The organism is Nitratidesulfovibrio sp. 1201_IL3209 (assembly GCF_036763125.1).
Classification (GTDB): Bacteria; Desulfobacterota; Desulfovibrionia; order Desulfovibrionales; family Desulfovibrionaceae; genus Cupidesulfovibrio.
On record NZ_JBAIYT010000017.1, the window covers coordinates 1 to 56941 of the forward strand.

At 68.1% G+C, this 56941-nt stretch carries 52 protein-coding genes, 1 tRNA gene and 1 riboswitch (1 of these 54 cut by a window edge); of the genes, 13 read left to right on the forward strand and 40 right to left on the reverse strand.

Going from position 1 to position 56941, the window contains the following annotated elements; all coding sequences use genetic code 11:
• The 23 genes from gpJ to V6B97_RS09575 all read right to left on the reverse strand — a co-directional run.
• Window positions 1-3664, reverse strand: a 3664-nt coding sequence (gene gpJ / locus V6B97_RS09465) for a TipJ family phage tail tip protein (protein WP_333506260.1), incomplete at its 3' end; no start/stop codon positions are given.
• The gene (locus V6B97_RS09470; protein ID WP_333506261.1) at window positions 3661-4095 is read right to left on the reverse strand and encodes a C40 family peptidase; all 435 of its coding nucleotides are present in this window, start codon (window positions 4093-4095) and stop codon (window positions 3661-3663) included. The genes V6B97_RS09470 and gpJ, both read right to left, overlap by 4 nt.
• On the reverse strand, window positions 4095-4559 hold the full coding sequence (locus V6B97_RS09475; RefSeq protein WP_333506262.1) for a DUF1833 family protein: 465 nt from the start codon (window positions 4557-4559) through the stop codon (window positions 4095-4097). Before V6B97_RS09475 ends, V6B97_RS09470 begins: the two co-directional genes overlap by 1 nt.
• A 34-nt stretch (window positions 4560-4593) precedes the next feature.
• Entirely contained in the window at window positions 4594-4986 is a 393-nt protein-coding gene (locus tag V6B97_RS09480) for a hypothetical protein (RefSeq protein ID WP_333506263.1), read from the reverse strand.
• A 2-nt stretch (window positions 4987-4988) separates the two neighbouring features.
• Entirely contained in the window at window positions 4989-7538 is a 2550-nt protein-coding gene (locus tag V6B97_RS09485) for a tape measure protein (protein ID WP_333506264.1), read from the reverse strand.
• Window positions 7539-7832, reverse strand: coding sequence for a DUF1799 domain-containing protein (locus tag V6B97_RS09490; protein WP_333506265.1), 294 nt, complete (start codon window positions 7830-7832; stop codon window positions 7539-7541).
• 23 nt (window positions 7833-7855) lie between these two features.
• A complete protein-coding gene (locus V6B97_RS09495) occupies window positions 7856-8233 on the reverse strand; it encodes a hypothetical protein (RefSeq protein ID WP_333506266.1) in 378 nt (125 codons plus the stop codon).
• 2 nt (window positions 8234-8235) lie between these two features.
• On the reverse strand, window positions 8236-9204 hold the full coding sequence (locus V6B97_RS09500; protein WP_333506267.1) for a phage tail tube protein: 969 nt from the start codon (window positions 9202-9204) through the stop codon (window positions 8236-8238).
• Between the two features lie 27 nt (window positions 9205-9231).
• Window positions 9232-9702, reverse strand: a complete 471-nt coding sequence (locus V6B97_RS09505) for a hypothetical protein (RefSeq protein ID WP_333506268.1) — start codon at window positions 9700-9702, stop codon at window positions 9232-9234.
• A complete protein-coding gene (locus V6B97_RS09510) occupies window positions 9699-10445 on the reverse strand; it encodes a hypothetical protein (RefSeq protein WP_333506269.1) in 747 nt (248 codons plus the stop codon). Before V6B97_RS09510 ends, V6B97_RS09505 begins: the two co-directional genes overlap by 4 nt.
• Window positions 10445-10798 carry a hypothetical protein gene (locus V6B97_RS09515; protein WP_333506270.1) on the reverse strand — a complete coding sequence of 118 codons (354 nt, stop codon included), beginning with the start codon at window positions 10796-10798 and terminating at the stop codon, window positions 10445-10447. Before V6B97_RS09515 ends, V6B97_RS09510 begins: the two co-directional genes overlap by 1 nt.
• A gap of 13 nt (window positions 10799-10811) precedes the next feature.
• Window positions 10812-10967 (reverse strand): peptidase M16, encoded by a 156-nt coding sequence (locus V6B97_RS09520; RefSeq protein WP_333506271.1) that lies wholly within the window; start codon window positions 10965-10967, stop codon window positions 10812-10814.
• Window positions 10968-10971: 4 nt separating this feature from the next.
• Window positions 10972-11394, reverse strand: coding sequence for a lipoprotein (locus V6B97_RS09525; RefSeq protein ID WP_333506272.1), 423 nt, complete (start codon window positions 11392-11394; stop codon window positions 10972-10974).
• 29 nt (window positions 11395-11423) lie between these two features.
• The gene (locus V6B97_RS09530; RefSeq protein ID WP_333506273.1) at window positions 11424-11879 is read right to left on the reverse strand and encodes a hypothetical protein; all 456 of its coding nucleotides are present in this window, start codon (window positions 11877-11879) and stop codon (window positions 11424-11426) included.
• A gap of 14 nt (window positions 11880-11893) precedes the next feature.
• Window positions 11894-12388, reverse strand: a complete 495-nt coding sequence (locus V6B97_RS09535) for a lytic transglycosylase domain-containing protein (protein ID WP_333506274.1) — start codon at window positions 12386-12388, stop codon at window positions 11894-11896.
• A 2-nt stretch (window positions 12389-12390) separates the two neighbouring features.
• A complete protein-coding gene (locus V6B97_RS09540) occupies window positions 12391-12876 on the reverse strand; it encodes a phage holin family protein (protein ID WP_333506275.1) in 486 nt (161 codons plus the stop codon).
• 96 nt (window positions 12877-12972) lie between these two features.
• The gene (locus V6B97_RS09545; protein ID WP_333506276.1) at window positions 12973-13329 is read right to left on the reverse strand and encodes a DUF2190 family protein; all 357 of its coding nucleotides are present in this window, start codon (window positions 13327-13329) and stop codon (window positions 12973-12975) included.
• A gap of 39 nt (window positions 13330-13368) precedes the next feature.
• Window positions 13369-15546: a phage major capsid protein gene (locus tag V6B97_RS09550; protein ID WP_333506278.1), complete on the reverse strand. Its 2178-nt coding sequence runs from the start codon at window positions 15544-15546 to the stop codon at window positions 13369-13371.
• 8 nt (window positions 15547-15554) lie between these two features.
• Window positions 15555-17153, reverse strand: a complete 1599-nt coding sequence (locus tag V6B97_RS09555; protein WP_333506279.1) for a phage portal protein — start codon at window positions 17151-17153, stop codon at window positions 15555-15557.
• Entirely contained in the window at window positions 17153-17365 is a 213-nt protein-coding gene (locus tag V6B97_RS09560) for a hypothetical protein (RefSeq protein ID WP_333506280.1), read from the reverse strand. The genes V6B97_RS09555 and V6B97_RS09560 overlap by 1 nt, the downstream gene beginning before the upstream one ends.
• Before the next feature lie 325 nt (window positions 17366-17690).
• Window positions 17691-18500: a BRO-N domain-containing protein gene (locus tag V6B97_RS09565; RefSeq protein ID WP_333506281.1), complete on the reverse strand. Its 810-nt coding sequence runs from the start codon at window positions 18498-18500 to the stop codon at window positions 17691-17693.
• A 9-nt stretch (window positions 18501-18509) separates the two neighbouring features.
• On the reverse strand, window positions 18510-18845 hold the full coding sequence (locus tag V6B97_RS09570) for a hypothetical protein (protein ID WP_333506282.1): 336 nt from the start codon (window positions 18843-18845) through the stop codon (window positions 18510-18512).
• A 278-nt stretch (window positions 18846-19123) separates the two neighbouring features.
• Window positions 19124-19576, reverse strand: coding sequence for a hypothetical protein (locus V6B97_RS09575; protein WP_333506283.1), 453 nt, complete (start codon window positions 19574-19576; stop codon window positions 19124-19126).
• A 166-nt stretch (window positions 19577-19742) separates the two neighbouring features.
• Between V6B97_RS09575 and V6B97_RS09580 the strand changes: the two genes are divergently transcribed.
• On the forward strand, window positions 19743-20387 hold the full coding sequence (locus tag V6B97_RS09580) for a hypothetical protein (protein ID WP_333506284.1): 645 nt from the start codon (window positions 19743-19745) through the stop codon (window positions 20385-20387).
• On the opposite strand, the gene V6B97_RS09585 is transcribed toward V6B97_RS09580, so the two are convergent.
• The 8 genes from V6B97_RS09585 to V6B97_RS09620 form a co-directional block, all read right to left on the reverse strand.
• The gene (locus V6B97_RS09585; protein ID WP_333506285.1) at window positions 20388-20615 is read right to left on the reverse strand and encodes a transcriptional regulator; all 228 of its coding nucleotides are present in this window, start codon (window positions 20613-20615) and stop codon (window positions 20388-20390) included.
• Between the two features lie 2 nt (window positions 20616-20617).
• Window positions 20618-22492, reverse strand: a complete 1875-nt coding sequence (locus V6B97_RS09590) for a terminase gpA endonuclease subunit (protein ID WP_333506286.1) — start codon at window positions 22490-22492, stop codon at window positions 20618-20620.
• A gap of 7 nt (window positions 22493-22499) precedes the next feature.
• On the reverse strand, window positions 22500-23195 hold the full coding sequence (locus V6B97_RS09595; RefSeq protein ID WP_333506287.1) for a hypothetical protein: 696 nt from the start codon (window positions 23193-23195) through the stop codon (window positions 22500-22502).
• Window positions 23192-23482, reverse strand: coding sequence for a hypothetical protein (locus tag V6B97_RS09600; protein WP_333506288.1), 291 nt, complete (start codon window positions 23480-23482; stop codon window positions 23192-23194). The genes V6B97_RS09595 and V6B97_RS09600 overlap by 4 nt, the downstream gene beginning before the upstream one ends.
• Window positions 23479-24960, reverse strand: a complete 1482-nt coding sequence (locus tag V6B97_RS09605) for a hypothetical protein (protein ID WP_333506289.1) — start codon at window positions 24958-24960, stop codon at window positions 23479-23481. The genes V6B97_RS09600 and V6B97_RS09605 overlap by 4 nt, the downstream gene beginning before the upstream one ends.
• An 8-nt stretch (window positions 24961-24968) precedes the next feature.
• Complete coding sequence (locus tag V6B97_RS09610) at window positions 24969-27248, reverse strand: DNA primase family protein (protein ID WP_333506290.1); 2280 nt, start codon at window positions 27246-27248, stop codon at window positions 24969-24971.
• A gap of 141 nt (window positions 27249-27389) precedes the next feature.
• A tRNA-Leu gene (locus V6B97_RS09615) sits at window positions 27390-27476 on the reverse strand.
• Between the two features lie 182 nt (window positions 27477-27658).
• Window positions 27659-28291 carry a hypothetical protein gene (locus V6B97_RS09620; RefSeq protein WP_333506291.1) on the reverse strand — a complete coding sequence of 211 codons (633 nt, stop codon included), beginning with the start codon at window positions 28289-28291 and terminating at the stop codon, window positions 27659-27661.
• A gap of 303 nt (window positions 28292-28594) precedes the next feature.
• Here V6B97_RS09620 and V6B97_RS09625 point away from each other — a divergent pair, with 303 nt between their 5' ends.
• The 3 genes from V6B97_RS09625 (at window position 28595) to V6B97_RS09635 (ending at window position 34597) form a co-directional block, all read left to right on the forward strand.
• Window positions 28595-29281, forward strand: coding sequence for a DUF554 domain-containing protein (locus V6B97_RS09625; RefSeq protein ID WP_333506292.1), 687 nt, complete (start codon window positions 28595-28597; stop codon window positions 29279-29281).
• 285 nt (window positions 29282-29566) lie between these two features.
• Window positions 29567-32908 (forward strand): excinuclease ABC subunit UvrA, encoded by a 3342-nt coding sequence (gene uvrA / locus V6B97_RS09630; RefSeq protein ID WP_333506293.1) that lies wholly within the window; start codon window positions 29567-29569, stop codon window positions 32906-32908.
• A 432-nt stretch (window positions 32909-33340) separates the two neighbouring features.
• A complete protein-coding gene (locus V6B97_RS09635) occupies window positions 33341-34597 on the forward strand; it encodes an NYN domain-containing protein (RefSeq protein WP_333506294.1) in 1257 nt (418 codons plus the stop codon).
• A gap of 412 nt (window positions 34598-35009) precedes the next feature.
• On the opposite strand, the gene msrA is transcribed toward V6B97_RS09635, so the two are convergent.
• Window positions 35010-35735 carry a peptide-methionine (S)-S-oxide reductase MsrA gene (gene msrA / locus V6B97_RS09640; protein ID WP_333506295.1) on the reverse strand — a complete coding sequence of 242 codons (726 nt, stop codon included), beginning with the start codon at window positions 35733-35735 and terminating at the stop codon, window positions 35010-35012.
• Window positions 35736-35936: 201 nt separating this feature from the next.
• Window positions 35937-37049, reverse strand: coding sequence for a phosphotransferase family protein (locus V6B97_RS09645; RefSeq protein WP_333506296.1), 1113 nt, complete (start codon window positions 37047-37049; stop codon window positions 35937-35939).
• A 301-nt stretch (window positions 37050-37350) separates the two neighbouring features.
• Here V6B97_RS09645 and V6B97_RS09650 point away from each other — a divergent pair, with 301 nt between their 5' ends.
• On the forward strand, window positions 37351-38844 hold the full coding sequence (locus V6B97_RS09650) for a DEAD/DEAH box helicase (protein WP_333506297.1): 1494 nt from the start codon (window positions 37351-37353) through the stop codon (window positions 38842-38844).
• Window positions 38845-39044: 200 nt separating this feature from the next.
• The gene (locus V6B97_RS09655; protein ID WP_333506298.1) at window positions 39045-39536 is read left to right on the forward strand and encodes a YajQ family cyclic di-GMP-binding protein; all 492 of its coding nucleotides are present in this window, start codon (window positions 39045-39047) and stop codon (window positions 39534-39536) included.
• 336 nt (window positions 39537-39872) lie between these two features.
• Here the strand turns inward: V6B97_RS09655 and V6B97_RS09660 are convergent, their stop codons facing one another.
• The gene (locus V6B97_RS09660) at window positions 39873-40280 is read right to left on the reverse strand and encodes a hypothetical protein (RefSeq protein WP_333506299.1); all 408 of its coding nucleotides are present in this window, start codon (window positions 40278-40280) and stop codon (window positions 39873-39875) included.
• A 114-nt stretch (window positions 40281-40394) separates the two neighbouring features.
• Complete coding sequence (locus V6B97_RS09665) at window positions 40395-42200, reverse strand: methyl-accepting chemotaxis protein (protein ID WP_333506300.1); 1806 nt, start codon at window positions 42198-42200, stop codon at window positions 40395-40397.
• Between the two features lie 494 nt (window positions 42201-42694).
• On the opposite strand from V6B97_RS09665, the gene V6B97_RS09670 reads away from it, so the two are divergent.
• From V6B97_RS09670 to V6B97_RS09690, 5 genes are all read left to right on the forward strand, one after another.
• The gene (locus tag V6B97_RS09670) at window positions 42695-44695 is read left to right on the forward strand and encodes an ATP-binding cassette domain-containing protein (protein WP_333506301.1); all 2001 of its coding nucleotides are present in this window, start codon (window positions 42695-42697) and stop codon (window positions 44693-44695) included.
• 176 nt (window positions 44696-44871) lie between these two features.
• Window positions 44872-46278: a Na+/H+ antiporter NhaC family protein gene (locus V6B97_RS09675; protein ID WP_333506302.1), complete on the forward strand. Its 1407-nt coding sequence runs from the start codon at window positions 44872-44874 to the stop codon at window positions 46276-46278.
• Between the two features lie 538 nt (window positions 46279-46816).
• Window positions 46817-47104, forward strand: a complete 288-nt coding sequence (gene groES, locus V6B97_RS09680) for a co-chaperone GroES (protein ID WP_015946680.1) — start codon at window positions 46817-46819, stop codon at window positions 47102-47104.
• Window positions 47105-47148: 44 nt separating this feature from the next.
• Window positions 47149-48795: a chaperonin GroEL gene (groL, locus tag V6B97_RS09685; protein ID WP_333506303.1), complete on the forward strand. Its 1647-nt coding sequence runs from the start codon at window positions 47149-47151 to the stop codon at window positions 48793-48795.
• Between the two features lie 165 nt (window positions 48796-48960).
• Entirely contained in the window at window positions 48961-49515 is a 555-nt protein-coding gene (locus tag V6B97_RS09690; protein ID WP_333506304.1) for an HAD family hydrolase, read from the forward strand.
• 240 nt (window positions 49516-49755) lie between these two features.
• Here V6B97_RS09690 and V6B97_RS09695 read toward each other — a convergent pair whose 3' ends face one another.
• Window positions 49756-50022, reverse strand: coding sequence for a hypothetical protein (locus V6B97_RS09695; protein WP_333506306.1), 267 nt, complete (start codon window positions 50020-50022; stop codon window positions 49756-49758).
• A gap of 288 nt (window positions 50023-50310) precedes the next feature.
• Window positions 50311-50431, reverse strand: a riboswitch (SAM riboswitch).
• Between the two features lie 281 nt (window positions 50432-50712).
• On the opposite strand from V6B97_RS09695, the gene murJ reads away from it, so the two are divergent.
• On the forward strand, window positions 50713-52332 hold the full coding sequence (gene murJ, locus V6B97_RS09700; protein WP_333506307.1) for a murein biosynthesis integral membrane protein MurJ: 1620 nt from the start codon (window positions 50713-50715) through the stop codon (window positions 52330-52332).
• A 114-nt stretch (window positions 52333-52446) separates the two neighbouring features.
• Here murJ and V6B97_RS09705 read toward each other — a convergent pair whose 3' ends face one another.
• The 4 genes from V6B97_RS09705 to V6B97_RS09720 all read right to left on the reverse strand — a co-directional run bounded on the left by V6B97_RS09705 (window position 52447) and on the right by V6B97_RS09720 (window position 54846).
• Window positions 52447-52824: a hypothetical protein gene (locus V6B97_RS09705; RefSeq protein ID WP_333506308.1), complete on the reverse strand. Its 378-nt coding sequence runs from the start codon at window positions 52822-52824 to the stop codon at window positions 52447-52449.
• A 117-nt stretch (window positions 52825-52941) separates the two neighbouring features.
• A complete protein-coding gene (locus tag V6B97_RS09710; protein WP_333506309.1) occupies window positions 52942-53238 on the reverse strand; it encodes a hypothetical protein in 297 nt (98 codons plus the stop codon).
• 249 nt (window positions 53239-53487) lie between these two features.
• Window positions 53488-54051, reverse strand: coding sequence for a hypothetical protein (locus tag V6B97_RS09715; RefSeq protein WP_333506310.1), 564 nt, complete (start codon window positions 54049-54051; stop codon window positions 53488-53490).
• 303 nt (window positions 54052-54354) lie between these two features.
• Window positions 54355-54846, reverse strand: coding sequence for a PilZ domain-containing protein (locus V6B97_RS09720; RefSeq protein ID WP_333506311.1), 492 nt, complete (start codon window positions 54844-54846; stop codon window positions 54355-54357).
• 508 nt (window positions 54847-55354) lie between these two features.
• Between V6B97_RS09720 and V6B97_RS09725 the strand changes: the two genes are divergently transcribed.
• On the forward strand, window positions 55355-56941 hold the 5' portion of the coding sequence (locus V6B97_RS09725) for a sigma-54-dependent transcriptional regulator (protein WP_333506312.1). 111 nt of this gene lie beyond the right edge of the window; only the first 1587 of its 1698 coding nucleotides appear in the window; the start codon lies at window positions 55355-55357; its stop codon lies off the right edge, out of view.

Consider the following 56941-nt stretch of genomic DNA (forward strand, 5'->3'; position numbering starts at 1 on the left):
CGGGCACGGCTACGTCCTCGAACTCCTCTATCTGGTCCGGCACATCCAGCAGCACCCGGCATTGCAGAATGCGCACGTAGCCATCGCCGCCCAACAGGCTGACGCGCATCTGGTGCACGCCACCGGCCTGCGGCCCGGATATGCTGGCGGGCATGGGCGACCACACCGGATCGGGGTACGCTTGTGCGTCGAAATCCGTGGTGGCGGGCAGGTTGGCCCATGCGCCGCCGCCGTAGGCCAGCATTGTTGTCGGCGGCGCGTAATCCAGCGCCAGCAGTTGCCCGTCGTATTCGACGGCGACCGACAGTGCCGCATCGCGCGCATCGTCAGGCATCAGGAACCCGAACTCATAGGTGAGCGGCAGGTGCGTGTCTGTGGGCACGGGCTGGGACAGGTCGAGGATGACGGTCTGCATCGCCCATGCGCCGCCGCCGTAGGCCAGGCTGGACGCGATGGCGGACAAGTTGCCGTCGCCGTCCACCTCGCCGTCGTGCGCGCCGGGCCAGCCCATGGCGCGCAGGTCTATCTCATCCACGATGTTGGCGATTTCCGGGCCGCCGATGTCGGCCACCAGTCGCGCCGCACCGGCCGACATGCGACCGCCGGTGTCCACGGCGCGCACCAGCCACAGGGTTTCCGTGCCTGCGTAGCGCGACATGTCGAATTCTGCGGTAGTCAGCACGCCCTCGTACGCGGGCTGCGCGGTATCCCACGAGGACAGGGCGTTGCGCGAAAAACGCACCAGGAACCCGGCCAGGTCCTGCGGGGGATTGGGATACGACCAGCGCAGCATGTCGCCGTCGCGCAACAGGGCGGGAATGTCGGGGGGATCGGTGAGTTTCCCCACCACGGTGTGGAGCAGGGGGGCGGACCAGTCGCTGCCGACGCCCAGCGTGGAAACAGCCTGCACCCGGACTTCAAACTCCACGCCCTCCTCGACGTCGCTGGCGTACACAACCCGTTCGATGGCGGGCGCGCTGCCCGCCACGCGCCACTCCTCCTTGCTGCCCGCCACGCGCACCTGGACGCGCACGGTCGCCGCCTCGACGTCGCGCACGGTCGCCGCCTCGAACGACACGGCGATGCGCGGCACCAGCGATCCGTCGGCCAGCCGCAACAACACCGTCTCGTCGCTGCGCAGCGACAGTATCGTGGGTACGGCGGGCTTGCCCTTGGACCAGCGCGAGGGGCTGGTGATGCCGCTCACGAACGGCGGCGCCGGGCCGTCGATGGCCGCGTACACGTCCGTACCCTCCATCTGCGCCGTGATGCGGGCCACGAAATCCTGTTCCGGGTAGATGCCGGTGACGACGAGGCGGAGCGTTTCCTGACCCGACACGCCGAACACCACCATGTCGTCGAACTGCGGGCTGGACGCCGCCGGGGTGGACAGGTGTTCCCCCGTCTCTTCGTCCACCACCGGCCAGTACAACTCGCGTCCCGTGCCGGGCACGGTCTGCACGGCCCACGCCGTGCTCATTGACGCCGCCGTGTACTGGCGCAGCATGTATGTGACGCCCGCCTCCATGGTCACGTCCTCGTCCAGGATGACCCCGATGATGCGGGTGTCGTCCTCCGGATCGGGGATCGTGCCGATGACCCGAGCCTGCGCGATGCCGGTGAGCAGGGCGTCATGCACGTGGTCAATAACACTTCCCTTTTGCACCATGAGATGGCTAAAATCAGTCTGCCATTCAAACGTCTCGGCCCGGTGAATGGAATCCGCAATGTGCAGGCGGCCGTGCTTCCAGATCAGGTCGGGATCTGTCACCCCCTCCTGCTCGTCATCGATGACGTACGTGGCCGTGGTCGCGTCGTAGCCGTCGGCGTAGACTACGCGTTCGTCCTCTTCGTAGTCCCGATCCTCGTTCAGGAAGGCGAATCTGCGGCCGTGCGGCATGCGCTCCGGGTTGGTCTTGCTGGCGCGGAATCCCCACGAGTTGCGCGGCCCGTAGATGTACGAAACTGGCTTGTCCGGCGCGTCCCAGGCAACGGCGTGCAGACCGTCCAGGATGGCGTAGCCGCCCCGCGCCGCCCGCAGCACCGGGGCCAGTACGTCGGCTATCGTGCCCTCGCTGGTGATCACCGAGTTGTACTGCCAGTCCATGGTCTCGCACCACTCGTGGAAATCGCGCCACACGTCGCCGTGCATGTCCTCGGCGTCCAGGGCCACGTCGATGATGCGGTCGCCCGAGGCGTACTTGCCGGACGTGAGCAGGTAGCCCAGCGCGGACGGCCGGTTGGTGGGCTCGTCCAGCCAGCCGCCGTCCTCCTGCGGCACGGGGGCGTAGCTCTCCATGACGGCGCTGTAAGCGTCGATCACCCCGTCCAGCGCATCGTTCGCCCGGAATTCCGCCTCGATGAGCGTCAGGGGGAACCCCTCGTACACCACGGGCACGCCGGGGACGAAGCTGCGCAACTTCACCCACTTGGAATCGTCCAGCAGGGTCTGCTCGGTATCGTTGTCGTTGGCGTCGCCGGTTAGGCGCTTGACGTGCACGTTCCATTTCCCCGCGCTGGGGAACGTGATGGAAATGCCGCGCCGCTGCGGGGTGACCGTAGCTGCCGAATGCGTGACGGTGTTTCCAGAATCCCCGAACGCGGGCAGCCGCATGGTGGACCCGGACGCGGAAATCTCCACCCGCAACGTGACGGAGGCCGTATAGCGCTTGTTTTTTTTGTCGATGCGGACGAGGCCCTGCGGGTAGTAGATTTCCAGCGAGCACCCGGTGGCGTCGGCCTGCGTGGTCTTTGTCGCCTCGCCGCCGGAGTAGGTCAGCGAGGCGTCGAACGAGTCTTCAAAGACGTTCCGGATGAATTCAAGCGGCTCGCCGCGCCAGTTTTTATGCACCACCGTGCGCGCACCGGTCACCTGCGCGAGGGGCGTGTCTCCGATGCGCTGGTCCGTCACCCGGTTGCGGCCCATGACCACGTACAGGATGCGCGCGATGACCGTCTGGCCGCTGAGCAGGGTATAGCCGCGCGTGGCCATGCGGGGGGCAAAGCGCACCTTGCCCAGCACGAACGGGATGGGGCCGTAGGGGTCCACCTGGTTCTGCGTGCCGGTGATGGCCCACGTCTTTTCGGCGGAAAGGGAACCGCCGGTGCTGCCCAACTTGGCGACGGCCGGAGGAAACATCTGGCTGACGCCCCACATTGCCATCATGCCAAGGCCTGCGATGCCACCCACAAGTACACCCTGCGAAACACCAAGCGTGCCAGCGAGCGCGGCACCGCCCGCACCCCCGGCCCACCACGTGGCCGCAGCAGCAGCCACCACCACGGCCAGCGACAGCAGCGTGCCCAACGGGTTCTTGCCGCTGCCGCCCCCACCACCGCGCACGGGCACATGCAGGCTGGCGAGGTCGCCGGGGCGCATCAGGCGGGCACCCCACTCCGAGCGCGGCACGGGGACGCCGTTAATGTCGATGCGCGCGCCGCGCAGGATAGACGGAGAATGCCCGGCGTCGCGCAGGGCCTGCCGCATGGCGGCCAGCACGGACACACCCGTGGGCACCACCAGATCGACGGTGCGCAGCGACAGCAGGTCCGGCCGGTACACCATGCGCGACGCCTGCCCGTACACGGGCGGCGCGTCCCCCAGCAGCGCGGGCAGGTTGGTGTGGTCCCGCAGGGGGGGCAGCACTTCGGGATTGCGGGTCATGCCGGGGCCTCCATCAACCGTTCATGGCGGCGAAACTCCACGAAGCGGCGGCGCCACTGCGGGGACGCCAGCGCAATCAGGTGCGACCGGGCCGCGCCTTCCAGCGCGTGCAGGATCATGCCGCCCCCGACGCACAGGCCCACATGGCACGGGTTGCCGCCCACGGCGTAGCGCACCAGGTCGAACGGGCGCGGCGCCCCGGACACCACCCGCCACTCGCGCAGGCCGCGTTCCACCAGTTCGGCCAGCCGCCCCTGGCCGGGCGCGCCGTGAAAATCGTCCGGGCCGTAGGCCGCATCCGTGTCGGCGGCCACGATGCCGTGTTCCTCGCGCAGCACCAGCAACACCAGCCCGGCACAGTCGCACCCGGAAAAGTCCCGCCCGCCCTCGCGGAACGGGATTCCCACGTATCTGTCGGACCAGTGCGGCATCAGAACAACCCCGGAAAGTTGGAGGGCAGGAACCGGCGCGGCGGAAACGTGCGCTGCAAGGTGGTGGCGAAGGTGAGCCGCCCGTTGATGGCCGCCGCGTCCCAATCCGTGCCGGTCAGGATGAGCTTGGGCAGGGCGTACTCGATGCGGTCCGGGTTGCTGGCGAGGACGATGGAGCAGGCGAAGCGCGGGGCCTCGTGCAACTCGCGGATGGTCCGCACCAGCATGCGGTCCACGTTGTCCAGCACGATCGCCGCCTCCGGCGTTTCCGTGCCGCCGGGCTGGCCGGGCAGCGTGAACCCGAACTGGTAGTACAGGTACTCCTCGCCGTTGCTCACGGTGCCGTACTTGGGGGTGCCATCGTCGAACCAGCCAAGTTGCTCCGTCGGGTCCGACGAGACGCGGATGGTCGCCGCCATGTCCGGATGCGTGATGGAGATGAGGCACACCAGAACGTCGTCCATGTTGGACGCCAGCGAGTACCGCCTGAAGTCGCCGCTAAGTACGGTCGCGGGAGACATAGGGGTACACTTCCAGGGTCAGGGTGGTCTGCCAGCGGAAGGGGCCGCGCGGAACGACACTGGCCGCCCGCTGCGCCGATTCCGGGATGAAGATCACCAGGAGGTACCGGGACTGATCCAGAGGATCCGGCAACCAAAACGGCTGACCGGCGGCGATGTCCATGAACTCCTTCAGGGTGGCCTTCTGTTCCGTGGTCAGGATCAGCGGGTAGGACATGGGCTGACGCGCGGCGGACGTGCGCCGCCGGATGCGCCGAGGTCCGTATTCCATATCGGTGGAAATGGTCAGGCTCGGCAGGGGATCATCAAATCCGCTCTGTGAAGGTGCCTGGGGCAACGCTTCCGGCCAGTAGAGTTCAGGTTCGGCCATGGTTACCCCCTGCCCGCCATGCGGGATGTGCGCGAGAAGCCACGGCCCGCGATGGCCTGGTCGATCTTGCCGCCCTTGGCGATGTCCTGCGCCACCACGTCCTTGATCACCACGTCCAGCCGCACCCCGTTGGCCGTGGGCGTCTGCCTGACCTCGGCGCGGGTGTTGGGGCTTTCGTGGATGTGGACTTCGACGCTGGTCTTTGCGGCACCTGCGCTGCGGAAAACGTCGTTCGGCAGGACCGCGCCGCTTCGGTCCGCCGTGAACAGTTCCGGGCCGTTCTCGCCGACTAGGTACGTCTTGCCGGACAACACCGGCCCACCACCGGCGCGTGTGCCCGCGACACCGACAACCCTGTCCGCATAGTCTCCCCATGCTCCGCTGGCCGAACCGCCCGTTCCGCCGGACGAACCAAGTCCGGAAAGGAAATCGGAAAGCCCGCCACTGAACGAACTGACCAGCGGGTTGACGACGCTCAAGCGCCAGAACGAATTGATGATGTCGTTGACGGTCCGTTTCGCGTCGAAGGTCATGCCGTCCATGGTCAGGGACCACGAGTTGCCGATGGTGTCGAACGCGCCCGTGGTGAACTGCTCCATGTTGCGCGCGGCGTTGCCGGTGGTCTCGCTGACGGATATCAGGCCCCGGCTGATGCCGCTCATGGCATCGGTGGCGATTTCCAGTTCGCGCCGGGCCTTCCAGCGGGCAAGGTCCACCTCGGCCACGCCCGCGGCGCGGTAGTTCTCCACCTGCTTGTCCAGCAGGCGGCGCTGCAACGTTTCGTCGTTGGTGTACATGCCCGCCAGGTCGGAATAGAACGACTCGACCACGGCCAGGGCCTGCTGCATGGCGTTGGCCTTGGCCACCTGCATGGCAAGGTCGCGCTTGGCGGCGGCGTCTTCCTCGGAAATGCCCTTTAGCCGTTCCTGCTTGTATTCGCGCTCTGCTGCCTTCTGCGCCGTAATCAGGGCCAGTTTGTTCTGGTCTAGCGTGCCGTCCGCCCGGGTGGATTCACGGATGGCGTCCGCCCTGTCCTGCAGGGCGTCGGACTGCTCCTCCACCGCGCGGGTGGCCCTGGCGACCTGGTCAGGAGTGTAACCAAGGTGTTCGTTGGCGTAGGCGACGACATCGGCGAATTCCTTCACCCTGGGGTGCGCCGCGCCCAGCTTTTGGGTGTGGTCTTCCAACTGCTTGTTCAGGCTGGCCATGCGGGTGGCGGAGCCGTCGCCGGTGTCCGCGAAGCGGGCGAGGTCGGCATTGATCTGCTGCAGGGCGTTACGCATCTGTTCCGCGCGCCGCTTCGCCTCTTCCTCGGCTTCTTTCCGCTTTCTTTCGACCCACTCCCAGTACCACTCTTGGAACTGGGGGGAGCGTGCGGCCGCCTCGCTCATGCCTTTGTCGCGCGGGTCCAGCCAGCGCGCTTCCATGGAACCGGCCGCGCCGACATCCTTGGCGGCCTCGTCGGCCTCCACCTCGCGGAGTTGTTTTTCCAGGGCCGCGATGCGCGCGTCCAATTCCTCTGCGCGGGAAGCCGTGACAAACGTGCCCCCCCGAACTTCCTTCAGGTAGTCGATGCGGGCCTGAATCCCGCCCGAGGTATTCAGATATTCAAGCAATTCCGTGGATTTTTGCGGGGTCAGACCAAGGAATGCCGGACTGACCTTCACCTCCCCCTCAAGAGCCATGCGCATCAGCGCGAACTGGGACATGACCCCCAGGAACTCTCTCACGGTCTGCGTCAGGCCCTTCACCGCCCAGTTGGCCGTGTCCGTTCCAGACAGAAAGCGGAGTAGGTCGTTCCACGAGTTGCCCAGCCGTTCCATGTTCTGGGCAAGGTTGTCCGTCACCCGCGAAAGGTCGCCGCCGAACTTCTTTTCCAGCAGGTCGGCCACCTTCAGCAGGGTATTCAGGCCCACCTCGCCCTTCTCCAGCATCTTGTCCAACTGCTGCTCGGAAACCCCCAGCGCTTCCGCGAACAGTTGCACCGCGCCGGGCAACTGTTCCGCAAGTTGCAGGCGCAGTTCTTCGGCGCTGACCTTGCCCTTGGACACCATCTGGGTGATGGCGCGGTAGACCGCGCTCATGCCCTGCGAATCCAGGCCCAACACGGCCCCGTACCCGCCGAACGCGGACAGGATTTTCTGCCCCTGCCCGCGCAGGGTGGACTGCGCGATTGCCGCGTCGAACTTCTTGGTCTGCTCGGCCAGGTCGATGTACGAAACGCCCAGCCTGTCGGCCTCGTCGCGGATTTCCTTCATCCGCGCGACCGCGATGTTGGCGCTGCCGTAGATGACGGTGAAGGACTTTTCCGTGCGGCGCAGGGTATCGTCCACCCGCAGCGCCGACGCCTGCAAGGCGACAAACCCGGCGGTCAACGCCGTGACGGGGTTGGCCAGGGCCATGAGCCCCGGACCGAACCCGGTCAGGCTGGACATGGAGCCGATGGACTGGGCCGTACGGCCCAGGCCGGTCAGTTCCATGCCCACGCGGCGGATGACCGGGCTGGCCTGATCGTTGGCGATGAGCGTGATGCGGGTGGAGGGATTGGCCATCTACGCGCCGTCCTTGTTCTGGCTGTCCTTTTGGCGTTTCTCGTCGTCTTCCAGGGTGGCCCGTTCAAGGGCCCGCAGCTTGGGCCAGGTGTGGCAGTCCGGCTCGAAGCCGAGGTGCTCTGCGATGGCGAACACCGCAGGCCAATCCAGGGCGTACCGCCCGCCGAAGCCCGCCCGCCATTGCCCGCACACTTCCAGCCACAGGGCGAAGGGGGGGCCGTTCTCCGGCAGCAGCCGGGGGCGGCGGAAGGAGCAGCGGCCGCAGGGCGGCTTGCGCGGCCGTTTGCCCGCCATCTCCGCCCTGGCTTTGGCCAGGGCTACGCAGTCGGCGCAGTAGGCGGCTCGGTCGGAGTCGGTGTGCCATCGCCACACCCGAACAAGTTTTTTAGTTCTTTCTCCGGCAGGTTAAGGCTGTACATGTAGGTGGCGTCCATGAGCGTGACCGCGTCGCGGTTGTCCATGGCGTCCAGGTTCATGTCCGGGTACAGCCCGGCCGTCATGTCCTCGCGCCGCGTCAGGAACGGGTCCTCCACCAGCCCGGCCAGGGCGGCGGCGCGCTCCTCGTCCGAGCCGGACAAGGACGCCTTGACCAGCGCGGCCCGTTCGCGCTCCAGGCGCAGCAGTTCCTTGGCCTGCGCCCGCGTCAGCGAGCGCAGCGTTACCGTTTGCTTCGTGCAGGGCAGGGTGATCCGCATGGCTAGGCTCCGATGGCGTAGGACGCCGTGTTGTTGACGAGGGTGGCCACGATGACGCTGTTTGCGGCATGGGCCCGGTGGTAGGCCTGGAAGGGCAGTTCCAGCGAGACGCCCTGCGGGCCTTCGATGGCCGGGGTGTTGCGGGCGAACTGGAGTTCGTTCAGCATCAGCGACAGGCTTTTCGCGCCCTTGGTCCACTTCAGTTCCAGGCTGGTTTCCGTGCCGTTCATGGCCATGTCGAGAAACGTGCCGCTGGTGAACAGGAAGCGCGCCGTGCCGGAAACGGACATGATGCCCTCGGGCAGGTCGCCCCGGATGCCGCCCCCGCCAAGGCAGAAGTTGTCCTCGCCGGTGTCCAGTCCGGCCCCCAGTTCCAGGGTGCAGCCGGGGGATACGGCCACCTCGGTTCCGCCCACCTTCAGCGCGGCCATGAAGTTGGAGAACCGGTCGAAGGCCGGGACAACGGGGCTGGCGTCGCGCTGGCTGGTGGGCATGGTCTCGTTGGCGCCCTCGCAGGTGATGCTTGCGGTGGCCTCGCCGCTGCCGCCTGCGGAAATGGACATGGACGCAACCTTCACGCCGTCCACCAGCGGGTAGACGGGAGAGGCGATGGCCAGTTTCTTTTCCACCCAGAACGAAGGCTGTTCGTCGGGAACCTTGAACACGTGGCTGTACGGCGCGGATGCGCCCGTGGTCACCGGCGCGCCGAACAGCGCCGCCAGCCACCAGCCGAACGCCTCCGCGTCCAGCGGCACCACGATGTCCCCGCTGGCCGTGGTGTTGCCGTCGAAGGGCTCCACCGGGTTGCGGGAATTGAAGATGGTGGCCGGGGTGTTCTTTTCCCGGCTGGACTTGAGGCCGTTGGTGTTGAACGGCAGCAGGATGCCCGCCGGGGTTTCCGGCGGAATCCGGTAGTCGTCCTCGAAGCCGAGCACCAGCGTGGACTGGTAGCCGCGCGCGCGCTTTGCCATGATCGTTCCTCCGTATTGTTGCGGCGGCTACCGCCAGCCGTTGTGCCCAAGGCCCAGTACGGTCTCCTCGGACAGGGAAAGGGACACGTCGCGCTGCACGTAGCCGCCCTTGCCGGGCAGGGTGACGCCCTCTCCGGTGTGGGGCGGCTGTTCCGATTCGTGCAGGATGGACAGCACGCGGGGGCAGAACTCCCCGTCCATGAGGTGCAGGCCCGGCTCGGCGACCACCATGCCGGACACGTCCGGCGCGCGTTCCGGCGCGCAGATGCCCATGGACAGCCACACCCCCCATTCCTGGAATTCCGCCTCCGGCCCGCGCGCGTCGCCCAGGGGGTGCAGCAGCACGTAGGGGGCGTCGTCCCGCCCCGGCCTGCGGGCCTCGTCCAGCCCCACGAAAATCTTGACGGTGGAGCCGAAGGTTTCCGTGCACCAGTCGTGAAAGTCGTCGGCGGCCACGATGGCCTGCGCCCAGATGTCCACAAGTTCGCAGCCGGTCATGCGCGTGCTCCCGTGCCGGCGGACGCCCCGGCGCCCATGGGGCCGCGCAGGCTGTCCGCGTACTTGCTCTTGTTGCTGCGGGTTTCCTGCAGCCACCGCTCGGACGCCGAAAGGTAGCGCGCCACGCGGTTTTCCATGTGCGCGTGCAGTTCGAAGGCGTGGGCCCGCAGCGAAGGTTCCATGAGCGGCCGGGCGGGCATGTCCATGCTGCGCTTGCGCGGCCACCAGCCGAACACTCCTTTGAACAGCCCCGCCATCTTGCGGGTGACCGGGGTGCGCGTGCCGCGCTGCAACATGTAGCCATAGTGCTGCGCGGCGGCCGACAGCCAGCCGATGTCAACCCGCATGCGCGGGAACGGGTAGCGGTAATAGCCGATGGCCTGGGCCAGCCTGCCGAAGAAGCGGCTGCGCTTGCGGGCGCGCCTGGCGCCGCGCCTGGCCTGGTCCAGCTTGCCGGACTTCTGCACGTCGGAAAGTTCCGGCCAGTGGGTGCCGGGGGGGCCGCCGGCGGCGATGTCGGCGCGGAGCAGTTTCTGCATGAGGTAGCCGCCGGAGGCCAGGGCCTTGTGCACTTCCGTGGGCAGCAGGGCGGCCAGGTGCGACAGCCACGGCCCGGCATCGCTCTGCACGGCGGCGGACAGGATGGACGCCTTGTCCGAAAAGAACGGGTCCCTGCGCCAGCCGGTCACCTTGCCGTCCGCGTTGGTGCGCGGCGTGAGGACGTAGCCCACCTGCCCGGCCATCACGACCTCCCCCAGGTGCGGGAACGCGACACTTCGCCCGCCACGCAGTGCAGGGTGTACAGGGCGGGCGCGCCCGCCGTGCCCATGGGCTGCACCTGGCGCACCTGCCATTCCGCACCGGCAAAGGATACCGTGGCCCCGGATGCTGGCGGCGCGGCAAGCAATGCCGCCTCCACGCGCACCGTGGCGTAGCGGGCGCGCTCGTCCGCGTATTCCGCCACCTCTGCGGGCAGGCGGCGCACGCCCCGGTCGCGCACCCATGCGTCAACAGGAGCAGCTCCGGACACGGCGACGGGGGTTGCCCCCACATCGCGCAGCACGGCGCGGTGATCCGCTATCAGCATGGCGTTCATGTTCATGGGCGTCCTATTCCCCGTAGCTGTCCGGGTCCTTCACCAGACCCGCCAGCGATTCGATCTTCTCGGCGGTCACCTCGCCCTCGCAGCGCTTCACGGCGTCGAGGATGGCGGGCACGCCGTGACGCAGGGCCAGTTCAAGCACGGTGATGATGATCTGCTGCATGGCGCTACTCCTTCTCGGTGGTCATGGCCTGCACGCCCACCCCGATGGACCGGGCATAGGACAGCAGCTCGGCAAGCCGCAGGGTCATGGCGGCCAGTGTGGACTGCACCTTTTCACGCGCGGACGCCGACCGCTTTTCCGGCGGCAGGCGCACGTACTCGGCAAGGCCGATGCGCGCGGTGTGAAACAGCCCGTAGTACACGCGGGCGACATCCTTGGCCGTGGACCACTGGCCGTCGCTGATCAGCTGCTTGCCGTGGGCGTCGGCCAGCGCGGACATGGTGGCGTCGTAGCTGGCGCCAGCCACCACCAGGGCCTTGTAGGCGTCGGATTCGAAACTGCCGTCCTCGCAGCCGCCCAGCATCCCCAGCAGGGGCATGAGCAGCAGCAGGGCCAGCACGGGCAGCAGGGTGCGGAAACGCTTCATGGGGGCCTCCTGGGCGCGGTACGCCCGGTTCAGTTGCCGAATGTGTTGCCGGTGTGAGTGATGCACTGCCCGGCCAACTGCCGCACCATGGCGCGCAGCGGCTCCTGCTCGTCCAGCATGGCGACCAGGTCCAGCAGCATGCGCTGGTGGTCGCCAATGGTCAGGGCCGCGGCGCCGGGGGCGTACACCAGTTCCAGCGTCCCCAGCAGTGCCGTGTCGTGCGCCTTGTGGTCTCTGCTCCACACGCTGAAAATCCTGTCGGCCATGGCGGGGTCGGCGCAGCCGTTTTCCGCAAGCGCCCGGGCCATGGACATGAGCGACCCGTGGAATTCCGGGCCGGAAATGACCGTGTCCTTTCCGTAGATCAGCGTCATTTCGTCGCTGGGAGGGGTGCGGTCCGCAGCTGCGGATACGGCCGGGCCCATGCTGATGGCCAACAGGGCGGCGACCATGGCGGCAAGGCACAGGGTGATGATGCGCTTCATGATGCCCTCCTGCCCTACGCGGGCCACGTGCCGCCCAGCGCCTTCAGCACCTTGGCGGGGTATTCGGGATTGCGGAATTCAGTCCTGCCCAGCACCGCACCCGCGCCGCCATTGTAGGCGGCGCACACGGCGTCCCAACCAAGCCCGGCGAACCGGCGGCGGAAGGCGGCCAGGTGCAGGCAGCCGAACTGCAACCCGGTGGCCGGGTCGCACAGCGCGGTCAGGTACGGGCCAAGGTAGCCGCGCTCGCGGGCCACCTGCCCCATCACCTGCAAGAGGCCGAAGCTGGTGGCGCGCAGGCGGCGTTCGGTATGGATGGTGCACGTGCCAAAGGCCTTCACGCTGCCGTCCTTTTCCACGTAGCGGGCGAAAAAACCGGGCTCGTACCGGGTGGCGAAGGTGTCGCCGCCGGACTCCACCATGACCATGGCGCGCACCAGTGCGGGCGGCAGGCCGTGGTCGGTGGCGACCTTGACGATGAGCTGTTCGATGACGGGGGTGGTGGGCATGGCTACCTCCTGTCCTGCCGCGTGGGCGCGTGGGGCGCGCACAGGGTTTCCCGGTATTCGCGCAGCCTCTCGCGGATGGACGCGGGCACGGGAACACCGAAGAACGAAAGATGTTCGAGGCATGAAAGCCCCTCGTTGACGCACAGGTACCCCACGAACAGGTCGCGCACCGGCAGGCGGAACGGCGCGGATTGCGCCAGGGCTTCTTCCACCAGGGCCATGACAATGACGGCCAGCACGTAGAACACGGGTTTCAGCACGCCAGCCCACACCTTGCTGCGCTTCCACCCCGTGGTGCGCCCGGCCCGCCAGAACCCCAACACAAAGTCGAGAATCAGCAGCAGCACCAGCAGCACGAACAGGGGCCACACCCCGCCCATGGCGGACCCGATGACGCCGAACACGAACGCCCAGCCCGTCTTGAACTGGATGCCGTCGCCAAGGCCCTGAAACATCCGTGCGATGTGGCCCGCGAAGTCTTCGTGCACTGGCGTCTCCTTTCGTTTCAGGGTGGGCCGCCGGGCCGGGAAAAACCCGGCGGCCCTGAAGCAGAGGGTAGGGGATCAGGCGAAACGGTCTGGAGGTTAGGCGTTCAACAGCAGCACAAGGCTGCCCGCGTTGCTGGCCGCGCCGACAAAGGCCTTGCCCGCCAGCGTGTTGCCGTCGGCAGTGGTGGTTGCCGCGCCGGTACCGGCGGTGCCGTCCACGGGGTTGCCATCGGCGTCCCAGTACACGGCAGCGCCCTGCGAAATGGCGCCGCTGGCCTTGGGCACCTCGAACACTTCGGCAATGGCCACGCTGCCGGTTTCGCCCACGGCGATGTCCACCAGCGCCACGCCGACCAGCGTGCCGATGACCACCACCTGACCGGATGCGATGGCCGCACTGCCGCCGTTGGTGTAGTCGATGATGTCGCCCTTCTGGATACGGTTCAGAGCCATGATGTTCTCCTTTCAGATGGCTGCGGATTCAGGCCGCCGTTACGCGCCGGGGTTCTTGTAGAACCCGCGCCAGTTCATGACGCCCGCGCCGAACACGTTGCGCACCTTGTAGCGGATGGCGTCCACCTCGAACTTTTCGTCCTCGAACACTTCCGGCTCTTCGCGGCCGTCCAGGAAGGCCACTTCGATGGTGTCGATCTGCGAGGGGTCGCCCACCACGTACCAGGCGGTGGCGGAATTGGCGGACAGGCGGGGTTCCGCGATGGGCTGCAACCGGTTGGCCCACGGGTTGTGGACCCCGGAGGACATGTCGGCCTGCGGCAGCGCGGCGGAACGCAGCAGGATTTCGGTGGAGGTTTCCAGTTCCAGCGGGATCAGGATGGTGCGCGGCTGGATGTCCAGCACCGCGCCCTTGGGCCCCTTGAACTTGCGCATGGCCGTACGGGCGGCGGAAAGGCTGGCGGAGGTGGGCGCGGTCTTGGTGGTGCCTTCCAGGTTGCCCCGGTCGGCATGGAACAGCGCCTTGTTGTCGTTCATGGTGGGGTTGCTGGTGAGCAGGGCGTAGATCACGTCGGCCTGCTTGCGCCGGACGGAAGCACCCATCAGCTGGGGCAGGCGGGCGAAGGCGCGCAGGTCGTCGTTGACGATCATTTCCCACGACAGGCCCATGATCATGCCGTACTTGCCAACGGTGTAGGATTCCTGGCTGTCGGACAGCTTGGTTTCCTTGTACTCGCCCAGCTCGTTCACCAGCGCCACGGTGGGGGCCTCGGACAAGCTGATGCCGTACATGGTCTTGAAATCGCTGGCGGTCACCACGTTGACCCACGAACGCCAGGTTGCCGGGGCCTCGTTGTAGGCGGCCAGCAGGCGCTTGTTGGCCACGTCCATGAACACGCTGGCGAAGTCGGAAACGCTGGGAGCCGTCAGGCGCAGGTTGGGCTGCATGATCATCTTGGCCACTTCGGCGTCGGACAGGCCGCGCACGGTCTTGCCCGCGCGTTCCAGGCACAGGCGGGCCAGGCCGATCATGGACATGCCGCGAAACTCGCGGGCCCCGTCCTGCGGCTTTTCCACCTTGCCGCCCGCGCGCAGGTAGATGCCCTCGGCGGCGAGGGGGCGGAACTTGTCCGATTCGTCCGTGCCGGACTCGAAGCCAGCAAGGCGGGGGTTGGCGGCAAGGGCCTTTTCCATGGCGATTTCCTTGTAGGCGGCAAGGCTGGTGCCCTTCTGCTCGTGCTCGTCGCCCAGTTCCACGGGCAGGCCCAGCTTGCGGGTAAAGGCCTTGATGCCGTCGCGCCTGGCGCTTTCGTCCTTCAGGGCGGCGCGCACGCTGGCGTCCACGTCCACCGGGGCGGCAAGCTGGGCAGCATCGCCGCCCTGCTGGCCGTCATTGCCGGTAAACCGGGCGGCCAGTTCCTCGCCTTCCGGACCCATTTCCTTCAGGAACGCCAGGGCCTGTTCGTCGGTGGCGTCCTTGGACAGGCCCATGCGCACCAGAAGCGCGCGCAAATGCTTGTTCATCTTCATCGCGTCCTCCGTGAGGGGGTTGTCCGCACCGTCAACCTGTTCGGCCATGACGATTGCGGCGGTGTCGTCGTCGGCGCCGAGGCTCACGAACGAGACCTCCTGCACGACGGACTTGGTCCATATTTCACAGGGGCCATCCACGGTGATGCCATTCACCTTCCTGGTCTGGCCCTTTTCCACGTAGTCGATGGCAAGGCCGCGTATGCCCACGCTGGCCTGCATGGGGAATCCTTCCTGGCACAGGGCCAGCACTTCCGCAGCGTCCGGGGTGGCCCGGCTGAAGTCGCCCAGCACATGCATGCCGTTGGCGTCCACCTTCCACTCGGTGCAGGCGCCCACCACCCGGTCGCGCGCGTGTTCGCGCAGCGCGGGGAAGGCGGACTTGGCCTCTATGCCCTTCAGGTCGATGATGAAGCGCCACCAGCCCCAGTCGATGATCTTGCCGGTGTAGGCGAGGATGGCGAAGCGCGCTGCGGCGTCCGCGCTGGCATCGCCTTCGGCAAGCTGCACGGTGATGGCCCCGCCGGTCAGGCGGGTGGCGTCGTCATCCGCATCCGCCATTTCGGCCTTCCACTGCCCGGCGCAGGTGGACATGGCCTTCACGTCGGACGCGCCAGCGGCGCGCTGTTCCGCAACGCACCGGCGCAGGAACGACTGCTTGCTCTCGCCTTTCTTCTTCTTGCCCATGGATGCTCCTACTGGCGGGCGGGCCGCGCCGCGTCGTCATCATCAAGGTCGTCTTCGGGGTCGCCGCCATCATCGCCGGGCGGCAGCGCGCCAGGGTCGCTGCCGTTGCCGCCCGCCTTGTTCCACGGTTCCGGGTTCAGGCGCTTGGCGCGCATGGCTTCGGCCTCTTCGGCCTGCATTTCCAGCACGTCGTCAAAGTCGCGCCCGCGTTCGGCGCACAGGCTGTGCCGGTCGTCCAGCCCAAGGGCCAGCCGCTTTTCGGCGGACTGCGCGTCCTTGGTGGGGTCCACCCATTCCCAGCCGGGGGTCTGCCAGCGCACGGGAATGACCGGGCCTTCCGCGCCCAGGCCGAACAGGCTGCGCATGTCGCACCACATGGCCCACGCGGGGCCCATGAACCGCCGCACCAGAAACTGCTGCTGCACGCGGTAGCTGCGGCGCTCTTCAAGCACCGCCTGGCGCACGCTGGAATACGAGGCGTCGGAATAGTCGTTGGAAAATGCTTCGGCGGACATGCCGAACACGGTGGAACCGCTGCGCAGGGTCACCTGCGAGTACGGTTCGTAGGTGGTGCCGGGGCGGTCGTACTGGGCGATTTCGATCTTTGCCCCGGCGGGCATGGTGTCGATTCTGCCGGCGCCGATGAACCGTTCCGGGCCGATGATCTTGCCGTCGGTGGTCCTGCCCCCGGCGATGGCGCCGATGCTGCCGATGGGATTGCCGTTCAGGTCGTTGCCCGCGCCTTCCGACGGCAGGGTGACGAACACCCCGAATGCGGATGCCAGGCGCGCGGCGATCTGCTCCGACGACTGGTATTCCGAAAAATTGTGCATGGTCATGATGGCCGCCGCCATCCAGCTGACCGGCACGGTCTGGTTGATGCGGGTGCGCCGCATGACCAGCGGAATCCACGCGGCGGGAATGCGCAAACTTTCGGCCAGGCCGGGCAGCAGGTCGTCGCCGGGGTTGCAGGGGATCACGTGTCGGGCCACGGGGTGGCCGGAGGCGTCGTACTCCGTGCCCCAGCGGGCCACGTTGCCGTTGGCGAGGCGGCCGTGCATCCTGCGGTCCAGCTGGTCGTACTCCAGCAGTTCCAAGCCCAGCGGCACAAGGCCCCGGCGCAGCAGCGCCCGGTCAAGGTGGAAGTGGGCAAGGTAGCCGCCGTCGGTCCACATGTGGCGGCAGTGCAGTTCCTGCAATTCCCACAGGTTCACGGCGTCGGCCCAGCGCGCGAAGTCGTCTTCCACCCGCTGGTTGGCCGCCTTGTCCCGCCTGCCCGCGTTGTCGCGCAGCTGGGCCTGCGGCACGATGCCGGTGTGCACCACGTTGTTGCTGATCTTTTCGACGGCCCCGGCCACGTTGGGGTTGTTGCGCACCAGGTCGCGCGCGCGGGCCTGCACAAGGCGGCGGTCGCGCACGTTCATCAGGTCGGGGTGGATGTCGCGGGGGTTCCAGCGGGCGTTGGGCCCCTTGCGGGTGGCCGCCGCGTAGGAGAGCAGGGCCGCGCGGCCCTGGCGGTACCGCAGGGCGGCGCCGGGCGAGAACGCGCCCAGCAGCCCGCCCACCACGCCGGTGACGGCGTTGTGCAGCGCTTCCCCGGCGCGCATCAGAACACCACCTGCACGGCGGAAAAGCCCCCGCCCCCGCGCTGCGCGGCGGATATGGAGGCTTCCAGTTCGGAAATGGCCTTGCGGATGGCGGACAGATCGGCCTTGGTGAAGGACGCGCCGTCCACCTCCCAGCTCTGGCTGCCGGTAAGGATGGCTGCCTCTGCGGCAAGGTACAGGTCAAGACGGGCCTGAAGCTGTGCGACTGTCACGGAAAACCCCCGCGCGTTGCGGTTGCAGGGTACGTTTTCCCGCGAAGTACACCGTGGAAAAATGCGAAGGGAAGGAGGTAGAGACTACCGGTAGTCAAATACTACGGGTAGTCTCGACTTCATTGACATTTGCGGAAACAGCGCGTAAAAGGCGGCCCCGTTTCCGGAGCCGCCCTGTGTGAGCAACGGGGGGTGCTCTTCCCATGGGGTCGGCAATTCCGACCCCCATCGCCGTCTGCATGCGCGCGAAGATCGCGGGGAGCAGGGGGTAGATAGTTTCTATACCCCTGGTGATCGTAGCCCGCATGCGCGCGGAGATCGCGGGCTATCTCCTGACCGGGTAGTTCAGCCAGTAGTGCACGGTGCCGCACACGCGGGACTTGCGGAACAGGCGCTGCAACGACTGGCCGAACCGCCGGTGGTTGACGGGCTTTACCCCGCGCGCGTCGCACCAGGCGCAGAAGTCGCGGTGCAGCACGGCGGCCTGCATCTTGCGGCCCTTGTAGGGTTCCGCCGCCTGCATGCGCAGTTCTTCCGTCCATTCCCTCACCAGCCGGTAGGCGTGCTCCTCCTGCTCCACGGCAAGGGCGTCCCGGCGCTGCGCCACCGGCAGGGCTTCCAGGGACACGGCCCCGCCCACCATGATGCAGTACTTGCGGAACAGGGCGTCCACCTCTGCCGCGCCGCCGGACATGTTGGCCACCCGCACCGCGCAGTTCAGCACGTTGGCCCGCACCGAAGGCCGCAGGCGGCGGGCTTCTTCCGGCATTTCTCCGAGTATGGATTCGCGGGACGCGTCCGCCCCCGGCACGGCGTAGCGCCCGGTGCGCCGCAGGGTGGGCAGCACTTCCGCCGTCACCCACTTGCGGAACCGCCTGGCCTCTGGCTTGCGGCTGCGGAAGACGAGGGAGTACAGGCCGGATTCGGAGACGATGAGCGGCTTGCGACCCGAACCCGAATACTCTTCGTGTTCGCGCTTCTCGTCTGCATCAAGCCCGAGGAGCGCCTTGTTCGTGTCCGTCAGGTCAAGGGCATTGCACACATCCTTGGCCACAAACCACGGGTTGCCGCCATCATCAAGAAAGCCACGCAGCATGTTGTCGTCAAAGGCAAAGGGTATCAGTTGCGCTTCCATGGCAACCCTCTACTGGATGTCCGCCGGGGCGGCGTCGTGGGCCACCCGGCAGGCTGCGGCCACGCCATGCGCGGCCACCTCTATGCGCCTCACCCGGCCGTCGCGGGTACTCTGCACCACGGTCACGTCCACCCCGGCCCCGCACAGCGCGCCGGAAAGGTCTTCGGTCATGGCCTCCATGTCGCGCAGCAGCGCGTGCAGCACCAGCCGCAGGTTCAGGTAGCGGTCCTTGTCCAGCACTTCCAGCAGCGCTTCCAGGGGCACGCGCAGATCGTGCATGGCCGTGTGCAAATCGTTGCGCACTTCCGTCACCGTGGGGTCGTGTTCGCCTTCACCGTTCATCATGGGCCTCCTAGTGTTGCGCATTTTAGAGCCCACACGCAAAAGGGCTCCAAGGTTTGCGTGTGCCACTAGGGAGCACCCCAACGCCTCACGACGATGGGAACCTTGGAGCCCGGACTGCCGCCCGATGGGTGCACCACGGGCGTCAATTCGCAGGAATGGTCATGTTCGCCGCCAGAAACGGCGAACCCTCCGATTAGGGGCGGAGGGCACCCCTAGTGAACACGCATAGCCAGCATTGCCCTACGGGACAGAACTTGTCAACGCCAGCCGATGCTGGCCTATTTGTCCATGGGCGGATTGGTGACGTAGTATATCCCGCCGCGAGGATCATGGCGCACAACAGTGGAGTAGGAATCTCCATTGATCAGATAGTAATACAACTGTTCACCCGTATATCCGCCATACGAATTCTTACCGTTGATGCCGACATACCCGCAGTGACCATTCTGAAGTGGCCTGTAATTGTAATCGTAAAATGTCCACATCCGCATCGAGCAGGGGAACGGCTCGCCAATGAATCGCCATTTCAGGGAGTCCGGATCTTTGAATCCGTCCTTGTTCTGGTCCATCACCTGTTGCTGCCACTTTTCGGAGAGCGGCGGGAGATCGGTGGGGATGGGCGCAGGCGCGGGTTTGTCAACGAACCGTGGGGACGACTGATAGTATGCCGACTGCTGTACACAACCCACCAGAAGCATGACCATAAAAAGCAAAACGACGATGTTCCGCATGACGCCACCTCCGATACATTGTTGCCGATGTACCCGCACGCCTGCGGGCAACTGATTTCGACAACCCGTTACCAGACCGTGCACCCCTCGCCAAGGGCAGGAAATATCACCCGTTGCCGCAGGCCGCGTTTTTCTGGTAACGGCCAGCCGGAACAGGAGGGAGACCGTGACCATATCGAATGTCGTCCTGACCATCTTTTTCGGCCTGATTCTTCTGGCACTCGTGGTCCACGAAAAGACCTCTTCCGGCAAGAAACGAGGCGCGCAGCGTAAGCAAAACCTTGGGCCGAACACCCGGCAGCCCGCCCGGCCAGCGCCGCACCCGGAATTGGAGGGCATGCGCATCACCTGCAAGAGCAGCACAGATGCAGATGTGCAGTACACGCTGGACGTGAACAACCAGACCTGTACCTGCCCGGACTGGTCCAAGCGCCGGAGCGCATACCCGAAAAACAATCCGTGCCGCCTCTGCAAGCACCTCAACGTGTTCTTCGAGGAGACAGGCGTGGCGCTTCCCGCAGCGCTCAAGCCCTTTGAAGACATGATATGCCATTTCGCATTTGATGACAGTGGAATACCCATCGGTGAGAAGACGGAAGCCCTTGTCATAGGACATCCGGACGGGGCCTTTGAACCGGTAGGGCACCTTGCGGTGCGCAAGAGCATGGACAGCGAGTGGGTCAACATCTACACATCCAGCCTCGACTACGGATACAACATCGTGGAACGCCGCTGGGCCTACGGCAACGAGCCGGAATTCGCGCAGGACCTGCTGGACAACATGGATATCCTGAAACCAGACAGGTCTTGACTACCCATCCTGCACGCTTTTGATGGACAACCCCAACTTGCCCATGACGCAGGCCGGGTTGGTGCAGCGGTGAAAGCGCACCCGCACGTTGCCTATCCACGGCTTGGTGCACACCACGCGCAAGCGCTGCGCGCCACACACCGGGCAGGTGGCGCCGGTGCGGGGGATGTAGTCCACGGCATCTTGCGCCCTGGCCATGGCCACGGTCACCACTTCCTGCACTCCCATGGCTATTCCACCTCCCCGGTGTAGGGGTTTTCCTGCGGCTTGGGCGGGGGCGGCGCGTCGTCGCGCGCGCGGGCAGACTGGGCAAGCTGGGCAAGGCTGGGCTTCCACTGCCAGTGGACCATGGCGTGGTGCCCCACCAGGCAGTCCAGGTAGTGGTTGGCCCGGTGGCGCACCCACTTTTCCTCGCCGCGCACCTTTTCCAGCCGTTCGCTGGCCACCTGCTTCAGGTAGTCGCTGTCGGTCCGGGCGTGGAAGGTCAGCGGCTCTTCCGTCCGGCCTTCGTCCACCCGCCAGAAGATCAGCCGCTTGAAGCTGTCGGTGTCCAGCATCTTCAGCACGTAGGGGCTGTCCATCTTCCTGCCGTTGGGCAGGGTGTCGATGACCGCGTCCTTCACGAACACGCCGGGGCTGTAGCGGCTTTGCCCCTTGGTGCCGCAGATCACCCCGGTGCGCTGGGCCAGCAGCCAGTTGTACGCCTGCATGGGCCGGGTCACGTCCTCGTCCTTGTTCCTGCCGCCGCCGGTGTCCAGCGCGGCGCGCCAGATGCCCATGTCGCGCCCGGTGTCGCCCACCGGGTAGCGGGATTCGAAGACCGTGGCCCGCAACTCGTCCCAGGTCTGGCAGCGCCCGTAGTCCAGGATGTGCATGCGCTCCGGCCCCACGGCGTGCGCGGCCACGGACCACAGGAAGTAGTCCTTCTGCATGTCCACCGACAGGGTGAGGGCCAGCGCCCACTCCGGCGCAACGCCCTGCGGCAGATGGGGCGTGATGCATTCCGCCAGCTTTTTCTCGCTGGTTTCCACTTCCACGAAGGTGTACGGCTTGGCGCACTCGTTGTTGTCGAAGGCCTGCTTTTCCTTGGGGCTGCCTTGAGCCGCAAACCACTTGGACAGCACGCGCGAAAGCTCCACAAAGGTGGATTCCCACGCGCGAAAGTGAAAGGCCACCACGGTTGCCGTTTCCACGTCGCCGTACTTGGCCGTCCAACGACCGTTGACCACGGCCATGTCGCGGGCTGCGTCCGTCCACAGGGCGCGGCAATGCTGGCACTGGTAGCGGGCCAGCTTTTCGGACAGGATGCGCCCCGGATCGTGGCTGCCGTCCACGGGCACGATGTTGGCGTGCTCCATCACCTGATACTCGTGGCAGACGGGGCAGCGCGCCTCGTAGTGCATCCACGCCTGGGCGCGCTGTCTTGCGGCGGACCAGATGCGCGACTTTTCCTCGCTGCCTTCCGGACGGCAGGTGTGGATGATCTTGGACAGCTCGAACATGTGGTAGCTGTCGGCGCGCTCCATCATGCGGGTGGCCGCCGTGTCGTCGGCAAAGGCATCCTCTTCGTCCAGGTAGATGATGGGCATGGATATGGACCGCATGCTGGAATCCGACCCGGACCACATGGAGAGCAGGCTGGCGTCACCCTTCAGGGCCACGTCGAAGTTGTTCAGGCTGTCCTCTCCGCGCAGCAGCATGGCGCGCAACGCGGGAATGGCCCGAAAATAGGGGTGGACGTACTGGATGAAGAAACGCCGCACGGAATCCATGTCCGGCCTGCCGAAGCCCACGTTATCCATCCGGCGCACCAGCTCCGCGAAAATCCATGCCATGACCGTGGTGGTCTTGGTGGCCTGCGAACTGGCGATGTAGAAAACCTCGCGCACGTGGGGGCGGTCCAGCACGTCCAGAATGCCGCGCGCCTGCGGCGATGCATGGGGCGACCACAGTTGGCCCTTGTACTTGCCCGCCACAACGCGCATGTTGCGGCACGCCCAGTCATAGGACGACATGCGCAGGGGCGCGCGGAACACCTCGCACTCGGACGGGGTAAAGAGCACCGGGGGCAGGCCGGACACGGCGCGGCGGGCTACTTCCTGCATGAAGGCATCAGACACTGGGCACCTCCATGTCCTTGTTCTGCTGGTACTTGTCCCACGCATCGCGCATTTCGTCCGTCCACCATGTCTCGGTGGCGTAGGCGTCCAGAAAGCCTTCCACCTGACGCTGCCAACGCCGGGTAAAGGCCGGCGCCCGCGACAGGGCAAAGTCCACGATGATGCGCACGGCATCCCCGTCCGTGCCGTCCGGCAGGCCAAGGCGGCGCGCCAGCTCTGCGGCATGCTTGCCGTCTGCACCGAAGATGGCCGCCGTCTGGGTTGCCGCATCGCTGCCGAACTTTTCCAGACCCAGGCGGAACGCCCTGGCGCGGGCGGCCAGCTCCGCTTCCACGGTAACGGTTTCGGTGTACCTGCCCATCTCGCGGGCGAAGTTGAAGCGGGCGCGCATGGCGCCAATCTCTTTCAGTTCCGCGTCGGCGCTGGTGCGGCGTTCCGCCGCGCCGCCTTCCACGGGCGCGCCGCGCGGGGCGTCGGCCACCGGGGCCGGGTCCACGGTACGCCGGGCGATGTTGGCCTTGGCGTAGGCCAGCGCGGCGGCGCGGGTGTAGCCGCCCCCCCGGCGCGGCTTGAGCGCGCCGCGGGCGATGTCGTCGCGCACCTTGCCGTAGGAAACCCTGAAGCCTTGCGCCACAAGGAAATCCTTCACCTGGTTGGTGGAGTGCAGGATGTCGGCATCGTCGCTCACGCCAGTTCTCCGTTGTCCAGACGTTCGCGCAGGCGGGCCAGTTCTCCGGCGCGGACCACGGCCATGCGGTCCTCCGCGCCCAGCAGGCGCACGGCCTGCCGCGTCATGATGTCCGCCTGGGCCAGTTCCTTGAGCACCTCGTGCAGGGCGTGGGGCCGGTTGCGCAGCAGATGGCGGATGGCCACGGCGGCCTCGCAGAACTCTTCCACGGCCTGGGCCAGCTGGCGGTCAGGCCCCATCCACTCCACGAGGTCGTCGTACAGTTCGCATTCGGACGCGGTGATCACGCCAGCACCTCCTGCGCCCTCGCCGCGCCGCGCAGCATGTCCGCGATGCGCGGGTCGCCCTGCATCAGGTCCAGCAGAAATTCCACCTCGTCGCTCTTGCGCGCGTACCCTTCGCGGTACGCCAGGCGGATTTCCGTTCCCCGCACCTCCGGCCGCAGGCCGAATTCGGCGGCCGAGGCCAGGATGTGCTGGTAGGTCCACGGGCCGCAGCCATCGGGAGCGGGGATGGCGGCCAGCACGTCCGGCGACGGCCATTCCAGCAGCACGGCGGCCGGGGCTTCCGGCGGGGCCGTCGTTTCCGGCGGGGCGTCGCCGCGCTGTTCCTCGGTGCGGCGGTCCCACTTTTCCGCGTGGCGCAGGCAGGCGGCCACCATCCACATGGGCAGGCCGCGCCGCAGCCATTCCCACACGTCGATGCCCGCGCCGGGCAGGTCGCCCACGTCCTTACCCACCACGCCGGGCACCAGCCAGCGGATGGAGTGCGGGTAGGCCACGGACCAGCGGAATTTCTCCATCTCGGTGGCGAATCCCCACGACGCCCGCGCCCCGGCATGGTCGTTGTCCAGCGCGTTCACCACGCACTCGCAGCGGGAAAGGATGGCGTGGGCGTGCGGATCGGGAGCGAGGGATGCGTTGCCCGTGGCCATGGCCCCGAACCCGTACCGGCGCAGTTCCTGCCAGCACAGGATGGCGTCGCGCTCCGTCTCCACCACGATCCAGAACGGGCTGTCGGCCCGGCCCCAGATGCCGTAGCTGGCGTCGCCTCCCTCCATGGCCCGGTAGCGCAGTTCGCCCTCGCCGGGGTTGTCGGCGCGAATCTTGATGCGCCGCAGCACGCCGCCGGAGTAGCAGGGGAACACCAGCCCCACGGGCGCGTAGATTTTCCTGGGCCTGCCGTCCGGCTTCAGCACCGGCTCAAGGCCCCAGTTCTGGTAGTGGTAGAAGCGCTTCTCCTCCACCCAGCCGATGCGGCACGCCCTGGCCGTTTCCGGCGTGATGCCCCAGCGGGCCAGCTGTTCCAGCGCGTAGGGGGTGTCCAGCAGCGTTGCGGCGCGCTTGGCCACGAAGCGCTCGGCGCGCTGCACCCACGTTTCCGGCGCGGGCGGGGTCTGCCGTGGCGTCCAGTCCACGGGCTTGCGCGGCGCGGCGGGCTGGCGGGGCGCGCCGCCCTTGCCCAGGATTTCCGGCGCGTACCGTTCGCAGAATTCCTTGAATCCGTCGGGATCCTGTTCGTCACGCCCGTTGACCAAGTTGAAGATGCCGATCAGGTCGATGTGGTTGCCGCAACTGTGGCAGTGCCCGCAGTCGTCCTCCGGATTGTAGAAGAAACTGTAGTTGGACGTGGTTCCTTCGGTGTGCATGGGGCAGCGCGCCCCGTAGCCCACTTTCCCGGTCGGATGCGGGGCCATGTCCGTCAACAGGCTGCGCGCGATGGATTCGCACTGGCCCGGCGAAAGGTGTTTTCCTGCGTATCCCATGCGCCCTCCTACTCCGTATTGCCTTCATCCAGTTTCAACCACTGGTCGCGCGGGCACAGGCCGTGGTACCAGTACACGCCGTTGGTCTTGCGCCGCTCGAATTCGGGGCGCTGCAACATCAGCGACCCGAACGCCTTGTGGTTCATCACGTGCTTTTCCTGCATGTCCTTTTCCTTGATGCACCAGTTGCGGAAGGCCCTGTGCAGGTTCTTGGCCTGCTCCTTGCGGTCTTCGCCCACCTCGCAGCAGAACCCGACGAACTCGCCTATCAGGTCCTGATCCTCGATCACGTCCTTGGTCAGTTCCGCCACCACGCGGGGCGGGGTCAGGTCCTGGTCGCGCAGGTACTGGCGGGCATGGCGCACCAGCCACGCAAGGATTTCCGGGCCGTACTGGTCCATGGACTTGGCAAGCAGGCCGGGCACGGCCTTGTAGATGTAGCGGGATTCATCGACCAGGGCGCCGTCCGTCACGAACTGCGCCTTGAACGGCAGCACGCGCAGCCGCTTCTGGAAGGCCCGGTCGGCGTCCTTGATGTTGGGGATGAAGTTCGTGTGCATGCACAGCTTGCACCTGGGCTTGAAGGGCAGCGCGTCCGCGTACAGGCCGCGTTCGTTGATTTCGTCGCCGCCGGTGATGGCCTTGATCATCTCCAGCGCAAAGGATGCGCTGCGCTTCGGTTCGCTGGCCACGGCCAGCCGGGGGCCGTTCAGGGCCAGCAGTTCCGGGTTGGGGCCGCTGCCCTTCTGCCCGTCCTCCAGCAGCACGTTGACCTTCACCGACCGGGCGTACTCGCCGAGGGTGGCCGTAATGGCCGCCATGGTGGCCGACTTGGCGTTGTCCGCCGTTGGCCCCCAGAGGCAGTACATTTCCTTCTTGTCCATCAGGCCGGTGGCGCTGTAGCCCATGACGCGGCCGAAGTAGTCGATGAGCGCCAGGTCGCCGCAGAGCACCTTGTGCAGGTGCGCTTCCCACCGGGCGGTGCAGGTGGACAGGCCCCGGTACTCGAATGCTGCTCGCCGGGTGATCATCTGGGACGGACGGGCGCGCATCAGGCGGCCCGTTTCCAGGTCCACGATGCCGTTGGGGCAGGCCAGCACCATGGGGTTCACATCCCATTCCTTGCCGGTGGTGGAGAGTGCGCGGCAGCCGTTGGCGGCCACGGCCAGCACCTCGGACGCGCGCGACCTGGTGCGCATGCCGGAGGCGCGGCGTTCCAGGGCGTCCACGAGGGTGGAATTGTACTTGCGGAGCAGCCGGGTTTCCGATTCCTGCGCCCGTGTGATTGCTTCTTCGTCTGCGTTTTCGGCCTGCATCTTTTCCAGCACGCGCGCGCATGCCTTGATGATCTTATCCTGTCCTTCCGCGATCTGCTCCGAAACGGCGCTGTCGTACCAGTCCGCCACAGCCATGACGCCCACGTCTTCGCCCATCACGTCATGCTGCTCGTCCGGCTTCCAGCAGATGCCGTCATACTGCATCCATTCGCCCTTGCCTTCCTTGCCGCGCGACCAGTCGTACATGAACAGGCCTTCCGCGCGCAGGCGGAACAGTTCCGCATCGCCCAACTGGTTGCGTTTGCGCTTCTCGTGCATGGTGAACAGGTCGGGGCGTTCGACGGGCAACCGCTCCGGATGCATGGCCGCCCACGGCTCCAGCAGGGGTGGGGCGTCGGTATGGCCGGGGTCGTAGACCTTGCTGCCGTCGTGGGCGTCCTTGCCGCGCACGCACTCCCACGCCCACTGGCGCTCGGTGGCGATGTCGTCGCGGGCCATGTCGGCCAGGGCGTCGTAGTCCGGCGCGCCGTCGTCGGTGCGGGGGATGACGCCCTTGTGGCGCGGGGGGAACGGGGGCGGCTCGAACCGGGGGCGCGGGGCTTTGGCGGGGGGGGAGCCGGATGCTCCGGTCGCGGACGCGTCGGCGGAATCGGGCGGGAGACCGGCGGCCTCGTCGGCCTGATCCGGCATGGCAAGGTCGTCGGCGTAGGCGTCCACCGGGGGGGTGTCCATGGGCGGCATGTCGTCATCGACAAAGACCAACGATGCCGCATCGGCAGGCAGCGGACGCACCCATGACCAGCCCTCCCACACCAGCGCGTCGAACGGCGCGCCGGGGCACAGGCCGGACGCCGCCCGGCAGCGCAGGCTGTCCAGCAGCGCGGCGCGCACCTCCGGCAACTGCCGCTCCACCACAACAACGTCGCCCTTGCGCCCGCGCGCGGCGGGCCGGGTGGCGCGCTTGCTGGTCGGCTTGGCCGCCTGCGCCTTTTTGGGCGTGGGCTTGGTCATGCCGCCACCCCGCAGGACGAGGACCGGCAAAAACCCGTTTTACCCAACTGGTGGGGCAGGGGTGGGGCAGGAGTGTCCGAGAAAAGCCACAGCGGCTTGCGCGCGCATTCCATCTGCGCGCGCAAGCCGCTGTTTTCATTCTGGTACCGGGAGCGAGACTCGAACTCGCAAGGTGTCGCCACCGGCGGATTTTGAGTCCGCTGCGTCTACCAATTCCACCATCCCGGCAGGTGTAGGGAAAGGGCTATGGCACAGCGGGCATGGTCCGGTCAAGGGCCGGGTTGCGCCGTGGCTTGGAAAGGCGCCTGCCGACGGCTGCTGGAACGTGTCCGGGCCGCGTCCGCGCAGGGCGCGGGGCAGGACCGGAAAATTTCCCCGCGCTGCTGCCCTGCTGTCCGCCTACTGTCCCCTTACTGTTCGCTGACGGGCAGCACCACCTTGGAAAAGGCGCTGCCGTTCCAGCGGTACAGCACCCTGTGGTCGAACTTCACCTGCGCAAGGCCGGTGGAGGTCCACAGCAGGGCGCGAGCTTCCAGATCATTTTCGCCAAGGCAGAGCATGACGGACGGGCTCGTGCCCGGAGGCAGCTTGTAGCCGGGCGCGAAGAATTCGGCGATGTCCGGCTCCTCCGGCGTGGCGGCGGGGGCCAGCCTGCCGTCGGGCTTGCGGCGCCACAGTTCCAGCGCGCAGGCCTCACCGTTCTTCACGCCCATGGCGGCCAGCGTGTCCCCGTTGTCGGCGCGGAAGACCCGCACCGAAACCCGCGTGTCCAGCATGGGCAGCGCGCCCACCTCGAAATGTTCCGGGGTGCTTTCGATGACCGCCCAGAAACCGGTTTCGCCCTCGTCGGCCAGTTGCTGCTTTTCCTCTTCGCTCAGCCCTTCGGCCGTGTTCTCGAAGATGGTGGCGGGCAGCATCCGGAACATGTCCAGCGCGGTGACCTGCCCCCCGGCCGCGCGGGCTGTCGCCGCGCCCATTGTCGCGCCCGTGGCCGCCACCGCCAGCGCCGCCAGCAGTACGGCAACGCGCAGAATGCGATGCATGGTGAACTCCTTCCTTCTTTCGCCGCCGTCGCCAGCCCGCGACGGCGTGACCATGATACGCGGGCCACGGGGCCGTGTCCATTTGCAGCGTGCCAGAACCGTGGGAAATTTCCGTGAGCCGGATCACGCGTTCCGACGGCGCAGCGCCGTTGCGACAGGGCGGGAGAAGGCGCAACACCATCCAGCCGCCACTGCGGCGCGCGCCCGCGCGGGGTGAAGCGTCTGCCGCGAAATGGCAGGCAAAGCCGCTTCCAAGTCCCTTTCGTTTCGGGTATCACGGGGCTCCAACAAACGGAGCATATCGTGACTCTTCCCGTCGGTTCACTCATCAACATGGCCGCCGTCGTGGGCGGCGGCGCGCTGGGCATGCTGCTGGGCGCGCGCCTGCCCGACCGCGTGCGGGCCATCGTGTTTCAGGGGCTGGGGCTGTGCACCATGGTCATCGGCATGCAGATGGCCTTCAAGACCGCCAACCCGCTGGTGATGATCTTCAGCATTCTCAGTGGGGCCATCATCGGCGAACTGCTGCGGCTTGAAGACGCCTTCGCCCGCGCGGGCGAGGCCCTGAAGTCCAAGCTGCGCTCCGGCAACCCGCGCTTCACCGACGGGTTCGTCACCGCCACGCTGCTGTTCTGCATCGGCTCCATGGCCATTCTTGGCCCGTTCGACGAGGGCCTGCGCGGCGACCGCACCATCGTGCTCACCAAGTCCATCCTCGACTGCTTCGCGGCCATCGCCCTGGCCTCGGCCTACGGGGTGGGGGTGCTGTTCTCCGCGCTGCCGCTGTTCATCTACCAGGGCTCGTTGACGATGTTCGCCGGGGTGCTCCAGCCGTTGCTGGGCCCGGCGGTGATGAACGAACTGACCGCCACCGGCGGGCTGATGGTCATCGGCATCGGCATCAACCTGCTGGAACTGAAGCGCATCCCGCTGGCCAACATGCTGCCCGCGCTGCTTACGGCGGTGTTGCTGGCGTCCATTTTCATGTAGTCCGGCGGCCCCCCGTCACGCCACGGCAGCCGGACCATCTTGCGCCGGGTACTTGCCCCGCGCGCCGGATGTCGTATCTTACCCCCTATCGCGACGATAAACCCGGGGACATCGCGCCCGGCGCATGCCGACGGCGCTCGTTGGCGCGTTCGCCCCGCGCCGCGTGCGGTGCACTTCTTTGCCTGCGCATTTTCCGCCGCGCCCACGCCAACACCACTCCAACCCGCGCGTCCCCGCACGACGCTCCGGCGGCCCCGGCCGCCCGCCCCACACGAGACCCACCGCATGAGCAAGCCCTGCATCCATATCGAGGGAGCGCGCCAGCACAACCTCAAGAACGTCACCCTCGACATCCCCCGCGACGAACTGGTGGTGGTCTGCGGCCCCTCCGGCTCGGGCAAGTCCACCCTGGCCTTCGACATCGTCTACGCCGAGGGCCAGCGCCGCTACGTGGAATCGCTGTCGGCCTACGCCCGCCAGTTCCTGCCCCAGATGGACAAGCCGGAGGTGGAGAAGATCGAGGGGCTTTCCCCGGCCATCTCGCTGGAACAGCAGACGGCCACGCGCAACCCGCGCTCCACCGTGGGCACCGTGACCGAGGTGTACGACTTCCTGCGCGTGTTCTGGGCGCGGCTGGGGCGCATGTACTGCCCGCAGTGCGGCCTGCCCATCGAGGCGCGCGCGGCGGACGAGATCATCGCCGACATCCTGGCCCTGGGCGAAGGCGTCCGGTGCATCGTGCTGGCCCCGCTGGTGGAGCACCAGAAGGGCACCCACCTCGACCGGTTCAAGAAGCTGAAGGCCGAGGGCTTCGTGCGCGTGCGGGTGAACGGGGCCATCATGGGCATCGACGAGGTGCCCGCGCTGGACAAGAACCGCAAGCACACCATCGATTTGGTGGTGGACCGGCTGGTGATCAAGGACGGCATCCGGGGGCGGCTGGCCGATTCGGTGGAACTGGCCCTGCGCTACGGCGACGGACGGCTGGTGGTGCACCTGCCCCCCGATGTGAAGGACGGGAAGGACGGGAAGGTCGAAGGCGAAGGGAAGGGCGGCGCGGCCAATGCCGGGCGCGACATCGTGCACTCCACGGAGTCGGTGTGCCCGGCCTGCCGTATCAGCCTGCCCGCGCCCAGCCCGCAGCTGTTCTCGTTCAACAGCCCGCAGGGGGCCTGCCCGCGCTGTCTGGGTCTTGGCAGCGTGGAATATTTCGAGCCCGCGCTGGTGGCCCCCAACCGGGGCCTGTCGCTGAACACCGGCGCGCTGCTGCCGTGGAAGAACACCAAGCTGTTCGAGCGCCACCGGGACGCCCTGACCGCCCTTGGCAAGCGCTGGGGCTTCACCCTGTCCACGCCGCTGGCCGCGTATTCCGCAGACGCCCTGGACGCCCTGTTCCACGGCGAGACCGAGGACGGCCGCCCGGCGGGGCGCGGTGCGGGCAGCAACCTGCGCCGCAACTGGCTGGGCGGGTCCGTGGTGGTGGACGCGCCCGCGTACGACGGCAACGGGGGCAACGGCAATGGGAACGGGAGCAACGGGCACGACCACGGCCCGGCGTTGCCCGTGGCCGGCGGAATCGTGGCGACCGGGAGCAGCGGCGCCGTCACGGCGGAGCGCTGGCCCGGCGTGGTGTCCATCCTCGAACAGGGCATGCAGTACGGCGACGCCTGGCGCGAACTGTTGTCGCGCTACCGCCAGAGCATGGCCTGCCCGGTGTGCTCCGGGGCGCGCCTGCGCCCGGAATCGCTGGCCGTGCGGGTGGACAGCCTGAACATCCACGAATTCTGCTCCATGTCCGTGTCCCGCGCGCTGGACTGGCTGCGCGAACGCCGCTTCGAGGGGCGTCACGCGCTGGTGGCCGAACCGCTGATGAAGGAACTGCACCACCGCCTGGAATTCATGGTCAACGTGGGGCTGGACTACATCGCCCTTGGCCGCAACATGGCCACCCTGTCCGGCGGCGAGGCGCAGCGCATCCGCCTGGCCTCGCAACTGGGGTCGGGGCTGGTGGGGGTGACCTACGTGCTGGACGAGCCCTCCATCGGCCTGCACCCGCGCGACAACGAGCGGCTCATCAAGACCCTGCGCAGCCTGCAACGGCGCGGCAACACCGTGCTGGTGGTGGAGCACGACGAGGCCACCATCCGCGAGGCGGACACGGTCATCGAGCTTGGCCCCGGCTCCGGGGCCATGGGCGGCGAGGTGGTGTTCAACGGCCCGGTGGACACGCTGCTGTCCTCGTCGCAAAGCCTTACCGCGCAGTACCTGCGGGGCGACATGTCCATCGCCCGGCCCCGGGCGCGCCGCGCCCCGCGCGGGTGGATGACCCTGCACGGGGTGACCACCAACAACCTGCAAGGCATCGACTGCCGGGTGCCGCTGGGCGTGCTGTCCTGCGTGACCGGGGTTTCCGGCTCGGGCAAGAGTTCGCTGGTCATGGACACCCTGTACAAGCACCTGGCGCTGGCCCAGGGCATCCGCGTGGACCAGCCGGGCAGCATCGAGGGCATCGAGGGCGCGGAGACCATCGAGCGCATCGTGTCCATCGACCAGACGCCCATCGGCCGCACCCCGCGCTCCAACCCGGCCACCTACACCAAGGTATTCGACGAGATACGCGGCATCTTCGCCATGACGCCAGACGCCCGCAAGCGCGGCTACAAGCCGGGCCGGTTCAGCTTCAACGTGCGCGGCGGCCGTTGCGAGGCCTGCGGCGGCGACGGGCAGATCCGCGTGGAGATGCACTTCCTGCCCGACGTCTACGTGACCTGCGACGTGTGCAAGGGCCGCCGCTACAACCACGAAACGCTGGAGGTGCGCTACAAGGGGCTGAACATCGCCGAGGTGCTGGACCTCACCGTGCGCCAGGCGCGCCAGTTCTTCGAGAACTATCCGGTGCTGGAACGCCGCCTGGGCGTGCTGGAGGACGTGGGGCTGGAATACCTGCGCCTTGGCCAGCCCGCCACCACGCTGTCCGGCGGCGAGGCCCAGCGCATCAAGATATCGCGCGAACTGGGCAAGCGCAGCCTGCCCGGCACCATGTACATCCTCGACGAGCCCACCACCGGCCTGCACATGCACGAGGTGGGCAAGCTGATCGCCGTGCTGAACCAGCTGGTGGACCGGGGGGCCACGGTGACGGTCATCGAGCACAACACCGACGTCATCCTGGCCTCGGACCACGTGGTGGACCTGGGCCCCGGCGGCGGCGAGAACGGCGGGCGCATCGTCTCGGCGGGCACGCCGGAAGAGATCATGGACGACCCCCATTCGGTGACCGGCGCCTTCCTGGTGCAGGAACACGCCACCCGCCACCCCGGCGTGCCCATGCCGCGCGTGCCCGTGGCCGCCGCGCCCGCGCCCGTCCAGATTCCCGGCGTGGATATGGGAGACGCGGGGGATATGAGGGAAGCGGAAGATGTGGTTGTTGCGGGTGACGCGGACGCCGACGCGCCCGGCGCGGGCGCCAAGGCCGCATCCGCCAAGCCCGGCCGCAAGCCCAGGGCGGCCGCAACCGGCAAGCCGGAGAAGCCGGCCAAGGCGGCGGCCCCCGCCGCCCCCGCCTCCCCCGTTGCCACGGACGCCCCGCGCAAGCGCGGCAGGCCTCGTAAGAATCCTCCGGCCTAGGGGCTGTTTCTAAATAGTCCTTTCGCCCGTTGGCTTCGTCAAGCTTTGCCTGCCATTTCGGTCAAATACGAGAAGAGTATACTCCCTCATGGCAGGCTTGCTTTCCTTGCCAACGAACGAAAACCCCAATTTGGAAACAGCCCCTAGCAGGCCGCCAACCATCCGGCGGCTGTTCCAGCCAGTCCCGATGCCCCCGTGCACATGCGCACGGGGGCGCCCGATCCCGCCATTTCCCCTTGCCGATGCTCCCTCCCGGCCATCCTTTCAGTGTGGGCCGGGCAGGTGTGAAGAAATGTCAGGACACGCACCTGCGCGGTCCATGGCATGGTAAGTATGCGCTCAGCGACATTGAGGTTTCCGTTGCCGCGTTTGTCGCATGGGTGTAGTATCCCCAGCGGATTGACTGCACGTTTTCCCTGACAGGAGATGCACATGGGCCGATTTTCCGGCTTCGATGAAGTATATGCCGCGCTGTACGTGGATTTCGACAACATCTACTCCCGCCTGCGCGAACAGGACGAAGACATTGCCCGCGCCTTCGCCACCAACCCCCAGCGCTGGGTGAAGTGGATAGAGGGGCACGCCCTGCGCATGCTCTACGGCGACGGCGTGCGCCGCCGCATCCTGAAGCGCATCTGCTACATGAACCCGCAGTGCTTCCACGAATTCCGGCCGTTCTTCATCCGCGCCGCATTCCAGGTGGTGGACTGTCCGCCGCTGACCAACCAGGGCAAGACCAGCGCCGACATCCATCTGGTCATGGACTGCATGGACGCGCTGAACCACTCCACCCGGTTCGACGAATTCATCATCCTCTCCGGCGACGCGGACTTCACCCCGCTGCTCATCCGGTTGCAGGAACATGCCCGCCGCCCGCTGGTGCTTTCCGTGGGCTACACCTCGCCCGCGTACACCGCCGCCGCCTCGTGGCGCATCCGCGAGGACTGGTTCGTGCAGCAGGCCCTGGAAGAGGAACGCCCGGCCGAGCCCGCGCCCGCGCCCGCCCCGTATCCTCCGCGCGGCAACGGCGAACGGCTGGCCCGCGTGGCCGAGGTGGTGCGCCGCGCCGTGGCCGACGCCCCGGCCCCGCTGGGCATCGCCTCGCTGGCCCAGATCCTTCAGCGCGAGGTGGACCCCGGCGCGGACTGGTTCGGCTACGGCCGCCTGCGCGACCTGCTGGACGTGCTGGACCTGAAGGGGCTGGAATTCTCGCCCGTGCCGCCCGGCTACCTGTACGACCCGGAACGCCACGAACAGCCCGAGGAACGCGACGCCCACGACGACTTCCGCTCGCGCTACCCCGACCTGTACGACTTCGCCCTGAAGGTGCACCGCCTGACCGACATGCCCCTGCTGCGGCCCGACCATTTCCGGCAGCTGCTGGGCTACATCGTGGAAGAGGTCAACGCCAACGGGTTCTTCATGACCACCACCTCGCGCAACGTGCGCGACCGGTGCGTGGAGGCGGGCCTGCCCATCGCGCGGGGCCACGTGAACTTCGTGCTGGTGGGCATCGCGCGCGGGGGCTACCCCCTCAACGAACAGGACGGCGTGAACCTGCGCGATGTGGGCAAGGCCTTTCTGCGCAACGCCTACGACCTGTGCCGCATGTCCCAGATGGACCTGACCAAGCCGGAGCAGCAGATGCTGATGGTGTGGATACTCCCGAAGGAATCCATGGGCGATTAGGGGCTGCCGTTGCCACTGCGGTCCTTTTATCCCCTGCCTGCGTCAGAAGAGTTTTTTATTCCAGTCAAGTACGAGAAGAGTACGCGCTGCGGTCGCCATCCGTAAGGTTCGCGCTTCGCGCTCACCTAACGGCTGCCGCATTCCTTTCATAAAAAATCGTTCTTCCTCGGCAGAGAACAAAAATTTTCGCAGTGGCAACGGCACCCAAAAGGCGGGTGTCGTGCCCGCCTGAGTGCGCGTTGCAATGAAATGCCAACAACGAACCGGCTCCCCGCGAGGGGAGCCGGTCATGCGTTTTCAGGCCGGGCGGCTTTCGGAACGCGGCGGGGCCGTGACGCGGGCGGCCGGGCGGCCTGCCCGGAAGCGCCGGCGCGGCTTCGGCGGGCGGGTGCGTGATACCCCGCGCGCCGGATCACTTGTCATCGCCCCAGACCTGTTCCAGCCGCCGGTCGCGGCCGCAGCCGGTCCGGTAGTAGGCATAGCGGATGGGATTCTTGCGGTAGTAGTCCTGATGGTATTCCTCGGCGGGCCAGAAGGTGGCGGCGTCCTCGATGCCGGTGGCCACCGGCCGGCCCAGACGTTCCTCCACCGCCTTCTTGCTGGCCTCGGCGGCGCGGCGCTGCTCCGCGTCGGCCACGAAGATGGCCGAGCGGTACTGGCTGCCCCGGTCGCAGAACTGGCCGCCCGCGTCCAGCGGGTCCACGTTGCGCCAGAAGACCTCCAGCAGGGTTTCGTAGGCGACCCTGGCCGGGTCGTAGGTTACCCGCAGGGCTTCGGCGTGCCCGGTGAGGCCGGAGGACACCTGCTTGTAGGTGGGCGAATCCACGCTGCCGCCGGTATAGCCGGAGGTGGTGTCCAGCACGCCGTCCAACTGGTCGAAGGGTTTTTCCATGCACCAGAAGCAGCCCCCGGCGAAGACGGCGGTTGCCGTGGAGGCCGCAGTGGCGGCGGTCGCGCCATCGGTTGCCGCAGCCGGGGGCGATGCGGCGTCCGCCTGCGCGGCGCGGGCCGTGGCGGGCAGCAGCAGGGCGGCCGCCAGCAGCAGGACGGAGAGGGACAGAAGATGCGCCAGCGCGGTCAATGCGGCCAGGGCGGGCGTCGTGATTTCGATGAGGGCGGGTTGAAGCAGGGTGGCCATGATGCGTACTCCCGTGCCGGACGCGGCGCGCCGGAAGTGGCGCGCCCCTCCGGGCATCAGGTCAGATATAGCACGCCTGCGCCGGGAGTACAGGGGGGCGCACGGCGGATACGCGGGGCGTGGCCGGGCCGACGGACCTGAAGGCGGGGCGGCCCGGTGGCTGTGACGCTGCGGATTGCCTGCGGCGGAAGCGGCGGGAGTCTACCCCCCGGCCCACATTTCCATCAGCTGGTGGCGGTGGTGCAGCAGGATGTCGCAATAGTCCAGTTCCATGTCCAGCATGTCCCGGTCGCTGCGGCGGAGCCATTCCGACAGCCACCCGAAGCGCGAGGCCAGCACCATCAGCGGCAGGTGGCGCAGGGTGTCGGCAGGTATCCCGGCAAGGTCATACTGCTCTGCTCCCTCGCGCAGCGTGGCGGTGAACCCGGCGGCAAAGGCGCGCCCGAGGCCCGAGGGATGCTCGAAGCCCACGCAGCCGATGCAGTTGGCGGCATCGTACAGCACAGGCTGCGCCCCGGCGAATTCCCAGTCGATGACCCCGCGCAGCGCGGCCAGCGGCCCGGCGGGCAGCGGTCCGGTGGCGGGCGGCGGGGGTGTGTCGTCGCCATCCTCGCGGGGCGTCCAGATCAGGTTCAGGGGGTGGGCGTCGCCGTGGGCCAGCACCACCGGCTGGGCGGCCAGCACGTCGGGCAGGGCTTCCAGCGCGTCGCGCACCGGGTGCAGGCGGCGGGCGGCCTCGGGCATGCGCCGGGCCACGGCCTCGTGCAGCCCGGCGATGAACGCGGGCAGCGGCGGCACCGGCGCGGGGGGCAGCCCGGCGGGCAGGTTGTCCCCGGCCCGGTGCAGGGCCAGCAGCAGGGCGGCCACGGCCCGGCCCCGCCAGGCATGGTCCAGATAGTCCGGGCGGGGCGGTTCCGCGCCGGGGACGAAGGGCGAAAGCTGCCAGTATCCGGCGTGGGGCGGGGTATCCGCCGCCAGCACGTGGCGCAGGGCGGAGCCTTTCGGGGCCGCGTCCGCTGGAGTTGCGTCCGGCGGGGCGTTGCGCGGCGACGCATCGTCCACCGGCAGGTAGGCGGGCACCAGCCGGGCCAGGTCCGGGCCGGACACGGCCGGGTCCGCCAGTTGCGCCAGCAGATCGCCCATGGCCTCGCGCCGGGCCACCTGCGCCGGGGCCAGCCGTTCCAGCATCCACAGCCGTCCGTCGTCGCCCTGCACCGCCGTGCGGGTCAGGCAGCGTTCCGGGCTGCCGGGCAGGGGAAATTCCGTGGCAAGGCGGCGCGGGGTGATGCCGAAGCGGTACGGCAGGTCGAGCATGGGGTCTCCGTGGCGGTTGCGGTGACGGCGCGGCGGCCGGAAAACGGAAGGAAGCAATGTTCCATGCCGGGAGGCCCCTGTCCAGTATCACCGGACCAGCGTCACCGGACCCGCGCCAGCGGACCCGCGCCACCGGACCGGTTGCCCGACAGCCCAGCGGCCGGGCCGGCAGGCGGACACGGCGTCCGGCCGTTCCCCGGCATTGCCACGGCCGCCGGGGCAACGTAGTATCACCCCGCGCCGTTGTCCCGCATCCCGCGTCCGCCAGCCCGGCCCCCGGCCATTCCGGAGCATTCCCGCCGTGACCTTCGCCGAACTGCCCCTCGACGCCCGCCTGCTGGCCGGGGTGGAAAGCATGGGCTACCACCTGCCCACCCCCGTGCAGCGCCGGGCCATTCCCGCCGCGCTGTCCGGGCGCGACGTGCTGGCCCTGGCCGCCACGGGCACGGGCAAGACCGCCGCCTACGCGCTGCCGCTGCTGCAACGCCTGCTGGAAGGTCCGCGCGGGCAGGTGCGGGCGCTGGTGGTGGCCCCCACGCGCGAACTGGCGGAGCAGATCCACGACCACATCCGGCGGCTGGGCTCCATGACCCGCCTGCGCTCCGCCACCATCTACGGCGGGGTGGGCATCATGCCGCAGGCCCTGCGGCTGCGCACCGGAATCGAGATAGTGGTGGCCTGCCCCGGCCGCCTGCTGGACCACCTGCGGCGCGGCAACCTGGACCTTGCCGCCCTGGACGTGCTGGTGCTGGACGAGGGCGATTCGCTGTTCGAACTGGGCTTTCTGGCCGACGTGCGCGAACTGCTGGCCGTTGTGCCCGCCGCCTGCCAGCGCATGCTGTTTTCCGCCACCCTGCCAGAGGCCGTGCGCGGCCTGGCGGGCGAGGCCCTGCGCGACCCCGTGACCGTCAGCGTGGACGCGCAAGCCCCGGCCGCCACCGTGGACCACGCCCTGTACCCGGTGCCCGCCCACCTCAAGACCCCGCTGCTGAAGGCCATCCTGCGTGCCCGGCTGCTGCCCGGCGAGCCCGGACATGCTGTCGCGCCCGATCTGCCCGATTTGCCCGATCTGTCTGACGCGCCCGACATGCCGGGCGACATCGATGACGGCATCGGGGACGGCATCGAGGACGACCCCTTGGCGGGCGCGGTGCTGGTGTTCGTGCGCACCCGGCACGGGGCGCGCCGCCTGTGGCAGCAACTGGCCTCCACGGGACTGCGCGTGGGCTGCCTGCAGGGCAAGCTTTCGCAGCGGCGGCGCCAGGCCACGCTGGACGGGTTCCGCACCGGGCGCTACGCCGTGCTGGTGGCCACCGACGTGGCCGCGCGCGGGCTGGACATTTCGCGGGTGACCCACGTGGTGAACTACGACGTGCCCGCCACAGCCGATGTCTACATCCATCGCATCGGGCGTACCGGCCGCGCCGCCCGCGCGGGCACGGCCATGACCCTGGTGGCCCCCGGCGACGAGGCGGCGGTGCGCCACATCGAGCGCGCCCTGGGCGGCCCGGTGACCCGCTGCCGCTTCGAGGGGTTCGACTACGGCGCGGCCGCGCGCAGTCCGGAAGGGGCGCGCCCCGCGCTGCCGCCACGGCAGGCCCGCCTGCCCGGCGGCCGCAAGCCGCAACTGCAACCGGCAGAGGCCCCGGAGCCGCCGCGCAAGCCGACGCGGCCGCGCCCGGCCCGCCATGCCGTGCCCCCGGCCGCGCCCGGCAGCGCGCCGCAGCCGCAGGAGCCGCGCGGCAAGCCCGGACGCGGCCCCTCCGGCGGTTCCGGCCCCGAATCCGCAAGCTGACCACCGGCCCCGGCCCGGCCGCCCCATCCCGTCCCGTGGTCCGGCGTCCCGTACCGGCTTGAACCAAGACGCTCCCTTTGCTACATCCTGTGTCCCATGCGGGCGCAGCCACGCCCTCCCCCGGCCCTGTCCAGTCCGGCCCGTCCGCAGGACACTTTTCAATCCGCGTGCCCCACGGCACGACGCATCCGGAGGTTCGCATGCCCTCGTTCGACGTGGTCAACAAGGTCGAGATGCAGGAACTCGACAACGCCGTGAACAACGTGAAGAAGGAAGTGGAAACCCGCTACGACTTCCGCAATTCCGTCACCGAAATCGAACTGCATCGCGGCGACAAGCGCATCCACCTGCTGGCGGGCGACGAAATGAAGATGCGCGCCCTGCAGGATATGCTGCAATCCCACTGCATCCGCCGCAAGGTCGATCCCAAGTGTCTTGAGTTCAAGGACATCGAACCCACGTCCAAGGGCCAGGTGAAACGCGACGTGGTCATCCGCGAAGGTATCGCCAAGGACGTGGCCCAGAAGATCGTCAAGAAGATCAAGGACGCGAAGCTGAAGGTCCAGGCCGCCATCCAGGATGACCAGGTGCGCGTCACCGGCAAGAAGATCGACGACCTTCAGGAAGTCATCCAGTTGCTGCGGGGGGAGGAGTTGGGCATTCCCCTTCAGTTCGTCAACATGAAGTCCTAGGGGCGGTGCTCGGGCGCGCCCTGCGGCTGCAACGCGGCGGCATTCCCCGCTGGCTGCGTTGCGGCACGCCACGGCTTCCTCGACGTAGCGCTGCTACGCCGTCGTCGCCGTAGCGCACCGCGCCTTGCCTTCGGGGCCGCCGCCGCGTTTCGCCATCGCAGGACGCCCCCTCGCCCCGCCCGGTGCAAGGGCGGAGGTAGAGTGGGGGAGAAGAGAAACACAAACAACCGCCCGGATACGCAACGTATCCGGGCGGTTGTTGTTGATGCGTAGCTATTGCCGGATGGGATGTGCGCGGCGTGTCCGCTCCGGTTTCTCCTGTCCGGCCTGTCCGGCTTATCCGGCCTGCCCGATGCGCCCTTCGCGCACGGCGGCGGCGAAGGTTTCCAGGTCGTTGGGCTGACCTGGGGTATGGTCTTCCGGGTAGAGCAGGGCGGACATGTAGAACACGGAGTCGATGCGCAAGGCGTTGGATGCGCTGGAGGCGAAGCGGGACAGCCGGTCGGCGATGGCGTCGCGCTCGCGCCCCTCGAACTGGGGCAGCAGGTCGCGGGCGCGGTCGGGCAGCGAGGTCAGCAGTTGCGCCTTGCGGCGCATCAGGTCGCGGTAGGCGTCCTGGTCCTCGTTCCTGTGCAGCGCCTGTTCGGCCTCGCGTTCGATGTCGCGCACGGTGGCGGCCATTTCGTCAAGCCAGTGTCCAAGGGCTTCGCGCCCCTTGCGGGCGTCGGGTTCGGTGGCGGGCATGGATGGCACCTCCTGTATAGCCCTAGTACCCTTGTGAAGGCCGGGGCGCAAGCGTGGGGCCGTGGCGCGTCCGTGCGGTCCGTGCCGTCCGGGGAAAGCCGCCGCCGCGTGGGCTCAGCGCCGCAGTTCCAGCGGGCGGGCCTTGGCGGCGGTGCCGGACATCTGGGTATCGTGGGCGTCGCGCCGGTAGGAAGCGCTCTTGAAGAAGTCGCACTTGGCGCAGTTGCCGATCTTCTTGGCGAAGGTTTCCTGTACCTGGCCGCCGCAGAAGGTGCCGGTAACCCCGGCACAGCTGAAGCCGTGGTTGGGCCAGGCGGGGCAGATCCCCATTTCCTTTTCCTTGGCGCCGCCCTTTTCGCGGCCGCATTTCTTGAATTCCCAGCAGGGCACGGCCTTGCCTTCCGTGGCGGCCGTGTGGTCCGCATCGTCCGTCGTGATGCGCGACACCGTGCGTGAAAGGTCGCTGGACCGCCCGGCCAGGCTGAAGATGTCCTGTGCGGCGTGGTTCATCATTTCCATGGTGCGCCCGGCAATGCCGGTGATGGCCTCCACCGCGCGGTTGATCTCGGCAGAGGTGGCCGACTGCTGCTCGGCGGCGGTGGCGATGGACTGCACCTGGATGCTGGTGTTGTCGGTAAGGGTCAGGATTTCCGACAGCGCGGCGCCGGAATCCTGCGCGCGGCGGGCCGCCTCGTTGACGGCGGCGCGGGCCCCGTCCATCTCGCGGGCGGCGGCGCGCGAACTCTGCTGGATGCCGGTGATCACCTCGCTCACCTCGCGGGTGGCGTTCATGGTCTTTTCGGCCAGCTTGCGCACCTCGTCGGCGACGACGGCGAAGCCGCGCCCGGCGTCCCCGGCGCGGGCCGCCTCGATGGCCGCGTTAAGCGCCAGCAGGTTGGTCTGGTCGGCGATGTCGCTGATCACGTTCATCACCTGGCCGATGTTGCCGGCCTGCGCGTCCAGCGCGCCCACGCGCTCGGCCAGTTGCCCGATGACGCGCTCCACCCCGTCGATGTGGGCCACCAGTTCGTTCACCTGCCGCGCGCCGTCCACGCTGCGGCGGCGGGTTTCGGCGGCCTGGTCGGCGGCGTGGGCCGCGTTGCGGGCCACCTCGACGACCGTGGCGTTCATCTCTTCCATGGCCGTGGCGGTCTCGGCCGTGCGTTCCTGCTGGCTGCCCGCGCCCGCGTTGGCTTCCTGGATCAGGGTGGCCAGGTCTTCGGCGGCGCGGCTCACCTCGTCCGCCGCCGACATGGAGGTGGCGGCAAAGCGTTCGATGCGCGACGAGGTGCTGGCCAGGGTACACTGCGCGGCGCGCAGCCGGGTCATGTCGCGCAGCAGCACGAAGCTGCCGTGCAGGCGGCCCGCCGTGTCGGTGATGGGCCGGGCGGCCAGGGAAAGATGAATCAGGCAGGGTACGCCGGATGTGTTCGCGGCCGTGCCGGCGCCGGGCGCCCCGCAGGCCAGCGGGATGGCCAGTTCGCCGGCGGCGGCGCGGCCCTCGCGGGCCTGGCGCAGCAGTTCCGCCCCCTTGGCGTCGGCGGGGGCGGGGCGCAGGCCCAGCGTTTCGAGGGAGGCGGGCAGGGCGGGCGGCGTTGCGCCTGCGTCGAGCAGGGCCAGCAGGGCCGGGGAGGCGCAGGCGACCATGCCTTGGGCGTCCAGCAGCACGTAAGGTATGGCCCCGTCCATGGCACCCGTGGCGTCCGTGGCATCCGTGGCGTCCAGACCATCCAGGGCTTCCAGGATGGCCTGCCCGGCGGCGGCGTTGCGCAACGCCTCGTTGCGCAGGGCGGCGATGGCGCTGGCGGCCTCGGCCAAGGCGGCGGGCGCGTCCGCACCCTGCACGTTCGTACCTGATGCGTTGGCGCCCTTCAGCGCGGCATCGTGCAGCAGGCGCGCGTCTGCGATCTGTCCGCGCATGCGGCACAGCAGCGCGCCTGCTGCCGCAATGCACGCGACGAGCACTGTGGCAATGCCGTGCGATACGGAAAACGTGCCCGAAAGAAGGGGCGAGAGGGCGGCCGCACCGGCGGCGAGAAGGCCGGTGCCCACGGCACAGGACAGTGTTTGTGGCGAGACGTGACGCATGTGTACCCCGAGGGATTGTGGCGTGTGCGCCAATTCCCATGGCGCTTGATGCGGCAATAGTGCTGCGTCTATCCTTTGCTGTACATACATGTCAATGTTAGCACATACTTACGTACCGTCGTGGCTTCATTATAGTAACGCTCCGGTATCGTGGCGTTTTGTGGACTTTTTTCGTCCGGCTTGCCCGAGGGGCGGTTGCACGCTAAACTGATTGATTGAACGCGACATTTGCCTGTATGGCGTGTTTTTTCGCATGGTCATGCGGTCTGGCGGATATTTTTTCGCGTTTTTTTCAGGTAACCGAATATTGTTGGCGGGATATGCACATGGCACTGCTCGGCATACAGGACGTCACGCTCAACCTCGGCACCGGCAGACTGCTGGACGGGGCCACCCTGCACGTGGAGCAGGGCGAGCGCATCTGCCTCGTGGGGCGCAACGGGGCGGGCAAATCGACGCTGCTGCGGCTCATGGCCGGGGACGTGCGCCCCGACGCGGGCGAGGTGGTGCGCGCGCCGGGCACGCGCTTCGGCTGCATGCCGCAGGAAGTGCCGGAGGAGCTTTCCGGCCCGGTGTTCGGCATCGTGGCCGGGGGCCTCGGCCCCGAGGGCGAGGCGTTGGCCGCCTTCCACGTGCTGGAGGCCGCGCGCGAGGCGGGCCGCCCCGTGGACGAGGCCGCCCTGGCCGCCGCGCGCCGCGCGCTGGAAACCGGCGAAGGGTGGGAGCGCTACGGCGACGTGCTGTCCGTGTGCAACCACCTGCGCCTGGACCCGGAGCGCGAGTTCGCCACCCTGTCCGGCGGGCGCAAGCGCCGGGTGCTGCTGGCCCGGGCGCTGGTCGCCTCGCAGGACCTTTTGCTGGACGAGCCCACCAACCACATCGACATCGACACCATCGCCTGGCTGGAAGACTACCTGATGCGCCGCGCGCGCACGCTGGTGTTCGTCTCGCACGACCGGGCCTTCGTGCGCCGTCTGGCCACCCGCATCGTGGAGGTGGACCGGGGGCGGCTGCATTCCTACGCCTGCGGGTACGACCAGTACCAGGAGCAGCGCGAGGCCCGGCTGGAGAACGAGGAACGCCAGTTCGCCCTGTTCGACAAGAAGCTGGCCCAGGAAGAGGCCTGGGTGCGCCAGGGCATCAAGGCCCGGCGCACGCGCAACATGGGCCGGGTGCGCGCCCTGCGCGCCCTGCGCGAGGAACGCGCCCGACGGCGCGAACGGCAGGGCGGGGTGGCCATGCTGGCGCAGGAGGCGGAACGCTCCGGCAAGCTGGTCATCGAGGCCCGCAACGTGTGCTTCGCCCACGAGAACGCCAAGTCGGTGCTGCGCGACTTTTCCGCGCTCATCCAGCGGGGCGACCGGGTGGGGCTGATCGGCCCCAACGGCTCGGGCAAGACCACCCTGCTGCGCCTGCTGCTGGGCCAGCTTACCCCCCATTCCGGCGAGATACGCCACGGCACCCGGCTGGAGATCGCCTATTTCGATCAGTTGCGCTCGGCCCTGGACGGCGAGAAGTCGGTCATGGACAACGTGGCCGAGGGCGCGGACACCATAGAGGTCAACGGCAACCGCCGCCACGTGGCCGGGTACCTGCGCGACTTCCTGTTCGAGCCGGACCGGCTGCGCCTGCCCGCCAGGGTGCTGTCCGGCGGCGAGCGCAACCGCCTGCTGCTGGCCAAGCTGTTCACCCGGCCCTCCAACGTGCTGGTGCTGGACGAACCCACCAACGACCTGGACGTGGAAACGCTGGAACTGCTGGAAGAACTGCTGGCAGAATATCAGGGCACCGTGCTGCTGGTGAGCCACGACCGGTCCTTCCTGGACGACGTGGTGACCAGCACCCTGGCCTTCGACGACGACGGCAACGTGCGCGAGTACGTGGGCGGCTACACCGACTGGCTGCGCCAGCGCCCGAAGCCCGTGCCCGATGTCGCCGGGAGAGACGCCGCCGGGAACGGCGTCGCCCCCCGCGGGAACGGGCAGGCTGACGCCGAACGCCTCGCCAGCGCCGCCAGTCCGAACAATGGTCCGGGCAATGGCCCCGGCAATGGCCAGACACGCAAGCTGACCTTCAAGGAGCAGCGCGAACTGGCCGGGCTGCGCGATGAACTGGCGGCCCTGCCCGGCAACCTCGACGCGCTGGAGCGCGAGCAGGCCACGCTGGAGGCGCGCCTCGCCGAGCCGGACTTCTTCACCACCGATCCGGAGGGCTTCAACGCCGCCGCCGCGCGGGTCACCGCGCTGGAAAGCGAACAGACCGCCCTGCTGGAGCGCTGGGAAGTGGTGGAGGCGCGCGTCGCGGAGTTGGCGCGGTTCCGCGAATAGACGGCGCGGCGTGATATTTCGGGGACGCCCGCGCCGGTCCGTCTGGACATGCGGCGTCCCCGTTCCTATCTGCACGGTTCGCCGCTGCGGGCAGCATGCCCGCGCGGCGGCTTTCCCTCACACGCAAGAACATGCATGCACCGGTCCCGCATCCGCGGGCCCGCAAGGATATCGCCATGTCCCAGACCGCACACGCTCCAGACCACTCGCGTCACCCCGTCCCCAACCCCGTGGCCCTGCTGCCGCTGGGCCTGTTCCTGGCGCTGTTCATCGGCACGGGGCTGGCCCTTGGAGCCGCCGGAACGGAGATGGCCTTCTACCAGCTGTCTCCCACGGTGGCCATTCTGCCCGCCATCGCCCTGGCCCTGGCCCTGCGCGAGAAGGACCCGGCCACGGCGGCCCGTCCCGGCGGGCTGACCCGGCGGGTCAACGTCTTCCTGTCCGGCGCGGGCGAGATCAACATCGTCACCATGTGCGTCATCTACCTGCTGGCGGGGGGCTTCGCCTCGGTGGCATCGGCCATCGGCGGGGTGGAATCCACGGTAAACCTGGGGCTGTCGCTGGTGCCGCAGCGGCTGGTGCTGCCGGGGCTGTTCGTCATTTCGGCCTTCGTGGCCACGGCCATGGGCACCTCCATGGGCACCATCGCCGCCGTGGGACCCATCGCGGCGGGCGTGGCCGCCCAGACCGGCATGGACGCCGCGCTGCTCATGGGCGCGGTGGTGGGCGGCGCCATGTTCGGCGACAACCTGTCCATGATCTCCGACACCACCATCGCGGCCACGCGCACCCAGGGCTGCGACATGCGCGACAAGTTCCGCATGAACTTCGCCATCGCGCTGCCCGCCGCGCTGGTGGCCGTGGCGGTGCTCTGGCTGGCGGGCGAGGCGGGACGCGCCGCCGCGCCCGGCGCCTACCGGATGGTCACGGTGCTGCCCTATGTGGCCATCCTGGTCATGGCGCTGGCGGGCATGAACGTGTTCGCCGTGCTGTTCGCGGGCATCGCCCTGGCGGGCGGCGTGGGCATGGCCGTGGTGGACGGGTACACTCCGCTGAAATTCGCCCAGGACATCTACAAGGGCTTCACCGGCATGCACGAGATTCTCGTGCTGTCCATGCTCATGGGCGGCCTTGGCGAACTCATCCGCTACCACGGCGGAGTGGCCTGGCTGCTGGCCGCCGTGCGCCGGTTCACCGACAGGCGGGGAGGCCGGGCCGGGGCAGCCAGCCGCACCGGCGAGGCGGGCATTTCCGGGCTGGTGGCCGTGGCCGACCTGTGCACCGCCAACAACACCGTGGCCATCATCCTGACCGGGGGCATGGCGCGCGAGATCGCCGCCACCTCCGGCGTGGACCCGCGCCGCAGCGCCAGCCTGCTGGACATCTTCTCGTGCGTGGTGCAGGGGCTGGCCCCGCACGCGGCCCAGGTGCTGCTGGCCGGGTCCATCGCGGGCATCTCGCCCGTGGCGGTGCTGTCGGCCAACTACTATTGCCTGCTGCTGGGCGCGGCCGGGGTGCTGGCCATCCTCACCGGGCTGCCGCGCGCCCCGCGCACGGCAGGCGCCGGGACAACAGGGGCCTGAGGCGGGCCGCCCGGCATGCCTGACCGGTATGCCTGACCGGTACGCCGCATTCTCGGCGGGTGCGGCGAGCCTGCCGGAAAGGGCGCACGGGTGTACGCAAGGGCGTGCGCGAGGGCGCATGCCCACGCGGGGTTGGCGGGGGCGGGAGTGGCGCGTGCAACCCGTTGAATTCGCAGGGTGCGGGAAGAAAATGTAAAAAAATGCACACGTCCCCCTTTTCAAGCCGTAAACCTGCCTTATTATCCAACGCGGTTGCCATGCACCGCCTCCGCGACAGCGGACGCGGGCGCGCAGCCACACCCGGCGGCCGGGCCGAACTTCATGTTTCCCTGTTCTCATGTTCGGACCGGATATCTGCCGAAAAGCCACGATACATCGGGCGAGACGAATTTCGCCCCCCGCCACCCGGCGGGAGGGCGCGCGCGTGACACGGTCATGGCGCGCGGCGAGATGACCGCCCTTGTCACTGGCACTCGCACCCCGCGAGTGCCAGCGGCGGGACAAACAGCGATCACCTAAAGTTGGAGGACTAGTTGTCATGAATCTGAAGCCTTTGAATGACCGAGTTCTGGTGAAGCGCCTCGAATCCGAAGAGAAGACCGCCGGCGGCCTCTTCATCCCCGACACCGCCAAGGAAAAGCCCTCGCGCGGTGAAGTCGTCGCCGCCGGTCCCGGCAAGGTCGCGGAAGATGGCAAGCTCATCGCCATGACCGTCAAGAAGGGCGACACGGTGCTCTTCAGCAAGTACGCCGGCACCGAGATCAAGCTTGACGGCGTCGAGCACCTCGTCATGCGCGAAGACGACATTCTCGCCATCATCGAATAACGCCCCGCGAACTCACGCACATACTCCCGAGGAGGATGAATACAATGGCTTCCAAGGAAATCCTGTTCGACGTCAAGGCCCGCGAAAAGCTTTCCCGCGGCGTGGACAAGCTCGCCAACGCCGTGAAGGTGACCCTGGGCCCCAAGGGCCGCAACGTGGTCATCGAGAAGTCTTTCGGCTCGCCGGTCATCACCAAGGACGGCGTGACCGTGGCCAAGGAGATCGAACTCGAGGACAAGTTCGAGAACATGGGCGCCCAGATGGTGAAGGAAGTCGCCTCCAAGACCAGCGACATCGCCGGTGACGGCACCACCACCGCCACCATCCTCGCCCAGGCCATCTACCGCGAAGGCGTGAAGCTGGTGGCCGCCGGCCGCAACCCCATGGCCATCAAGCGCGGCATCGACAAGGCCGTGGAAAAGCTGGTCAAGGAACTGGGCACCCTGGCCAAGCCCACCCGCGACCAGAAGGAAATCGCCCAGATCGGCACCATTTCCGCCAACTCCGACACCACCATCGGCAACATCATCGCCGAGGCCATGGCCAAGGTGGGCAAGGAAGGCGTCATCACCGTCGAGGAAGCCAAGGGTCTTGAAACCACCCTCGAAGTGGTCGAAGGCATGCAGTTCGACCGCGGCTACCTCTCGCCCTATTTCGTGACCGATCCTGAAAAGATGGTCTGCGAACTCGACGAGCCCTTCATTCTCTGCAACGAGAAGAAGATCTCCAGCATGAAGGACATGCTGCCCGTTCTCGAACAGGTGGCCAAGATGAACCGTCCGTTGGTGATCATCGCCGAAGACGTGGAAGGCGAAGCCCTGGCCACCCTGGTGGTCAACAAGCTGCGCGGCACCCTCCAGGTGGTGGCCGTGAAGGCCCCCGGCTTCGGCGACCGCCGCAAGGCCATGCTGCAGGACATCGCCGTCCTCACCGGCGGCACCGTGGTGTCCGAAGACATGGGCGTGAAGCTCGAAAACATCTCGGTGGCCGATCTTGGCACCGCCAAGCGCGTGGTGGTCGACAAGGAAAACACCACCATCGTGGATGGCGCGGGCAAGTCCGACGACATCAAGGCGCGCGTGAAGCAGATCCGCGCCCAGATCGACGAAACCACCTCCGACTACGACCGCGAAAAGCTTCAGGAACGCCTGGCCAAGCTGGTGGGCGGCGTGGCCGTCATCAACGTGGGCGCGGCCACCGAAACCGAAATGAAGGAAAAGAAGGACCGCGTCGAGGACGCCCTGAACGCCACCCGCGCCGCGGTGGAGGAAGGCATCGTCCCCGGCGGCGGCACCGCCTACATCCGCATCTGCAAGGTGCTGGACGACGTGAAGCCCGCCGATGACGACGAAGCCGCGGGCGTGAACATCATCCGCCGCGCCATCGAGGAGCCGCTGCGCCAGATCGCCTCCAACGCCGGCTACGAAGGTTCCATCGTGGTCGAGAAGGTGCGCGACGGCAAGGACGGCTTCGGCTTCAACGCCGCCTCCGGCGACTTCGAAGACCTGATCAAGGCCGGTGTCATCGACCCCAAGAAGGTCACCCGCATCGCCCTGCAGAACGCGGCCTCCGTTGCCTCGCTGCTGCTGACCACCGAATGCGCCGTGGCCGAAAAGCCCGAGCCCAAGAAGGACATGCCCATGCCCGGCGGCGGCATGGGTGGCATGGGCGGCATGGGCGGCATGTACTAGGCCGAAAGGCTGGTACGGCCCGCGCATCATCGCACGTGACTGTGGGCCGGAACCTTCGGGTTCCGGCCCTTTTCGTTTGCGTGAAAGGGGGGAGCGGCGCGGATGCGGGCCATTCCGACTTGACGCGGACCCGGCGCACGGGCACCACGGGGCAGGAGAGTGAACATGCCAACGGCCACGCATACCGACAGGATTCCCGACAGGGCGCTGCTGCTGGACTGGGGCGGCACGCTGATGCGCGTCATGCCCCGCTGGATGGGGCCGCAACACGGCTGGACCGACGAGGAACCCATGCCCCACGCGGGCGACGTGCTGCGTGCGCTGTCCGCAAGCTGGCGGCTGGCGCTGGCCTCCAACGCCTCGGAGTCGGAAGAGGACCCCATCCGCGCGGCCCTTGCCCCCATGGGTGTGGGGCCGCTGCTGGCGGGGGTGTACACGTGGCGCTCGGCGGGCGCGCCCAAGCCCTGGCCGCCGTTCTGGGCTCACGTGCTGCGCGGCCTGGGCCTGCCCGCCCGCCGGGTGGTGATGATCGGAGACGACTGGACCGGCGACGTGTGGGGCGCCACGCAAGCCGGGATGTACGGCATCTGGTTCGACCCGCCCCGCGATGATCACCGGGGGGGCCGGGCGCGCGAGGCGCGCACCGCCCCCCGCGTGCGCACCATGCGCGACTTCCGGGAGTTGCCGGGGTTGCTGGCCGAGCTGGGGTTCGAGGCGTAGCCGCCGCCGGACTCCCCGTCCCTGCCTTGCCCCAATGCGACGCCCCCGCCGGTTTCCCGTCGGGGGCGCTGTGTTCTGCTGTCTGGTCCGTCAGTGGGTTTGGCCGTGTGGTCCGCCGGGGCGCGCGGGCACGCGGGGCGGGGGAGTGGCCGGTGTTCGATGGCCGATGCGTGAAGGCCGGGACGAGGCACCATGTCCGGGCCGGGCGCGCTGCCGGACGCGCCCTCCGAAGGTGCCCGGCTACACCAGGTAGCCGCAGGAATGGATGATGTTCTTGCGCAGGGTGCGCCCCTTCCAGACCGCCTCGGGGCCTTCGCTGCGGATTTCCTCGCTCACGATGTCGCGCAGGTCGCGCATCTGTGCGTCGGTGAGTTGCAGGCGAGTCATGTCACCCATGAGCTCCAGCGGGTCGGACCAGCAGGTGGGCATGGGTTCGTCCTCGTTGTGGTAGAGGTAGTAGATCACACACTCGCCAACGGGCTGCAACTTCTCCAGAAAATCCTTCATCGTGTCTCCCTTTTTCCGCGAAGCCGTCCAGACTCCGCGTGGTCAATCCGCCGGGGGCTGGGCCGGCGGACCACCGCGCGCCCTTGGGCTGTCCGCCGTGCCCGCCGGATGTTCCGGCTGGGTGTTTCGGCGGCCCCCGTGGCGCGACGGCCTGTTAGCTGCATTTTTTTTCTGTGGGTGCGCAATTGGCCTGAAATCCACCCACATGCACCGTACGGCTCCAGCGGCCTGCCGATGCCCCCAAAACAAAAAGGCCCCTCGCGTGGAGAGGCCGACGCCGCAAGCCCGCGATCATGATCCCGTGCGCGACACGGTCGGTGTTGGCACCTTGTCCCGACCGACGGCGTCACGTCGGGGCAGGTTGCCGGGCGGTCACAGGGCCGTACCCTCGCGCCTCTCTCCATGAATGGGGCATATCTAGCGGTTGAGTGCACAGTTGTCAATGGATGAACAGGAAATCAGGAAATACTTGTATAGTAAATTTTTCAACGCATTGCTTTGCATAAAAAGTAGTCTCGTATAGTACCACTGCTGAAAAAAATGTGGTTGCGCGGCCAGGCGGCCTTCCGAACGCCTTTGTCCGGGCGCTCGTCGCCTCCGTGCGCGCCCCTCTCCGTATGGTCAATCGGGGCGGTATGGGGTAGTGGTTCCTGCGTACCGCGCACGTAGCACAGGAGAGCCCGCCGCCGCATGAAGCTGTTCACCCGCACCCAGCAGATGGGCGCCGCCGCCCTGATCATGGCGGCCAGCGTCTTCGTGTCGCGGTTCATGGGCCTCGTGCGCGACAAGGTCATCTCCTACCTGTTCGGCGCCACGGTGGAGGCGGACGTCTACTTCGCCGCCTTCGTGGTGCCCGACTTCATCAACTACCTGCTGGCGGGCGGGTATTTCTCCATCACCCTCATTCCCCTGCTGTCGGAGCGCTTCGAGCGCGACCCGGAGGACGGCTGGCGCTTCTTCGCCGCCGCGTTCTGGTGGATCGCCATCGCCATCTGCCTGCTGACCGGCGTGGCGTGGTGGTTCGCGCCGGAACTGGCCCGCGTGGCCGCGCCGGGCTTCGACGCGCCTTCCACGGCGCGGCTGGTGCGCTTCCTGCGCATCATCCTGCCCGCGCAGGCGTTCTTTCTGCCGGGGGCGTGCGTCACCGCGCTGTTGTACATGCGCCGCCAGTTCGCGGTGCCCGCCCTGGGGCCGCTGGTGTACAACGGGTGCATCATCGGCGGTGGCGTGCTGTCGTGGGCGCTGGCCCCGGCGCGCGGCATGGAGGGCTTCTGCTGGGGCGTGCTGGCGGGCGCCGCGCTGGGCAGCTTCGGGCTGCCGCTGCTGGCCGCCGCGCGCGGCGGCGGGGTGCGGCTGCGCCCGGCGCTGCGCCACCCCGGCGTGCGCCGCTTCGCCCTGCTGGCCCTTCCGCTGATGATCGGCCAGTCGGTGGTGGTGCTGGACGAGCAGTTCGTGCGCATCTTCGGTTCCATGACCGGCGAGGGCGCGGTGAGCCTGCTGAACTACGCCCGGCGCATCATGCTGGTGCCGGTGGGCGTGGTGGCCCAGGCCGCCGGGGTGGCCTCGTACCCGTTCCTGGCCGCGCTGGCCGCCAGGGGCGAGGCCGACGCCTTCGACGCCACCCTGTCCACGGCCCTGCGCAACGCGCTGGCGGTGATCATCCCCCTGTCCGCGTGGATGTTGCTGGCGGCGGAACCCACCATGCGCCTGATCTTTCAGGGGGGCGGGTTCTCCGCCGCCGAAACGCTGGCCTCCGCGCCCCTGCTGCGGATGATGCTGTGCGGCGTGGCCTTCTGGGCCGTGCAGCAGGTGGTGGGCCGGGCCTTCTACGCCCATCAGGATACGGTGACCCCGGCGGTGGTGGGCACCCTGGCCACCCTGGCCGCGCTGCCGCTGTACGTGCTGGCGGGCCACGCCGGGACGCGGGGCACCCTGGGCGTGGCCGCGGCGGGCACGGCGGCCGTGGCCGTATATACCGTGGCCCTGGCCCTTGTCTGGCGCAGGCGTCATGGCGGCGGCGGGCTTTCCGGCATCATCGGGTGGGGCGTGAAATCGGTGGCGCTGTGCGCGGCCGCCGCGCTGCCCGCATGGCCCGCGCTGGCGTATGCGCCGCTGCTGGCCCCGGCCACCCCGGCCGGGCAGGTGTGGGGCGCGTTCCTGGCGCTGGCCGCCAGCGGCCCGGTGTTCGCCGTTGCGTACCTGCTGCTGGCGCGCCGTTTCGTCCCGGACCTGGCCGAACCGGTGCTGTCCCGTCTGCGCCCACTGCTGGCCCGCGTGACGGGCAGGCCGAGCGGGCGGCAGGGCGACTGACGGGGGAGACGTTCCGCATTCCCGAACGGCCCGGCCGCACAAGGCCACGCCACGAAAAAGCCCCTGCCGCATTTGCGCCAGGGGCTTCGAGGCATGGGAAACCGGAAGGCCGGGCTACTGTTCGAGGGCGCCTTCGCCCTCGTACATCATGCCGCCTTCCTCTTCCATTTCCAGGGTTTCCACCTTTTCCTCCAGCCATTCCAGGACGGCGCGGGCGGTGTGGTAGTTCAGCACCACCTTGGAGCGGATGTGGCGGGTGATGACCTTGAGGTTCTCGTCGTAGGGGGCCACCTCGTGGCCGAAGCTGCCGTCGGGCGCCACCAGGCGTTCGGAGAACGGTGGCATCTTGTCGGTTTCTATGTAGAAGCTTATCTCGATCTCGCCCTGCGGGTTGATGCCGCCCCACACGCCGTGGGCGTACTCCAGCCGCACGCCGGGATCGTGTTCGTATTCGTAGCGGATTCGGGTCGGGTATTTCGGGTCCTGACTCATGGACGCTCCTTGGGAAAGTATGGGGCTGGCCAGATCGTGTCAGACGGGGCCAGATTGGGCCAGACGGGCCGGGCAGACAACCGGGGCGGGCGGCCGTATCGGGCGGAGTGACGCGCGTCAGCCGATCAGCGAAACCAGCGTGCCCTCGATGCGTTCGGGCACCACCAGCGGACTCAGGTGGCGCGTATCGCCCCTGGGCGGGCTGTAGCCTGCCCGCTCCAGCCGCGCCCGCTCGGCGGCCGCATCGGCCTCCATGTCGTCAACGACGGCCTGGGTCTTGTCCAGCAGGGAAGGGGATGGCGGCGCCAGATGGGGCGGGCCGTGCCGCGGTTCGGGCGGTTGGGACATGGCCCGAAGCCCTCCGATGCTCATCCGGCCTTCGCCGGGAAACTGCATGGCGAAATCCGTGGACATGTGTGCCCTCCGGGCTGGCCTGCTCCGGTTCCTTGGGCGCGCATTCTAGGGTAGTCGCGGGGTGAAGTAAAGGCGGCGCCATGCCGTGGGGCGGCGGGCCGGCCCGGAGTGTGGCCGCAGCAACGGGCAGGCATCGCGGTGCTCCACCGGGACCGGCAACGGAAAGGGCCATGGCGCCGATCCGCGCCATGGCCCCGTGCATTCCGCATCCCGGTTCGTGATCCGTCCCGGCGGGCCGTGCCCGCGCGGCTAGTCGTGGCCCGGCTCGTACCCCGGCAGCACGATGGACGACGGCGCGCCCGCCGCACCGGAGCCCTTGGGACAGTCCTTGAGCAGGGTGCAGATTTCGCAGCCGCCCTTGAACGGGAAATGGGTGACCACGGCGTAGCGGCGCGACAGGGTGGGGCCTTCGCCGCTGTAGGGCAGGCCCTCGGCCTCCAGCGCGGCGCGCAACTTGTCGGTGGACTTGGGGGCCGGGGCGCAGCCCACGTCCTCCACCTCGGGCAGCAGCATGTGCACGGCGCTCATGACCATGGTCTGGGCCAGGGAGTTGATGATGAACGCGTCGGAGGGGGAGGTCTCCCACGCGTTGTCCACGTCGTCCTCCACCTCGTTGTCCAGCCACACCGCCAGATACTGGATCTTGCCGGTGTCGATGCGCAGGGCGTGCAGCTTGTCCATCCAGGCTTCCCAGCGCTGCATCAGGCGGGTCATCACCTCGCCGCCGATGCGCGTCTCCTGGCTGGTGTTCATCAGCAGTTCCACGTCGAAGTAGGGCTGTACCTCTAGCTTTTCCACAGTATGTTCCGCCATGTCCCTGTCTCCTGGGGTTGTGCTCGTGTGGGGCGTGGCACGGCGCGCCGGGGCGCCGCCGCGCGCTCGCGGGAGGCCGGAGCCGGTGCCCGCGCCTGTCTGGCGGGCGATGTCCGGCATCGTCGTGGACGAGACTTTGCGCGAAAGGCGCGGGGTGCGTCAAGACACAAGGGGGACAAGGGGGACAAGGGGGGACAAGCGGGTGCGGGCGGATGGCGGGCAAGACGATGCCCCGCGCGTCCCATGGTGTCTTCGGAAGGGGGGCGCGCGGCGGTCGGCGGCGGGCGAGTGGCGGCGGGGCGGCTACTGGACGAAGTAGCGCTCCATGAGGGTGTGGCTGGTGGTGTCGCCGCCGATGAAGGAGGCCCCCACCCGCGTGGCGCCCTTGCCGCGCTCGTTGCGGGTGCTGCGGCAGCGCATGCGCACCGGCGGGTTGCTGTCGTCCAAGCGGAAGATCACCTCGAATTCGCCGTCGGCCAGCCGCACGTCCAGTTCGGAATTGGGGGGCATGCGGAAGCCCACGCCGTTCAGCGAGATGTCGTACAGTTCCACGGGCTGGTAGCGCCCGTAGTGGCCATCCGGCTCGGTGACGTACACCACCCCCGGCAGGCGGATGGGGTGGCGTTCGAAGGCGCGCCGGTCCGCGTCGTCCCGCGATTTTGCGTCGCGGCGCAGCAGGTAGCGCTCCAGCAGCCCTTCCACGAGAGCCGTCGTGGTGATGCCCATTTCTTCCGCGGCGATGTCGATGCGCTTCAGCAGGTCGTGGGGAACGCGAAGTTCGCGGAATCTTCTCATGGTTGATCTCCCGTGTTGTCCACAAAAGGCAGACAATGACGCTTGACGCCAGGATATGAAAAGTCCGTGCCATCCGTGAAGGAGGGTCAGGTTCGTTTGACGGATTATTGTATTATAACAGGTTGTTAAAAATGTTCCTCAAGGCGCGTTTCCGGCCGTGGCGGACACGGCGCCGGTCCGGCCGGACCGGCGCGCGTCCGGAGAAGGCGGACAGGGCCCCCCGAACAGGGGGCGAAAAGGGGGGCTGCGGACGATGCAATGTTGTCCAGTGCAAATCTAGCCCCCTTTCCGAAAAAACAATGCTGTGGCATAGCATTACGGACAGCTACGCGCGGCGTGGTCCGCGTTGGTGGCTGGGGGGGGCCGCATCGCCACAGGGCGGTGCGGCTATTCCGGATGTTCCGGGTTCGGCCTGGCGCGTCCGGGCGCGCGTGGCGTGCGGGCACAAGGCATGCGGCGCGGTGGCGTACGATCGGGGGCCGGCGGATGTGGCCGGCGGAAGGGGACCATGGCAGACGTTCTGGTGATCGATCCCACGCGACAGTACAGGGCACACCTTGTGCCCGCCGTCACGGCCGCCGGGCATGCATGCCGCGTGGTCTCCACCTGCGAGGAGGCGGTGGCCAGCGGACGCCGCCGCCCGTGCGACGTGGTGCTGCTGGACGTGGACACCCCCGGACCGGAAGGCCTGGCCTGCCTGCCGGAACTGGCCGCCATGCGCGGCCAGCCCGAGGTGCTGGCCCTGACGGCCGAGCGCGCCGGGTCCAGGGCGGAAGACGCCATCCGCGCCGGGGCGTGGGACGTGCTGCTGCCTCCCTTCGGCGAATCCACCGTGCGCCAGGTGCTGGAACGCTGCCTGTACCACCACGCCGCCAAGGTGGCCCTGATCGGCCAGGCCAACATCAAGCGCGGCGACATCATCGGCGCCAGCCTGCAACTGGAACGCTGCCTGCATTCGCTGGGCGTGGCCGCGCGCACCGACACCAACGTGCTGATCCTGGGCGAGACGGGCACCGGCAAGGAACTGTTCGCCCGGGCCGTGCACGAGAACAGCGAGCGCGCCGGGCGCGGGTTCATCGTGGTGGACTGCACCAACCTGCCGAGCACCCTGGCCGAAAGCATCCTGTTCGGGCACGAGCGCGGTTCGTTCACCGGGGCCGACGCCGCCCGCGACGGCCTGTTCAAGCAGGCCGACGGCGGCACCATCTTTCTGGACGAAATCGGCGACCTGGACCTTTCGGTGCAGAAGTCGCTGCTGCGGGTGCTGCAGGAACGCACCTTCCGTCCCATCAGCGCCCGCAACGAGGTGCGCAGCGACTTCCGCCTGGTGGCCGCCACCAACTGCGACATCGAGGACATGGTACGGCGCGGGGCCTTCCGCAAGGACCTGTACCACCGTCTGAAAACGCGCATCATCCAACTGCCCGCCCTGCGCGAACGGCGCGACGACATCGAACCGCTGGCCCGGCACTACGTGGACCGCATCTGCCGCCAGCATCGTCTGGCCGCCAAGCAGATGGCGCCCGACTTCGTGGACGCGTTGCAGATCTACCACTGGCCGGGCAACGTGCGCGACATGATCAACGCCCTGCACTACGCGGTGCAGGCGGCCTTTGCCGAGCAGCGGCTGTACCCGCAGCACCTGCCGGTGGAGATTCGCGGGCACGTCATGCGCGCCCGGCGCGACCCGTCACCCGCGCGCCAGCACGAGGAAGAGGAGCACCTCCCGGCGTCCGGGACATGGACAGGAGCCGGGGCAGGAGCCGGGGCCAAGGGCAACGGCAGCGGAGCGGCGGCGGAACCCGGTTCGTACGGCCTGCCGGGGCCGCCCGCCTCGTCCGTGGCCTATGGCCCTTCCGTGATGCCCGGCCCCGCCGGGATTCCCGTCCCGGCTGGCGCGGGCGGCGTCTCGGGGGCGTCGTCCTCCGCCCCGCGCGGGGTGACTGCCGCCATGGCGGCCATGCCGTCCGACACCTGCCCGCCGCCCGTGGAGCGGGAAGGCTTCGGCTTCGCCAACGAGGTGTTCCCCTCGTTCCGCTCCGCGCGCGAGGTGACCATGGACCGCATGGAATCCGCCTACCTCATGGAACTCATC

Bases quoted from the DNA above. Each gene is read 5' to 3' on its own strand.
- V6B97_RS09670 (WP_333506301.1), top strand. From the start codon at position 42,695: ATGGCACTGCTCGGCATACAGGACGTCACGCTCAACCTCGGCACCGGC.
- V6B97_RS09470 (WP_333506261.1), bottom strand. From the start codon at position 4,095: ATGCCGCACTGGTCCGACAGATACGTGGGAATCCCGTTCCGCGAGGGC.
- murJ (WP_333506307.1), top strand. From the start codon at position 50,713: ATGAAGCTGTTCACCCGCACCCAGCAGATGGGCGCCGCCGCCCTGATC.
- V6B97_RS09475 (WP_333506262.1), bottom strand. From the start codon at position 4,559: ATGGACGACGTTCTGGTGTGCCTCATCTCCATCACGCATCCGGACATG.
- V6B97_RS09690 (WP_333506304.1), top strand. From the start codon at position 48,961: ATGCCAACGGCCACGCATACCGACAGGATTCCCGACAGGGCGCTGCTG.
- V6B97_RS09515 (WP_333506270.1), bottom strand. From the start codon at position 10,798: ATGAACGCCATGCTGATAGCGGATCACCGCGCCGTGCTGCGCGATGTG.
- V6B97_RS09555 (WP_333506279.1), bottom strand. From the start codon at position 17,153: ATGCGCGCCGGGGAAGCGCTGCACAACGCCGTCACCGGCGTGGTGGGC.
- V6B97_RS09695 (WP_333506306.1), bottom strand. From the start codon at position 50,022: ATGAAGGATTTTCTGGAGAAGTTGCAGCCCGTTGGCGAGTGTGTGATC.
- V6B97_RS09590 (WP_333506286.1), bottom strand. From the start codon at position 22,492: ATGCAGGAAGTAGCCCGCCGCGCCGTGTCCGGCCTGCCCCCGGTGCTC.
- V6B97_RS09505 (WP_333506268.1), bottom strand. From the start codon at position 9,702: ATGACCGGCTGCGAACTTGTGGACATCTGGGCGCAGGCCATCGTGGCC.
- V6B97_RS09610 (WP_333506290.1), bottom strand. From the start codon at position 27,248: ATGACCAAGCCCACGCCCAAAAAGGCGCAGGCGGCCAAGCCGACCAGC.
- V6B97_RS09535 (WP_333506274.1), bottom strand. From the start codon at position 12,388: ATGCCCACCACCCCCGTCATCGAACAGCTCATCGTCAAGGTCGCCACC.
- V6B97_RS09545 (WP_333506276.1), bottom strand. From the start codon at position 13,329: ATGGCTCTGAACCGTATCCAGAAGGGCGACATCATCGACTACACCAAC.
- V6B97_RS09500 (WP_333506267.1), bottom strand. From the start codon at position 9,204: ATGGCAAAGCGCGCGCGCGGCTACCAGTCCACGCTGGTGCTCGGCTTC.
- groES (WP_015946680.1), top strand. From the start codon at position 46,817: ATGAATCTGAAGCCTTTGAATGACCGAGTTCTGGTGAAGCGCCTCGAA.
- V6B97_RS09570 (WP_333506282.1), bottom strand. From the start codon at position 18,845: ATGATGAACGGTGAAGGCGAACACGACCCCACGGTGACGGAAGTGCGC.
- V6B97_RS09520 (WP_333506271.1), bottom strand. From the start codon at position 10,967: ATGCAGCAGATCATCATCACCGTGCTTGAACTGGCCCTGCGTCACGGC.
- V6B97_RS09510 (WP_333506269.1), bottom strand. From the start codon at position 10,445: ATGGCCGGGCAGGTGGGCTACGTCCTCACGCCGCGCACCAACGCGGAC.
- V6B97_RS09645 (WP_333506296.1), bottom strand. From the start codon at position 37,049: ATGCTCGACCTGCCGTACCGCTTCGGCATCACCCCGCGCCGCCTTGCC.
- msrA (WP_333506295.1), bottom strand. From the start codon at position 35,735: ATGGCCACCCTGCTTCAACCCGCCCTCATCGAAATCACGACGCCCGCC.
- V6B97_RS09550 (WP_333506278.1), bottom strand. From the start codon at position 15,546: ATGGGCAAGAAGAAGAAAGGCGAGAGCAAGCAGTCGTTCCTGCGCCGG.
- V6B97_RS09585 (WP_333506285.1), bottom strand. From the start codon at position 20,615: ATGGGAGTGCAGGAAGTGGTGACCGTGGCCATGGCCAGGGCGCAAGAT.
- V6B97_RS09710 (WP_333506309.1), bottom strand. From the start codon at position 53,238: ATGTCCACGGATTTCGCCATGCAGTTTCCCGGCGAAGGCCGGATGAGC.
- V6B97_RS09565 (WP_333506281.1), bottom strand. From the start codon at position 18,500: ATGGAAGCGCAACTGATACCCTTTGCCTTTGACGACAACATGCTGCGT.
- V6B97_RS09660 (WP_333506299.1), bottom strand. From the start codon at position 40,280: ATGCCCGCCACCGAACCCGACGCCCGCAAGGGGCGCGAAGCCCTTGGA.
- V6B97_RS09665 (WP_333506300.1), bottom strand. From the start codon at position 42,200: ATGCGCGGACAGATCGCAGACGCGCGCCTGCTGCACGATGCCGCGCTG.
- V6B97_RS09720 (WP_333506311.1), bottom strand. From the start codon at position 54,846: ATGAGAAGATTCCGCGAACTTCGCGTTCCCCACGACCTGCTGAAGCGC.
- V6B97_RS09495 (WP_333506266.1), bottom strand. From the start codon at position 8,233: ATGCGGATCACCCTGCCCTGCACGAAGCAAACGGTAACGCTGCGCTCG.
- V6B97_RS09675 (WP_333506302.1), top strand. From the start codon at position 44,872: ATGTCCCAGACCGCACACGCTCCAGACCACTCGCGTCACCCCGTCCCC.
- uvrA (WP_333506293.1), top strand. From the start codon at position 29,567: ATGAGCAAGCCCTGCATCCATATCGAGGGAGCGCGCCAGCACAACCTC.
- V6B97_RS09530 (WP_333506273.1), bottom strand. From the start codon at position 11,879: ATGAAGCGCATCATCACCCTGTGCCTTGCCGCCATGGTCGCCGCCCTG.
- V6B97_RS09635 (WP_333506294.1), top strand. From the start codon at position 33,341: ATGGGCCGATTTTCCGGCTTCGATGAAGTATATGCCGCGCTGTACGTG.
- V6B97_RS09715 (WP_333506310.1), bottom strand. From the start codon at position 54,051: ATGGCGGAACATACTGTGGAAAAGCTAGAGGTACAGCCCTACTTCGAC.
- V6B97_RS09490 (WP_333506265.1), bottom strand. From the start codon at position 7,832: ATGGCGGGCAAACGGCCGCGCAAGCCGCCCTGCGGCCGCTGCTCCTTC.
- V6B97_RS09485 (WP_333506264.1), bottom strand. From the start codon at position 7,538: ATGGCCAATCCCTCCACCCGCATCACGCTCATCGCCAACGATCAGGCC.
- V6B97_RS09480 (WP_333506263.1), bottom strand. From the start codon at position 4,986: ATGGCCGAACCTGAACTCTACTGGCCGGAAGCGTTGCCCCAGGCACCT.
- groL (WP_333506303.1), top strand. From the start codon at position 47,149: ATGGCTTCCAAGGAAATCCTGTTCGACGTCAAGGCCCGCGAAAAGCTT.
- V6B97_RS09605 (WP_333506289.1), bottom strand. From the start codon at position 24,960: ATGGGATACGCAGGAAAACACCTTTCGCCGGGCCAGTGCGAATCCATC.
- V6B97_RS09655 (WP_333506298.1), top strand. From the start codon at position 39,045: ATGCCCTCGTTCGACGTGGTCAACAAGGTCGAGATGCAGGAACTCGAC.
- V6B97_RS09705 (WP_333506308.1), bottom strand. From the start codon at position 52,824: ATGAGTCAGGACCCGAAATACCCGACCCGAATCCGCTACGAATACGAA.
- V6B97_RS09575 (WP_333506283.1), bottom strand. From the start codon at position 19,576: ATGCGGAACATCGTCGTTTTGCTTTTTATGGTCATGCTTCTGGTGGGT.
- V6B97_RS09620 (WP_333506291.1), bottom strand. From the start codon at position 28,291: ATGCATCGCATTCTGCGCGTTGCCGTACTGCTGGCGGCGCTGGCGGTG.
- V6B97_RS09525 (WP_333506272.1), bottom strand. From the start codon at position 11,394: ATGAAGCGTTTCCGCACCCTGCTGCCCGTGCTGGCCCTGCTGCTGCTC.